This is a genomic window from Pseudomonadota bacterium (assembly GCA_039815145.1).
Taxonomy (GTDB): Bacteria; Pseudomonadota; Gammaproteobacteria; order Steroidobacterales; family JBCBZW01; genus JBCBZW01.
Genome location: JBCBZW010000008.1, coordinates 1 through 57312 on the forward strand (window position 1 = coordinate 1; position 57312 = coordinate 57312).

The 57312-nt window shown below is 67.1% G+C and carries 54 protein-coding genes and 1 tRNA gene (1 of these 55 only partly in view); 13 read left to right on the forward strand and 42 right to left on the reverse strand.

From position 1 onward, the window contains the following. Positions 1-7 precede the first annotated feature (7 nt). The 7 genes from dnaB to rnr all read right to left on the reverse strand — a co-directional run bounded on the left by dnaB (position 8) and on the right by rnr (position 6987). Positions 8-1408, reverse strand: a complete 1401-nt coding sequence (dnaB, locus tag AAF184_03910) for a replicative DNA helicase (GenBank protein ID MEO0421456.1) — start codon at positions 1406-1408, stop codon at positions 8-10. A gap of 15 nt (positions 1409-1423) precedes the next feature. Beyond that, positions 1424-1876 (reverse strand): 50S ribosomal protein L9, encoded by a 453-nt coding sequence (rplI, locus tag AAF184_03915; GenBank protein MEO0421457.1) that lies wholly within the window; start codon positions 1874-1876, stop codon positions 1424-1426. A 63-nt stretch (positions 1877-1939) separates the two neighbouring features. Continuing rightward, complete coding sequence (locus tag AAF184_03920; GenBank protein MEO0421458.1) at positions 1940-2794, reverse strand: hypothetical protein; 855 nt, start codon at positions 2792-2794, stop codon at positions 1940-1942. A 103-nt stretch (positions 2795-2897) separates the two neighbouring features. Beyond that, positions 2898-3122, reverse strand: coding sequence for a 30S ribosomal protein S18 (gene rpsR, locus AAF184_03925; GenBank protein MEO0421459.1), 225 nt, complete (start codon positions 3120-3122; stop codon positions 2898-2900). A gap of 65 nt (positions 3123-3187) precedes the next feature. Beyond that, complete coding sequence (gene rpsF, locus AAF184_03930) at positions 3188-3664, reverse strand: 30S ribosomal protein S6 (GenBank protein MEO0421460.1); 477 nt, start codon at positions 3662-3664, stop codon at positions 3188-3190. Positions 3665-3874: 210 nt separating this feature from the next. After that, positions 3875-4705 carry a 23S rRNA (guanosine(2251)-2'-O)-methyltransferase RlmB gene (gene rlmB, locus AAF184_03935; protein MEO0421461.1) on the reverse strand — a complete coding sequence of 277 codons (831 nt, stop codon included), beginning with the start codon at positions 4703-4705 and terminating at the stop codon, positions 3875-3877. After that, positions 4702-6987 (reverse strand): ribonuclease R, encoded by a 2286-nt coding sequence (gene rnr / locus AAF184_03940; GenBank protein ID MEO0421462.1) that lies wholly within the window; start codon positions 6985-6987, stop codon positions 4702-4704. Before rnr ends, rlmB begins: the two co-directional genes overlap by 4 nt. Before the next feature lie 213 nt (positions 6988-7200). Between rnr and AAF184_03945 the strand changes: the two genes are divergently transcribed. Next, a tRNA-Leu gene (locus tag AAF184_03945) sits at positions 7201-7287 on the forward strand. Between the two features lie 18 nt (positions 7288-7305). Here AAF184_03945 and AAF184_03950 read toward each other — a convergent pair. The 3 genes from AAF184_03950 to AAF184_03960 form a co-directional block, all read right to left on the reverse strand. Continuing rightward, positions 7306-8160, reverse strand: coding sequence for a hypothetical protein (locus AAF184_03950; protein ID MEO0421463.1), 855 nt, complete (start codon positions 8158-8160; stop codon positions 7306-7308). Continuing rightward, the gene (locus tag AAF184_03955; GenBank protein ID MEO0421464.1) at positions 8153-9163 is read right to left on the reverse strand and encodes a DnaJ C-terminal domain-containing protein; all 1011 of its coding nucleotides are present in this window, start codon (positions 9161-9163) and stop codon (positions 8153-8155) included. Before AAF184_03955 ends, AAF184_03950 begins: the two co-directional genes overlap by 8 nt. 112 nt (positions 9164-9275) lie before the next feature. Further along, on the reverse strand, positions 9276-10214 hold the full coding sequence (locus AAF184_03960) for a LysR substrate-binding domain-containing protein (protein MEO0421465.1): 939 nt from the start codon (positions 10212-10214) through the stop codon (positions 9276-9278). 140 nt (positions 10215-10354) lie between these two features. Here AAF184_03960 and AAF184_03965 point away from each other — a divergent pair, with 140 nt between their 5' ends. Continuing rightward, the gene (locus AAF184_03965; GenBank protein ID MEO0421466.1) at positions 10355-11068 is read left to right on the forward strand and encodes a pirin family protein; all 714 of its coding nucleotides are present in this window, start codon (positions 10355-10357) and stop codon (positions 11066-11068) included. A 51-nt stretch (positions 11069-11119) separates the two neighbouring features. Here the strand turns inward: AAF184_03965 and AAF184_03970 are convergent, their stop codons facing one another. The 4 genes from AAF184_03970 to AAF184_03985 form a co-directional block, all read right to left on the reverse strand. Beyond that, complete coding sequence (locus AAF184_03970; GenBank protein ID MEO0421467.1) at positions 11120-11479, reverse strand: metalloregulator ArsR/SmtB family transcription factor; 360 nt, start codon at positions 11477-11479, stop codon at positions 11120-11122. Positions 11480-11725: 246 nt separating this feature from the next. After that, positions 11726-11926: a DUF1289 domain-containing protein gene (locus tag AAF184_03975; GenBank protein ID MEO0421468.1), complete on the reverse strand. Its 201-nt coding sequence runs from the start codon at positions 11924-11926 to the stop codon at positions 11726-11728. A 75-nt stretch (positions 11927-12001) separates the two neighbouring features. Continuing rightward, positions 12002-13666, reverse strand: coding sequence for an AMP-binding protein (locus tag AAF184_03980; GenBank protein ID MEO0421469.1), 1665 nt, complete (start codon positions 13664-13666; stop codon positions 12002-12004). A gap of 13 nt (positions 13667-13679) precedes the next feature. Further along, complete coding sequence (locus AAF184_03985) at positions 13680-14933, reverse strand: cation:proton antiporter (protein MEO0421470.1); 1254 nt, start codon at positions 14931-14933, stop codon at positions 13680-13682. A 60-nt stretch (positions 14934-14993) separates the two neighbouring features. On the opposite strand from AAF184_03985, the gene AAF184_03990 reads away from it, so the two are divergent. Continuing rightward, positions 14994-15992, forward strand: a complete 999-nt coding sequence (locus AAF184_03990; protein ID MEO0421471.1) for a carbon-nitrogen hydrolase family protein — start codon at positions 14994-14996, stop codon at positions 15990-15992. Here the strand turns inward: AAF184_03990 and cysG are convergent. From cysG to AAF184_04065, 15 genes are all read right to left on the reverse strand, one after another. Further along, complete coding sequence (gene cysG / locus AAF184_03995; protein MEO0421472.1) at positions 15943-17424, reverse strand: siroheme synthase CysG; 1482 nt, start codon at positions 17422-17424, stop codon at positions 15943-15945. The two genes, AAF184_03990 and cysG, sit on opposite strands and share 50 nt — an antisense overlap. A 12-nt stretch (positions 17425-17436) precedes the next feature. Next, on the reverse strand, positions 17437-18210 hold the full coding sequence (locus tag AAF184_04000; protein ID MEO0421473.1) for an exodeoxyribonuclease III: 774 nt from the start codon (positions 18208-18210) through the stop codon (positions 17437-17439). A gap of 29 nt (positions 18211-18239) precedes the next feature. Next, positions 18240-18884, reverse strand: a complete 645-nt coding sequence (locus tag AAF184_04005; GenBank protein MEO0421474.1) for a TetR/AcrR family transcriptional regulator — start codon at positions 18882-18884, stop codon at positions 18240-18242. A gap of 7 nt (positions 18885-18891) precedes the next feature. Next, a complete protein-coding gene (gene trxA, locus AAF184_04010) occupies positions 18892-19209 on the reverse strand; it encodes a thioredoxin (GenBank protein ID MEO0421475.1) in 318 nt (105 codons plus the stop codon). A 152-nt stretch (positions 19210-19361) separates the two neighbouring features. Beyond that, on the reverse strand, positions 19362-20675 hold the full coding sequence (locus AAF184_04015; protein MEO0421476.1) for an adenylosuccinate synthase: 1314 nt from the start codon (positions 20673-20675) through the stop codon (positions 19362-19364). A gap of 41 nt (positions 20676-20716) precedes the next feature. Further along, entirely contained in the window at positions 20717-20914 is a 198-nt protein-coding gene (locus tag AAF184_04020) for a DUF2065 domain-containing protein (GenBank protein ID MEO0421477.1), read from the reverse strand. Between the two features lie 59 nt (positions 20915-20973). Beyond that, complete coding sequence (gene hflC / locus AAF184_04025) at positions 20974-21894, reverse strand: protease modulator HflC (protein MEO0421478.1); 921 nt, start codon at positions 21892-21894, stop codon at positions 20974-20976. A gap of 2 nt (positions 21895-21896) precedes the next feature. Next, the gene (gene hflK / locus AAF184_04030) at positions 21897-23060 is read right to left on the reverse strand and encodes an FtsH protease activity modulator HflK (protein ID MEO0421479.1); all 1164 of its coding nucleotides are present in this window, start codon (positions 23058-23060) and stop codon (positions 21897-21899) included. Then, positions 23047-24486: a ribosome rescue GTPase HflX gene (gene hflX, locus AAF184_04035; protein ID MEO0421480.1), complete on the reverse strand. Its 1440-nt coding sequence runs from the start codon at positions 24484-24486 to the stop codon at positions 23047-23049. The genes hflK and hflX overlap by 14 nt, the downstream gene beginning before the upstream one ends. A 96-nt stretch (positions 24487-24582) precedes the next feature. After that, positions 24583-24831 (reverse strand): RNA chaperone Hfq, encoded by a 249-nt coding sequence (hfq, locus tag AAF184_04040; GenBank protein ID MEO0421481.1) that lies wholly within the window; start codon positions 24829-24831, stop codon positions 24583-24585. Between the two features lie 122 nt (positions 24832-24953). Then, positions 24954-25904 (reverse strand): tRNA (adenosine(37)-N6)-dimethylallyltransferase MiaA, encoded by a 951-nt coding sequence (gene miaA, locus AAF184_04045; GenBank protein ID MEO0421482.1) that lies wholly within the window; start codon positions 25902-25904, stop codon positions 24954-24956. Continuing rightward, positions 25904-27745: a DNA mismatch repair endonuclease MutL gene (gene mutL, locus AAF184_04050; protein MEO0421483.1), complete on the reverse strand. Its 1842-nt coding sequence runs from the start codon at positions 27743-27745 to the stop codon at positions 25904-25906. The genes miaA and mutL overlap by 1 nt, the downstream gene beginning before the upstream one ends. Before the next feature lie 42 nt (positions 27746-27787). Then, positions 27788-29137: an N-acetylmuramoyl-L-alanine amidase gene (locus tag AAF184_04055; GenBank protein ID MEO0421484.1), complete on the reverse strand. Its 1350-nt coding sequence runs from the start codon at positions 29135-29137 to the stop codon at positions 27788-27790. A 122-nt stretch (positions 29138-29259) separates the two neighbouring features. Continuing rightward, complete coding sequence (gene tsaE, locus AAF184_04060) at positions 29260-29751, reverse strand: tRNA (adenosine(37)-N6)-threonylcarbamoyltransferase complex ATPase subunit type 1 TsaE (protein ID MEO0421485.1); 492 nt, start codon at positions 29749-29751, stop codon at positions 29260-29262. Continuing rightward, the gene (locus AAF184_04065; GenBank protein MEO0421486.1) at positions 29744-31159 is read right to left on the reverse strand and encodes an NAD(P)H-hydrate dehydratase; all 1416 of its coding nucleotides are present in this window, start codon (positions 31157-31159) and stop codon (positions 29744-29746) included. Before AAF184_04065 ends, tsaE begins: the two co-directional genes overlap by 8 nt. A 234-nt stretch (positions 31160-31393) precedes the next feature. Between AAF184_04065 and queG the strand changes: the two genes are divergently transcribed. Together queG and AAF184_04075 are read left to right on the forward strand one after the other, a co-directional pair. Further along, on the forward strand, positions 31394-32449 hold the full coding sequence (gene queG, locus AAF184_04070; protein MEO0421487.1) for a tRNA epoxyqueuosine(34) reductase QueG: 1056 nt from the start codon (positions 31394-31396) through the stop codon (positions 32447-32449). Positions 32450-32575: 126 nt separating this feature from the next. Beyond that, complete coding sequence (locus tag AAF184_04075; protein ID MEO0421488.1) at positions 32576-33532, forward strand: GGDEF domain-containing protein; 957 nt, start codon at positions 32576-32578, stop codon at positions 33530-33532. A 10-nt stretch (positions 33533-33542) separates the two neighbouring features. On the opposite strand, the gene panC is transcribed toward AAF184_04075, so the two are convergent. From panC to pcnB, 5 genes are all read right to left on the reverse strand, one after another. Then, a complete protein-coding gene (panC, locus tag AAF184_04080; GenBank protein MEO0421489.1) occupies positions 33543-34400 on the reverse strand; it encodes a pantoate--beta-alanine ligase in 858 nt (285 codons plus the stop codon). 33 nt (positions 34401-34433) lie between these two features. Continuing rightward, entirely contained in the window at positions 34434-35264 is an 831-nt protein-coding gene (gene panB, locus AAF184_04085; GenBank protein ID MEO0421490.1) for a 3-methyl-2-oxobutanoate hydroxymethyltransferase, read from the reverse strand. Between the two features lie 162 nt (positions 35265-35426). Then, positions 35427-36086 carry a deoxynucleoside kinase gene (locus AAF184_04090; protein MEO0421491.1) on the reverse strand — a complete coding sequence of 220 codons (660 nt, stop codon included), beginning with the start codon at positions 36084-36086 and terminating at the stop codon, positions 35427-35429. Further along, positions 36076-36591, reverse strand: a complete 516-nt coding sequence (folK, locus tag AAF184_04095) for a 2-amino-4-hydroxy-6-hydroxymethyldihydropteridine diphosphokinase (GenBank protein ID MEO0421492.1) — start codon at positions 36589-36591, stop codon at positions 36076-36078. Before folK ends, AAF184_04090 begins: the two co-directional genes overlap by 11 nt. Continuing rightward, the gene (pcnB, locus tag AAF184_04100) at positions 36588-38045 is read right to left on the reverse strand and encodes a polynucleotide adenylyltransferase PcnB (protein ID MEO0421493.1); all 1458 of its coding nucleotides are present in this window, start codon (positions 38043-38045) and stop codon (positions 36588-36590) included. The genes folK and pcnB overlap by 4 nt, the downstream gene beginning before the upstream one ends. Before the next feature lie 72 nt (positions 38046-38117). Here pcnB and AAF184_04105 point away from each other — a divergent pair, with 72 nt between their 5' ends. After that, positions 38118-38558, forward strand: a complete 441-nt coding sequence (locus AAF184_04105) for an RDD family protein (protein MEO0421494.1) — start codon at positions 38118-38120, stop codon at positions 38556-38558. A gap of 18 nt (positions 38559-38576) precedes the next feature. Here the strand turns inward: AAF184_04105 and lptG are convergent, their stop codons facing one another. Together lptG and lptF are read right to left on the reverse strand one after the other, a co-directional pair. After that, positions 38577-39644 (reverse strand): LPS export ABC transporter permease LptG, encoded by a 1068-nt coding sequence (gene lptG, locus AAF184_04110; protein ID MEO0421495.1) that lies wholly within the window; start codon positions 39642-39644, stop codon positions 38577-38579. Then, on the reverse strand, positions 39641-40738 hold the full coding sequence (lptF, locus tag AAF184_04115) for an LPS export ABC transporter permease LptF (GenBank protein ID MEO0421496.1): 1098 nt from the start codon (positions 40736-40738) through the stop codon (positions 39641-39643). The genes lptG and lptF overlap by 4 nt, the downstream gene beginning before the upstream one ends. A gap of 127 nt (positions 40739-40865) precedes the next feature. Here lptF and AAF184_04120 point away from each other — a divergent pair, with 127 nt between their 5' ends. The 6 genes from AAF184_04120 (at position 40866) to AAF184_04145 (ending at position 49927) form a co-directional block, all read left to right on the forward strand. Continuing rightward, positions 40866-42353 (forward strand): leucyl aminopeptidase, encoded by a 1488-nt coding sequence (locus tag AAF184_04120; protein ID MEO0421497.1) that lies wholly within the window; start codon positions 40866-40868, stop codon positions 42351-42353. A gap of 42 nt (positions 42354-42395) precedes the next feature. Next, positions 42396-42854 carry a DNA polymerase III subunit chi gene (locus AAF184_04125; protein MEO0421498.1) on the forward strand — a complete coding sequence of 153 codons (459 nt, stop codon included), beginning with the start codon at positions 42396-42398 and terminating at the stop codon, positions 42852-42854. A 155-nt stretch (positions 42855-43009) separates the two neighbouring features. Then, complete coding sequence (locus tag AAF184_04130; protein ID MEO0421499.1) at positions 43010-45775, forward strand: valine--tRNA ligase; 2766 nt, start codon at positions 43010-43012, stop codon at positions 45773-45775. 92 nt (positions 45776-45867) lie between these two features. Beyond that, positions 45868-46827, forward strand: a complete 960-nt coding sequence (locus AAF184_04135; protein MEO0421500.1) for an AAA family ATPase — start codon at positions 45868-45870, stop codon at positions 46825-46827. Positions 46828-46850: 23 nt separating this feature from the next. Further along, entirely contained in the window at positions 46851-47921 is a 1071-nt protein-coding gene (locus AAF184_04140) for a DUF58 domain-containing protein (GenBank protein ID MEO0421501.1), read from the forward strand. Further along, the gene (locus tag AAF184_04145; GenBank protein ID MEO0421502.1) at positions 47918-49927 is read left to right on the forward strand and encodes a DUF3488 and transglutaminase-like domain-containing protein; all 2010 of its coding nucleotides are present in this window, start codon (positions 47918-47920) and stop codon (positions 49925-49927) included. Before AAF184_04140 ends, AAF184_04145 begins: the two co-directional genes overlap by 4 nt. A 17-nt stretch (positions 49928-49944) precedes the next feature. On the opposite strand, the gene AAF184_04150 is transcribed toward AAF184_04145, so the two are convergent. Genes AAF184_04150 through AAF184_04160 form a run of 3 tightly spaced genes read right to left on the reverse strand, consistent with a single transcriptional unit; the run spans position 49945 to position 51945 of the window. Then, a complete protein-coding gene (locus AAF184_04150) occupies positions 49945-50874 on the reverse strand; it encodes a hydrolase 1, exosortase A system-associated (GenBank protein MEO0421503.1) in 930 nt (309 codons plus the stop codon). After that, positions 50813-51703, reverse strand: a complete 891-nt coding sequence (locus tag AAF184_04155) for a hydrolase 2, exosortase A system-associated (GenBank protein ID MEO0421504.1) — start codon at positions 51701-51703, stop codon at positions 50813-50815. Before AAF184_04155 ends, AAF184_04150 begins: the two co-directional genes overlap by 62 nt. Next, a complete protein-coding gene (locus tag AAF184_04160; protein MEO0421505.1) occupies positions 51700-51945 on the reverse strand; it encodes an acyl carrier protein in 246 nt (81 codons plus the stop codon). Before AAF184_04160 ends, AAF184_04155 begins: the two co-directional genes overlap by 4 nt. Before the next feature lie 303 nt (positions 51946-52248). Here AAF184_04160 and AAF184_04165 point away from each other — a divergent pair, with 303 nt between their 5' ends. Beyond that, complete coding sequence (locus tag AAF184_04165; protein ID MEO0421506.1) at positions 52249-53211, forward strand: polysaccharide deacetylase family protein; 963 nt, start codon at positions 52249-52251, stop codon at positions 53209-53211. 9 nt (positions 53212-53220) lie between these two features. On the opposite strand, the gene AAF184_04170 is transcribed toward AAF184_04165, so the two are convergent. The 3 genes from AAF184_04170 to xrtA all read right to left on the reverse strand — a co-directional run. Beyond that, complete coding sequence (locus tag AAF184_04170; protein ID MEO0421507.1) at positions 53221-55122, reverse strand: asparagine synthase-related protein; 1902 nt, start codon at positions 55120-55122, stop codon at positions 53221-53223. 47 nt (positions 55123-55169) lie between these two features. Beyond that, positions 55170-57107, reverse strand: coding sequence for an XrtA/PEP-CTERM system amidotransferase (locus AAF184_04175; protein ID MEO0421508.1), 1938 nt, complete (start codon positions 57105-57107; stop codon positions 55170-55172). A gap of 111 nt (positions 57108-57218) precedes the next feature. After that, positions 57219-57312, reverse strand: the final stretch of a protein-coding gene (gene xrtA / locus AAF184_04180; GenBank protein MEO0421509.1) for an exosortase A. 1487 nt of this gene lie beyond the right edge of the window; the window shows 94 of its 1581 coding nt (coding positions 1488-1581); its start codon lies off the right edge, out of view — the gene reads right to left on this strand; it ends in the stop codon at positions 57219-57221.

Below are 57312 nucleotides of genomic sequence, written 5' to 3' on the forward strand. Positions count from 1 at the left end.
CACCACACTAAAAGGGGCTGTCGAAGCCGCCGCTATCATCGCCCCCGTCCGCGCCGTAGTCGGCCTCGGGGCTGTAGTTCTCAAAGCGCGTGTACTCGCCTATGAAGGTCAGCGGGAAGTCGCCCACGGGGCCATTACGCTGCTTGGCGATGATGATGTCCGCGATGCCCTTGCGCGTGGTGTCCTTCTCGTACACCTCTTCGCGGTAGATAAAGCAGATCAGGTCCGCGTCCTGCTCGATGGCGCCGGACTCACGCAGGTCAGACATCTGCGGCCGCTTCACCTGGCGCTGCTCCACCGAGCGGTTGAGCTGCGATAGGGCGATCACCGGCACGGACAGCTCCTTCGCCAGCGCCTTCAGCCCCCGCGAGATCTCCGAGATCTCCGTCGCTCGGTTCTCGGCCGAGGAGCTCGTGCCCTGCATCAGCTGCAGGTAGTCCACCACCACGAGGCCCAAGCCGTGCTCGCGCGCCATGCGCCGCGCACGGGCGCGCAGCTCCGTGGGCGTGAGGGCTGGCGTCTCGTCGATGAACAGGGGTGCCTTCGCCATCTGCTCGATCGCGAGGGTGATGCGCGGCCAATCCTCATCGGCGAAGGAGCCGTTGCGCAGGCGACCGTGGTTGACTCGACCTAAGGAAGATATCAGGCGAAAGGCCAAGGACTCCGCTGACATCTCCATGCTGAACACAGCGGCGTTGACCTTGGCGTGCAAGGCCGCGTGCTCGGCGATGTTGATGGCGAAGCTGGTCTTCCCCATGGAGGGGCGCCCGGCAACGATGATCAGATCGCCCGCCTGCAGACCCGAGGTCATGTTGTCCATCTCGGTGAACCCGGTGGACAGGCCCGTGATCTGATCCGTCGATCGGTGCAGCTCTTCCAGCGCATCGACCGTGTTGCGAACGAACTCCTTAAGCGGGCGCAGGCCGGACACCGTGCGCCGCCCCTGCTCCGCGATCTGGAACACGAGCCGCTCGGCCTCGTCGATGAGCTCGGCGGGTGTACGCCCTTCCGTATCGTAGGCGCAGCCGGCGATCTGGCCGCCGACCTCGATCAGCTGGCGCAGCACGGAGCGGTCGCGAACGATGGCCGCGTAGGCGGCGATGTTGCTGGCGCTCGGCGTGTCCTGGGTCAGTTGCCCGAGGTAGGCGAGGCCACCGGTTTGCTCGGCGAGGCCCTGGGCATCGAGGTACTCGGCAAGAGTCACGGCGTCCGCGGGGCGATCGGACTCGATAAGCTCACTGAAGCCGCGGAAGATCAGCTGGTGGTCGCGGCGGTAGAAGTCCCCTTCCGACAAGGTCTCGGCAACGGACTCCCAGGCGCCGTTGTCGAGGAGCAGACCGCCGAGGACCGAACGCTCTGCTTCGACAGAGTTCGGCGGCACCCGCAGGCCGCTGGCACTGCTGCTCACCGCCGTGGCACTCCGTCAGTCCTCTTCTGCCACCACGGTGACGGTGACGTTCACGTCGACGTCCGTGTGCAGATGCAGTTCCACCTCGTGCTCGCCCACGGCGCGCAGGGGACCGTCGGCGAGGCGCACTTCCTGGCGCTCCACTTCTACGCCCGCGCGCGTGCACGCATCGGCGATGTCGGCGGGGCCGATCGAACCGAACAGCTTGCCTTCCGAGCCCGCCTTCGCAGGCAGGGTGACGGCCAGCCCTTCGAGCTTCTCCGCACGGGCCTTCGCTGCACTGAGCGAAGCCGCCGCCTTAGCTTCCAGTTCGGCGCGGATCTTCTCGAACTTCTCGATGTTCTCAGCGGTGGCCGTCGTGGCCTTGCCCTGGGGCAGGAGGAAGTTGCGGCCGTAGCCCGAACGGACGTTGACTCGATCACCGATATCGCCGAGGTTCTCGACCTTCTCCAGCAGAATGAGCTCCATTGTTCCCAAGCCTCTTTCGTTGTGATCGGCCGCCGCGAAACACCTAGCGACGACCTTGCTTCTCTAGCGCTGCACGCGCCAGCGTTGGCGCAGCTGCAGCCAGTTATCGATAAATCCAATGCCTACCATCAGCGGCAGGGTCACCACGCTGGAGAGCAGCATACCGGCGTAGAGGGCCACCGCCCACATCCCGGAAAAGCCTCGCCCTTCCATCCACGCACTCGCCACCGCCAGCCCCTGTAGGGCGAAACCGACGCCGAGCACGATCACCGCGTTCGCAATGTACAGCTGCTCCGGCACCAGCACCGAGATGAGCATGAGCACGGCACTGACCATCGCCACGCCCTTGCCCATCGCCAGGGTGTCGAAGCCCCAGTGCTCCTGCGTCCGCCCGCTGCGTTCGCCGTGGTGCGCGAGCAGCAGCGCGATCGCCACGAAGAGCGCGACAGCGGCCACGGAGATACCCGTCCACACCCGCGCGTACTTGGGCTCCAGCTCGAGCGTCAGCCAGTACGCGTAGGGGTCGGCCAGCAAGAAGACCAGGCCCATCACCCCGAGCCCGATCAACAGCAACACCTGCACCCCCAGGGTGAGGGAGCGGGTCCGCCTGATCACCGCCGCGCACACCAGCGCCGGGGCCCACATCGACACCCGGACGAGCAAGTCCGGATGGGCCACCCCAGGCTCCACGCGCTCCATCACGTGCGAGAGAACGGCCACCGCCAGCACGCCGGTGATCCCCAGCTCCAAGCCGCGACCGAAGCCGCTGCGCAGCGTGGCCACGGCCAGGATGGCGGTGCCACTGATCGCGGCGAGAATCGCGAGCTGCCCGGTCTGGTCCGGCACCACGGCCATGAGCACGAAGGTCAGCGGTACACGCCAACCCTTCGCCAGCAGCCACTCGGCAATCGCCTTCATCTTAGCGGTGACACCCCCCGCCCGACGCGACGGCTACTAGGCGCTGGCGCGTCGCCGACGAAGCGCGATGCCTCGCCGGTCAGTTGCGGGGACGCCGCCTTGATCAGTGCCGATCGGTGTAGGGCAGCAGAGCAAGGTAGCGAGCCCGCTTCACGGCGACCGCAAGCTGGCGCTGGTAGCGCGTCTTGGTGCCCGTGATGCGGCTCGGCACGATCTTGCCGCTCTCGCCGATGTAACCCTTCAGCGTGTTGAGATCCTTGTAGTCGATCTCCTTCACGCCCTCGGCGGTGAATTTGCAGAACTTACGGCGTCGGAAAAAACGCGCCATGGGAAATCCTCCAGGTCAGCGGGACGCTCACCGCAGCACGCGGCAAGCCGTCCACGAATATCGGTTCAGTCGGTGCTTTCCGCGTCAGCATCGCCCGCGGGCGCAGCTTCTTCGGCAGTCGCTGGTTCGGCCGCCGCTTCCTCGCGGCGCGGCGCGTCGCCGTCCTCGTCGCGGCTGCCACGCTCAGGACGATCGCGACGGCGCTCACGGCCGTCCTTCTCCTCGTCCTTGCGCATCATCGGCGACGGCTCGGTCACGGCCTCTTCGCGGGTCAGCACCAGGTGGCGCAGCACGGCGTCGTTGAAGCGGAAGGCGGAGACGATCTCGTCGAGCGTCGCCTTCTCACATTCCACGTTCAGCAGCACGTAGTGCGCCTTGTGAACCTTGTTGATCGGGAACGCGAGCTGGCGTCGACCCCAATCTTCCTGACGGTGGATGGTGCCACCAGCTCCCTCGATGATGGAGCGGTAGCGTTCGAGCATGGCGGGCACCTGCTCGCTCTGGTCCGGGTGGACCAGGAAAACGATCTCGTAATGTCGCAAGAGTGTCTCCTCACGGACTGACGGCCTCCCCGTTTGGGTGAGGCAAGGAGTTTCGGGGCGAACCCCGAAGCCGGCGGATAATACGCGCCCGCCCAGGCCCCTACAAGCGTACGGGTCCGGCGCGTTGCCGCGCGGGGAGCACCTTCCGCACCAGCCTCGCCTAGAGTTCCTACAAATCAACAACCTAAAAGGCATTGATGATGCTATTTATCAGGAAGGACAGGCGCCGGTGCGCTGTCTCGCGGCCTCGAACAGGCAGACGCCCGCCGCGACGGACACGTTCAAGCTCTCCACAACGCCTGCCATCGGCAGCTGCACCAGCTGGTCACAGGCCTCGGCCGTAAGCCGTCGAAGGCCCTTCGCTTCGCCGCCCATCACGATCGCCGTGGGACCACGCAGGTCGGCTTGCCACAGGGTCTCAGTCGCCTGATCCGAGGTGCCGATCAGTCGCACGCCGGCCTCCCTCAGCTGTCCCAGGGCGCGGGCCAGGTTGGTCACGGTCACCAGCGGCGTCGACTCCGCCGCCCCGCACGCCACCTTGCGCACGGTGGGCGACAGCCCCGCGGCGCGATCCCGCGGCACGATCACCGCGTCCACGCCCACGGCGTTCGCAGAACGCAGGCAAGCGCCGAGGTTGTGCGGGTCCTGCACGCCGTCCAGCACGAGCAGCAGGGGGGCGCGATCAGCGCCGCCGAGCAACTGGGCGGTGAGCGCATCCAGCGAGAGCGTGGGACGTTCCGCGTAGCAGGCGATGACCCCCTGATGGCGCCCGCGGACGCGCTGATCGAGCGCCGAGCGCGGCACTGCCTCGACCGTCACCCCGAGCCCCGACGCCAGTGCCACCACCTCGCGCAGACGTTCATCGTCCCGACCGGTCTGCACCAGGAGGCGACTGATCAGTGTCGAGGCCGCCTCGCCCTGCGCCTCCAACAGGTGGCGCACCGCGTGCAGACCGAAGACGAGATCGGCATCTGCCGCTGCCCCACCCCGCCGCTCCCGACGCAGGTGCCGCGCGTGGCGGGTGCGGTCACGCTCGCTCATCGCCCGCGCGCACCGTGGCGACGCTTGCCGCGCCCGCGCGAGGAGCGACCACCGCCGTCGACGAGTTCGAAGTCGATCCGTCGCGCTTCCATGTCGACCTTGGCCACCTGCACCCGCAGGCGATCCGCCAAGCTGTAGGTGGTGCCCGAGCTGCGTCCCACCAGGCGATGCAACTCCGGTTGATGAACGAAGTAGTCCTGGCCGAGGGCGGTCACGTGCACCAATCCCTCCACGCGCGAGTCGGCCAGCTGCACGAACACACCGAAGTTGGTCACGCCAGTGATCACGGCATCGAAGTGATCGCCCACGTGGTCGGCCATCAGCTCGCACTTCAGCCAGTCCATCACCTCGCGCGTGGCCTCGTCAGCGCGCCGCTCCGTGGCTGAGCAGTGCTTACCGAGTTGCTCCATGCGCGGACGGTCGTATTCGAAGTCGCGCGCCTTGCCGCCGCGGAGCACGTGACGGATACCCCGATGCACGAGCAGATCCGGATAGCGGCGAATCGGCGAGGTGAAGTGTGCGTAGTCGGCCAGGGCCAAGCCGAAGTGGCCGTCGGACATCGGGTGGTAGATCGCGAGCGACATGGACCGTAGCACCACGGTCTCGATGAGTTCCGAGTCCTCCCGACCGCGAGCCTGCTCGAGCAGGCGACGCAGGTCACCGGGCTTGAGCTTGGAGGTTGGCGCGAGACGCAGATTGACCGACCGCAGGAACTCACGCAGGGACTCGATACGGTCTTCGTCCGGCACGTCGTGGCGACGGTAGAGCGCCGGGATACGATGGCGCTTCAGGAACTTCGCAGCCTGCACGTTGGCCGCGATCATCGCCTCTTCGATGAGCTTGTGCGCATCGTTCCGCTCGACCAGGGCAAAACCCGTGATGCGGCCTTGATCATCGAGCTCTGCGCGCAGCTGCGGCATGTCGAAATCGATCGCCCCGCGACGCCGGCGCGCCTTGGCCATCACCCGGTACATCGCGTGCAGGTCCTGCACGTTGGCCCGCACGTCGTCATCGAGCGCCCGCAGGGCCGTGCGATCACCCTCGAGCGCCGCCCCCACCTGGGTGTAGGTGAGGCGCGCGTGGGAGCGGATCACGGCCTCGGAGAACTTCGCCCGCGTCACTTTGCCTTCGGCATTGATCCGCATGTCGCAGACCATGGCGAGGCGATCCACCTTCGGCTTCAGCGAGCAGAGCTCGTTGGACAGGGCCTCGGGCAGCATCGGCACCACGCGATCCGGGAAGTAGACGGACGTGCCGCGCTCGTGCGCTTCCTCATCCAGGGCGCTCCCCGGCAGCACGTAGTGCGAAACATCGGCTATCGCCACCATCAGCTGGAAGCCGCTCTTGGTGGCCTTGCAGTAGACCGCATCGTCGAAGTCCCGCGCGTCCTCGCCATCGATGGTGACCAGTGGCAGCTCGCGCAGATCCTCGCGCCCCCGCTTGGCCGTGCTCGGCACGCGCTTGGGCAGCTTGGCCGCCTGCGCCTCCACGGCCGCCGGCCAATCCCAGGGCAGACCGTGACTGCGCATGGCGATCTCGGTGGCGAGCCCAGGCTTGTCCGGCCCGCCGAGCACCTCGACCACGCGGCCGATGGCCTCGGCGTCGGCGGTAGGCGCAGACGTGATCTCCGCCACCACCATCTCGTGGTCGCGGGCCTTGGCGGCAGCGCCCTTCGGAATGATGATGCGGTGGGTCAGGCGCGGATTGTCCGGGATGACGAAGCCGACCCCGTGCTCGCGGTGAAGGCGTCCGGGGACGAGCGTGTTCGCGTGCTCCAGCACCTCGGCGATGGCACCGTCCGGTCGTCCGCGCCTATCGAAGCCGCGCACGCGCACGGCGGCCCGATCGCCGTGCATCACCTCGCGCATCTGGCGTGAGGAGAGGTAGACGTCGTCGCTGCCGTCGTCGGGGATGAGAAAGCCGTAGCCGTCGCGGTGCCCGCTCACCCGGCCGGTGACCAGAGGGATGAGATCTACCAGGCAATACTCGTCGCGACGGTTGCAGATGATCTGGGCATCACGCGTCATCGCCCGCAGACGGGTCTTCAGCGCGTGGCGTCGGGATTGGCCCTTGACCTGCAGCTCGCCGGTCAGGGCGGCGAAGCTCATCGGCGCCGCGTAGTCGCGTAGCACCTCGAGGATGAGTTCTCGGCTGGGGATGGGTTCGTCGTAGCGGGCTTGCTCGCGGGCGAAATTGGGATCTCGCTCCTGCCAGTGCCCCTTGCTCGCGCCGCGCGCCGTGGCGCGCTTGGGTGAGGTCTTTTTCTTCTTCTTGTTCGCCAAATGGTTCTCCTGCCGCGGCGATCACTTGCGCCGGGCGATTAGCTAAAGGGAATGGGGGACTATGTGGTCTCTCGGTAGTCGGGCTGGGGGGTCTCTCAGGTATCGGGCTGGGACGCAGTTCTTGGCTTATGCCCCGCCCGTGCGATTGACAAGCTTACACGTCGCCACTATCTTTCTCGATCTTCCCGCGCCGGCAGCCCTGCCAGCGGGCGGGCCGAGGTGGCGGAATTGGTAGACGCGCTGGCTTCAGGTGCCAGTGGGGGTAACCCCGTGGAGGTTCAAGTCCTCTCCTCGGCACCACTCTTCCCACGAGTGGTGTCAGCGCTGTTCAAGCGCGCTCAATAAGCTTTCCACCAGGACCAACATGCGCCCGATCGGCCCCGGCACGATCGCGTCGATGACCGCCTGCGCCCTCGCCTGCGCTGTCGCATCGCTCGGCGGCGCAAGTGCATCACTCCCCTGCGCCAAGCGCGCACCCTCCGCCTGCACCGCCTCGACCGCAAGGGTGACCGTCCGGCGCAGGGAGCCGTCCTGCTCGGCATCGGCGAAGGCGGCGAGCCACAGGGCGAGGAACGCCGGCCAATGGGCGAGCTGTCGAGGCAGGCTGACCTGAACTTCCTTCGCTTGCGGGTCGCAGCCGAGGCGACTTACCTGACGAACTCGTTGAGCCGTGTCGGGCGCCATCGCCTCCAAGGGCAAGAGCGATGGCAGGGCTTTGCGGCCGCTCATCGCGGGGTCGCTATCCTCCGTGCGCGCGGGCAGCTGGGATACCACAGCACCGTCCTCGCCAACGGGCATCGACAGGAGGGCTGCGAAGCTCACGGCGTTCAACAGATTCGCGCTCGAGTAGCTCGCGACGGTGCGAACGATCTCTCGCTCGTCTTCCGCCGTGAGGCCGTTCGCACGCAGATCCGCCTGACGGATGGCGCGCACCTGAGGCAAGGTTAACGACTCTCGAAGGCTCGTCGCTGCCATGGCCGCACGGCCACTCGTGTGCAAGGGCTTCACACTGCCCCACGCCCAGGGCAGTGCCTCGGGTATGGCGGCGAGCGAACGCCACAGCAAATTGACCTGCGCCAGTGCCAGCGTGTGGCGAATGTCGGCGTAGATGGCGGCGGTCTCACCGCGCGCCTCGGCCTCGCTGATACTGGGGAAGGGGTCTCCCTCAGCCATCGCTCGCCTGTGCGGGGGGCACCTCGAAGCTGTCGCGGAAGCGTTCCCAGGCGGCGCGCTGCTCAGGCGCCTGCGCCGGGGGCAGTTCCACCTTGAGCACAGCGTAGAGATCGCCCGGTGTCTTCGAGGGCAAGCCCTTGCCGCGCAGGCGCAGGCGCCGTCCGCCCTGAGACCCTTCAGGAATGCGCAGATCTATCGAGCCCGTCGGCGTCCGGACGGTCGCGGTTCCGCCCAGCGCGGCGACCCACGGCGCCACGGGCACATCGACATAGACGTCGCTGCCCTCGGTGCGCCATAGGGCGTGATCCCGGAACATCACTTCCAGCAGCAGATCGCCCGCCGGTCCACCGCCGAGGCCGGGCTGCCCCTGGCCTGCCAAACGAATTTGCTGACCTTCGCGGATGCCCTTCGGCACACGCACGCTCAGGGTACGCTCACCACCGCCCGCCCCACCGCTGACGGTGATCTGGCGCGTGGTGCCGGCGTAGGCATCCTCGATATCGATCTGCACGCGCGCCTGCGTATCGTCGCCCCGACGGATGTACTGCTGGCCACGCTCGAAGGGACCGCCCCCCGCCGCGCCGCCAAAGGGCCCGGCGCGCCCGCCCCCGAAACCGCGGCGGAATCCCCCCTGCGGGCCGGGCCCGGCACCCGCCTGGAAACCGCCGCCGCCGAACAGGGAGCGAAAGAAGTCGGAAAACTCCGCGCCGCCGGCACCGCCAGGGCCGGCCCCACCGCCGAACATCTGCTCCCAGCCGGGCGGCGGTCGAAACTCCTGTCCGGGACGGTAGTTGGGCCCCAGCGTGTCGTAGGCTTCGCGCTTTTGCGGATCCTTCAGGACCTCGTAGGCCTCGCCGACCTCCTTGAAGCGTTTCTCCGCGTCGGGGTGGTCGCTCTTGTCCGGGTGGTATTTGCCCGCCAGCTTGCGGTACGCCTTCTTGATCTCGTCCGCGCTGGCATCGCGGGCAACGCCCATGATGGCGTAGTAGTCCTTGTACTGCATGGGTGGCCCCTCGCGTGTTCTTGAGTGTCCCGGGTCGCCAAGCTAAGGCGGCGCCGCCTCGCGGGATACGAAACCAAAGATGTGCAGGAGATGGTGGTGCGCGTCCGTCATTTCAATGCCCGGGCCCTGCTTCTCCATCGGCCACCGCGCCCTGCTCATCGAGGTTCGCGAACTGCTCGTGCATGAACTTCACGAACAACCGCGTGCGGGCGGAGAGATGGCGGTTGGGCGGGTACAGCAGGGTCAGCGCGATGGGCGCAGCGGCGTACTCCTTGAGCACCGCCCGCAGGCGGCCGTCCGCGAGTTCCTCGCTCGCCACGAAGGTCGGCAGCAGGGCCAGCCCCAGACCGGAGAGCGCCGCGTCGCGCAACACCTCGGCGTTGTTCGCGCAGAGCACGCCATTGACCCGAACATCCTCCCAGGACGCCCCCTCGCGGCGCAGGCGCCAGAGGTTGCCCGTGGGGAGGTTGCCGTAGTGCAGACAGGGCAGCGCGGACAATGCTGAGAGGCTCTGCGGCTCGCCATACTCGGCGATGAAGTCTGGCGAGGCGCAGATAACTCGCCTAACGGGAACGATCGCATGCTCGATCAATGATGGCAGTTCGCTCGGCTCAGCGATTCGCAGGGTCATGTCGAAGCCCTCAGCCACAGGGTCGACGAAGCGATCACTCAGCGACAGCTGCACCCGCACCTTGGGGTGGCGCCGCATGAACCGCACCAAGGCAGGGCCGAGGTAACGAATACCGAAGGACATGGGCGCGTTAATGCGCATCTCACCCTGCGGCTCCTCGTGGTCGGCGCGCAGGGCTTGCTCAGCCTCGCTCAGGTCTGAGAGCACCGACTTCACCCGCTCGTAGAAGGCCTGACCAGAGGGCGTCAGGGCCACCGCACGGGTGGTGCGGTTGAACAGATGCACCGCGAGCGCGTCCTCGAGGTTGATCACCGTGCGGTTCACCTGCGAACGCGATAACCCCAAGGCGCGCGCCGCCGCGGCGAAGTTGCCGTGTTCGACCACCGCCACGAACGCGCTCAGGGCAGAAAACTTGTCCATGGCACCTCCGCGAGGGATTGTCGCAAATTACGCGACGGTGAGTGACCAGGGAGCGTCATTGTTCCAGGGATAAGCCTCCCCCATCTTGGGGTAGAGCGCGGCGATCATGGCCGGCGCCGTTGACGAGAGGAGAGAAAGAGATGATGGACATTCGACGCTCCGAGGCCCGTGGCGGCGGCGACCACGGCTGGCTGCAGACTCAGCACAGTTTCTCCTTCGCGCACTACTACGACCCTAAGCACATGGGGTTCGGACCCTTGCGGGTGATCAACGAGGATCACATCGCCCCTGGCGCGGGCTTCCCCACCCACAGCCATCGGGATATGGAGATCATCACCTACGTGATCGAAGGCGCCCTCGAGCACAAGGACAGCCTCGGGTCGGGCTCGGTCATCCGCCCAGGCGACGTGCAGCGCATGACGGCGGGCACGGGCATATCGCACAGCGAGTTCAATCACTCGCAGGACGACGCCGTGCACATGCTGCAGATTTGGATCATGCCGGAGCGTCGGCGCCTTGCGCCGAGTTATGAGGAACGGCACTTCGCTCGCGAGGATCTGGCCGGCCGCCTGAAGTTGGTCGCCAGCCGCGAGGGGCGCGACGGCAGCGTGAGCCTTAACCAGGACGTTAACCTCTACGCGGGCAAGCTCGCGCAGGGCGACGCCGGATCGCTGGAGGTAGGGACAGATCGGCTGCTGTGGGTGCAGCTGGTGAGCGGCTCGGTGGAGATCAACGGCGAGGCCTTGCGCCCCGGTGATGGCGCTTCGCTGCGGGATGAGCACGTGCTCACCTACCGTGCTCTCGCCGAGCAGTCCGAACTGCTGGTCTTCGACATGGCGCCCTACGCAGACTAGGGCGCGCGTGGAGGGTGACGATCTTGTGTCGGCACCCTGCTCCTCAGCGAATCAGACGGGATGGCAAAGCGCAGGTGACGCCGCAGGGCTGTCCATCGCCTGCTTCACCGGTTGCCAGATCTGCTCTTCGCCACCGCAGGCTTCCTGCATCAGGAAGGTCAGCAGCTTGCTCACCTCACCGAAGTGGGCGCGGTACACGATGCTGCGCCCCTTGCGCTCACGAGACACCAGGCCCGCCATCAGCAGCGCCTGGAGATGCGTGGACAAGGTGTTGGGCCGTGCGCCGACGCGCTGAGCGATCTCCCCGGCAGCCAGGCCGTCGCTGCCCGCGCTGATCAATAGGCGAAACACCGACAAGCGCGTCTGCTGGGCCAGCGCGGACAGGGCCGCGAGAGCTCGTTCCTCATTCATAACTTCCGTCCATCTGTTCGAGTCAGTGGGAACTATGCGGCGCCGCCGACGCGCCCAACCCTCTGTTGGCACCATCTGGCGAGCGTGCAGGCGACGTTGCCGCCAACGCGCACCCACGGTGCGCCGCTACCTCAGAACGAAAGTAGTCCGCCGAGCCCTTACGGTTACACGGAGATCGAATCGATTTCGCGAGCGCGCAAGGAATGGCGCTTATGTCGCCGCCCCACGACGGGGGGAGTACTCAGTTCAAGCGTCGCGCTGGAGGCGCTTGGCGGCCCGGTCGACGATCTCTTGCCGCAGCGCATCGCTCGCCCGGCTCCACACGGTGATTTCCTCCCCGCTGCGGCCGCAACCGAGGCAGATACCCGCCATGTCGAGCTCGCAGACCCCGATGCAGGGACTCTTCACTTGGGGAGACGCAGAGGTAGACGACGATGGGGAGTGCATGAGGGCCTGGGTGGGGGTGAGGTGACGGCGCCGGAGTATACGCCAAGCCCTCGGCACGTGGGCGAACCCGCTACCTCAGTTGGCCTGGAACTGTTCTCGCATCACGAACTTCTGGACCTTCCCGGTGACCGTCATGGGGAACTCGTCGACGAACTGGAAGTACTTGGGCACCTTGAAATACGCGATCTGCGACTCGCAAAACTCTCGCAGCTCCTCCTCCGTACAGTGCTCGCCCTCGCGCACGCGCACCCAGGCCGCCACCTGTTCGCCATACTTCTCGTCAGGCACACCGAAGACGGCGACGTCCTGCACCTTCGGGTACTGGTAGAGGTACTCCTCCACCTCGCGCGGATAGATGTTCTCGCCACCCCGGATGATCATGTCCTTCACCCGCCCCACGATGCGGCAATAGCCCTGCTCATCGATGGTGGCCTGATCCCCCGTGTGCATCCACCCGGCACCGTCGATCGATTCCTTCGACCGCACCTCATCATCCCAATAGCCCAGCATGACGCTGTAGCCTCGCGTGCACAGCTCGCCCGCCTCCCCGCGCGGTACGGCCCTCCCCTCGGCGTCCACGATCTTCACCTGCACGTGGGGGTGGATGCGCCCGACCGTGCCCACCCGTTGCTCGATAGGATCGTCCACGGCGGTCTGGAAGCTCACGGGGCTGGTCTCGGTCATGCCGTAGGCGATGGTGATCTCGCGTAGGTTCATTTGACCGATGACCCGCCGCATCACCTCGATGGGACAGGGGGCGCCGGCCATGATGCCGGTGCGCAAAGAGCTCAGGTCGAAGCGCTCAACATCCGGATGGTCGAGTTCAGCGATGAACATCGTCGGCACGCCGTACAACCCCGTGCACCGCTCGGACTCCACCGCCTGCAACACGGACTCCGCCTGGAAGCTCGCCCCGGGGAACACCATGGCCGCCCCGTGGGTGATGCAACCGAGCACGCCCATCACCATGCCGAAGCAGTGGTAGAGGGGCACGGGAATGCACAGGCGATCCTGCGCCGTGAAGCTCATGCCCTCGGCGCAGAAGAACCCGTTGTTGAGGATGTTGAAGTGGGACAGCGTGGCGCCCTTGGGCAAGCCGGTGGTGCCACTCGTGAACTGCACGTTGATCGGATCGTCGGGCTGCAGCGTCTCGGTCACCGCCTCGAGGTGGGCGATCGCCTCGGGTGTAGCCAAGCGATCGAGGGCGGCGAAGGTGCGAGCCGCCGGGAACGGCGCTTGCGCTGCGATCGCCACCAGGTGCTCGAGGGCGGGACAGGTGCTCGTCGCCAAGGCCTCGTCGCTCGTGGCCTGGGCGAGCTCGGGCATCAGTTCCAACAGCATCTGCGCGTAGCTCGCCTCACGGAACCCTTCGCCGAACACGAGCGCGCGGCAACTCGTCTTGGTGAGGGCGTGGCGCAACTCCCCGGGACGGTAGGCCGGGTTCACGGTCACCAGCACCAGCCCTGCCCGCGCGGCGGCCAGTTGGGTAAGCACCCACTCCACGCCGTTCACCGACCAGATGCCGATGCGATCACCGGGCACGAGCCCCAACCCAAGGAGCGCGGCCGCCACGCGCGTGACCGCCTGATCGAGTTCCCCGTAACGCATGCGCACGCCCTGCTCGCAGACGACGAGCGCCTCACCCTCGGGCCAGCGGTGCGCCGCCTCCGCCAGTGCCGCGCCGATGGTCTGGTAGCGAAGCGGCTCGGATCCCGTTCCGCACACGTAGCTGATGCTCATCGACTCTCCCGCCTCACGTGCTTGCCTGGGCCGTCTCCTCCTGCGTCGGTGCCGCGCGCGCCACGCTCAGCGCACCCGCCACCAATGGACTCTGCACGAGGAGTGAGAAGACGACGACGCCGTAGACGATACACTGCACCGTATACCAGCCTTCGAACTCCAAAGGCAACGAGAGCACCAGGGCCACGGACACGGCCCCCGGCGCACCACTCGCGACCAGTGCTGGCAGCTGGCGAAGGGGCAGCGGTTCGGCGCCGGGAAGCCAGCGGAACAGGGGTGTCAGCACCCCCATCACGAGCACCCGCGCGAGCGGCAGCAACAGGATGCCCACCAGCATCAGGCGCCAATGGTCCTCGAACATCTGCACGTGAATGGTGATACCGAGCAGGAGGAAGGTGAAGCTCGACGCCAGGCGTGACTTGTAGGCCCACACCCCGAGCAAGAGCTGCGGATCGGCGTTGTCGCGCCCCCGGCGCAGCACCGATCGCGTGCCAAGGCCCAGCACCAACAGGGACATCACCCCGGACACCATGACCACCGACTCGGCGACCAGGTAGGTGATGTAGACAAGCACGAGGGTGACGACGGTGCGCCCGATCGCATCGCCCATGCGCGGTAACACGATGCGCGCGACGCCGAGGCCCATCGCGCCCACGGCCAATCCGCCGACGCCCGTGAACAGCAGCGCGAGGGGTGCGTTACTCAAGGTGGCGGACTGCGCATCGACACCCACGGCGAGCAAGACGGAGAAGAGCACCACGGACATGGCGTCGCTGAAGTTACTCTCGCCCTCCACCAGCAGCCGCAAGCGCTGGGGCACATCTCCCTGGCCGAGGCGACCGATCACGGAGGTGGCGTCGGTACCGGCGAGGAGCACGCCCGCCATGGCCGCGGCCAGCCAACCGGCGCCCTCCAAACCGTCGGTAGTGACGTAGAACACTACGCCCACCACCGTCGCCACGGCGACCATGCCCGGACCCGCCATCAGCACCACGGCACCGATGTTCCGTCGCAGCAGCGCCGTGTCGAGGTGCAGGGCGCCCTCGAAGATCAGCACCGGCAGGAGCACGAAGATCACCACCTCGTGGAACTGGTTCCAGCGAATCCCCGTGTCGTGTCCCGCCGCCACCACGATCTCCGAGCCGACGAAGCCGACCACCATGAGCACGACGTTTCGCCCCACCCCGATACGCTCGAGCAGAGGACTCAGCAGTAGCGCGATCGCCAGCAGCGAGAGCAACAGCAAAAGGGTATAGTCGATGCTCACATCTTGTCCTGCCGCTCAGTGCCCACTGAGCGCAACGATTGAATCCATTGGGTGATCACCGTGACCGATTCGGCTCTGCTCGACTCAATACCTGTAGCGATGGTGCAGGCCCCGCCGGTGTACCTCAATCTCGACGCCAGCACGCAACTCGCCGTCGACTACATCGAGCGCGCCGCCAGCCGCGGCGCCTGGCTCACGGCCTTCCCCGAAACCTGGCTGCCGGGCTACCCCGTCTGGCTCGACTACGCGCCGAACGCGAGCCTGTGGGACCACGCCCCCGCCAAGGCGCTCTTCGCCCACATGGTACGCGAGTGCCCGACCATCCCTGGCCCCCACATCGACCAACTGCATCAAGCGGCCAGCCGCGCCGGCACCCATGTGGTGATGGGCGTGCAGGAACGGGATGGAGCCACCCTCTATAACACCATCGTGTACCTGAACGCCGATGGCGTTACACGGAGAATCCACCGCAAGCTCGTTCCCACCTACACGGAACGCCTGGTGTGGGGGCAGGGCGACGGCAGTACCTTGGGCGTGATGGAGACGGAACGGGGCAACGTCGGCGCCCTCGTCTGCTGGGAGCATTGGATGCCGCTCGCCCGGGCAGCCATGCACGCGCAGCGTGAGCGAGTGCACGTGGCGCAGTGGCCAGGCGTGAAGGAACTGCACCAGTTGGCGAGCCGCCACTACGCCTTCGAGGGCCAGTGCCACGTGCTCGCGGTGGGCACGGTGCTGACCCGCGGCCAGGCGCTCGCCGGGTTCGACAGCTGCCCGCAGCGCGATCCGCAGGCACGCACCCTGCTCAGCGATATCCCTGGCGATGACGACACACTGCTACTGCCCGGCGCCAGCGCGGTGATCGCCCCCGACAGCAGCTACGTGTTGGCGCCCGCAGCGCCGCAGGACGATCTGCTCATGGCCGATCTCGATCTACGCCAGGGCGTCGAGGGCTGGATGACGCTCGACACGGACGGCCACTACTCGCGGCCTGATGTCTTCGAACTCACGGTCAATCAGAAGGCGCTACGGAACGTGCGCTTTCAGGAGCCGCCGCCGTAGAGGAGCGATGCTGGGGAAAGGCGGGCTCCTGCGAACCCGTGGGCTCGTACCAGTTCAGGCGCGAGTGGAGCGTCACCACCGACCCCACGATCAGCAGCGCCGGGGACCGCGCCGCCGCCGCCTCCACCTTGGCCGCCAAATCCGCCAGCGTGCCCACATGGACCCGCTGGGCAGGGGTGGTGCCCTGCTCCACCAGCGCCGCGGGCGTGTGCGGTGGTCGCCCGTGGCGGATGAGTCCTTCGCACAGGGCACTCAGCCCCCCGAGACCCATGTAGAACACCAGGGTCTCATCGTGCGAGGCCGCCAGGCGCGCCCAATCGAGTTCGACGCTGCCCTCGGCTCGGTGGTGCGCCGTCCAGAAGCTCACGCCCTGGGCGTGGTCCCGATGCGTGAGGGGAATGCCGGCGTAGGCCCCACAGCCACTGGCCGCGGTGATGCCGGGCACCACCACGAAGGGAATACGCTCATCGACCAGCCCTTCGATCTCCTCGCCGCCGCGCCCGAAGATGAAGGGATCACCGCCCTTCAGGCGCGCGACACGAAATCCCTCCTTGGCGTAGCGTACTAGCAACGCCGTTAGCTCACGCTGACCGATCGCATGATCGCCCTTGCGCTTGCCCACGTAGATCAAGCGCGCCTCGCGCCGGCACAGGCGCAGTACAGCCTCGGGCACGAGCCGGTCGTAGAGCACGATCTCCGCTTGCTGCAGCAGGCGCTGGGCGCGGAAGGTCAGCAGGTCCGGATCGCCGGGCCCTGCCCCGATGAGGTAGACCTCGCCCATGGCCGAGGTATCGCGAGCGTCAGGCGCCGCCATCGCGGCCACCAGCGCCTCCTCCGCCCGCTCCATCTGGCCCGACAGCGCCAGTTCCTTCACCGGCCCCTGCAACACGCGTTCGACGAAACGCCGCCGCGTGTCCACATCGGGAAAACGCGCCTTCATGGCGCCGCGAAAGCGGGCCATCAGCGCACCGAGACTCGCAAGCCCCGAGGGCAAGGCGGACTCCAGCAGCGCGCGCACCCAGCGCGCCAGCACCGGCGAGGTGCCCCCGGTGGAGATCGCAATGGTGATCGGCGAGCGGTCGACGATGGCGGGCAGGATGAAGCTGCACAGCGCTGGCTGATCGGCCACGTTGACCGGGATGCCTCGCGCTTCACACGCAGCGTGAACAGATTCGTTGACGCTTTTGTCGTCGGTGGCGGCGATCACTAGCTTGGCGCCGTCGACATGGTGCTCAGCAAAGCGCTCGCCGACGTGCTCCCAGTCGTTGAGGGTCAGAGCCTCGGCCATCGCCTCGGACACCTCCGGCGCCACCACGCGAATGCGCGCACCCGCTTGCGCCACCAGTCGGGCCTTCGCCGCCGCCACCTCGCCCGCCCCCACGATCAATGCCTGGGCGCCCTGGAGCTTCAAAAAGACCGGCAGGTACTCCATCCGCGGGGACGCTCAGTCCAGGTCGATCCAGACCGGCGCGTGATCGGAAGCGGTCAGGCCGTTCTGCTTCTTGCGAAAATCACGATCGATCACGACGTCGCGCACACGCTCCATCGCCGGCGCCGTTGCCAGCAGCGTATCGATTCGCAAGCCCTGGCGCCGATGGAATGCCCCGCCGCGATAGTCCCACCAGGAGAACTCCTCACCGTCTGGCTTATGCATTCGATAAGTGTCCACGTGGCCGGTATCCAGCAACGCCTGAAAGCGCGCCCGCTCCGCATCCGTGTGGAAGATGCGCCCCGCGAACTGAGCTTCGTTCCAGCTGTCCTTCGGGGCTGGGCAGATGTTGAAGTCACCGCCGATCACCGCGGCCTGGGTGGGCGGGTGGTACTCGGCAAGGTAGTCGCGCAGGGAATCGAACCAGGCCAGCTTGCGGGGGAAGTCGTCGTGTTCCGTCGACTTGCCGTTGGGGCAGTACACGGTGGTGTAGCGCACCCCCTGCACGTCGGCACTCACCAGGCGAGCGCCGAACTCCTCCTGGCCCGCCAGTCCCTCCGCCACCGGTTCGATCGGATGGCGCGAGAGGATCGCCACGCCGTTCCAGCTCTTCTGCCCGTGCACCAGAGCCTTGTAGCCCTCTGCTTCGAAGCTCAGGGCGGGAAACTGGTCCGGCGTCAGCTTCAGTTCCTGCAGGCCCACCACGTCCGGTTGCCGCTCGCGCAGCCACAGCAGGACAAACTCGAGGCGCGAACGCAGGCCGTTCACGTTCCAGGTCGCTATGCGCATCACATCCCTGATATCAGTGTAGAAATCTGTCAGGCCGGGCTGCGCGATCGCGCGCGATCGCCCGACGCCGCCTGCACGCCCGTCACGCCCACGAGCGCCAGAGCATGATCGGCCAACTCCTCGACCATCTCCGGGCGATCGTGCAGCTTGGAGAGCATCAACGTGCCCTGCACGAAGGCGACGATGGCGCGCGCGCCGTCCGGCACATCGATCTCGCGGATCGCCCCCGCCACCACGGCCTCGTCCAACACCTGCTCCAGCAAGGCGATCTGCTCGGCGAAGATCATCTCCAGCTGGCAGCGCACGGGCTCGCTCAGGGTGCTCAACTCAGCGGCCAGGTTGCCGAAGCAACAACCGGGCGTGCGCCCACAGTCATCGCGCAGGCTCACTTGCGCTTGGGCGTGCAACATCACGAAGCGCCGCACGCGCACGAGGGGCTCGGATGCGGGATCCATCACCTCGCGCCGCAACTGCTCGCGAAAGGCCTGCCAGCGGTGCTCCAGAAGCGCCACGGTGAGCGCTTCCTTGGAGGGGAAGAAGTGGTAGAAGCTGCCCTTCTTCACCCCCGCGTGCTCGCACAGCTCCTGCACGCCCACACTTTCGTAGCTGCGCGTCTGGATCAGCGCGACCGCGCTGTCGAGCAGTCGGTCGCGGGCGTTGCTCGGCCGCCCCATGGCCGGATCAGGCCAGCAGCGCGTCCAGGCCCTGCTCGTAGTCCGACTGCTTCTTGATGCCGACGAACGTGTCCTGCACCTGGCCGTCCTTGAACAGGATCACCGTGGGGATCGAGCGAACGTTGAACTTCATCGCCACCTGCTGGGCTTCGTCCACGTTCAGCTTGGCCACCTTGGCGCGACCCTCGTAGCTGCTCGAGAGCTGCTCGATGAGCGGCGTCAGCATCCGGCAGGGACCGCACCATTCGGCCCAGAAGTCGACCAGGACGGGGACTTCGGAATTGATCACTTCCTGCTCGAAATTGCCGTCATTGAGTTCGATCATGTCTTACGTTTCCTCTGGATAATCGTGCACTTGCATCTCCACCCTAGGGCCGAGGGGCGGCACATTTGACCGGTCGTCTAGTTTGGGGACGGTGGCGCTGGTATTCAAGGGAAGGCGCGGCCCCGCGTCGCTTCGGGGCGGGCCGAATCGCCTTAAGCGGAGGAGCGCGCCAGACCGTCGAAGGGGTCTTCCAACACGATGTTGTGATCCCGCTCGGCGCCGGTCGACACCATCGCCACCGGGGTCTCGACGAGGGCCTCGATGCGCTCGAGGTAGCGCCGCGCGTTGGTCGGCAGCTTCTCCAGCTCCCGCACCCCGGCCGTGCTCGACTGCCAGCCGGGCAAGGTCTCGTAGATCGGCTCGCAGTCGCGCAAGCGCTCGGAGTCGTCGGGCGGCAAATCCAACACCTCGCCATCGAGGCGATAGGCCGTGCAAAGCTTCACTTCCGGCAGCTCGTCGAGCACGTCGAGCTTGGTCACGCACAAGCCGTCGAGGCTCGAGGCGATGGCTGCCCGGCGAGCCGCTGCCACGTCCAGCCAACCGCAGCGACGGCGGCGGCCGGTGGTGGCACCGAACTCCACGCCTGTTCGTCCCAGGTACTCGCCCACCTCGTCGTCGAGTTCGGTCGGGAAGGGACCCGCGCCGACGCGCGTGGTGTAGGCCTTCAACACGCCCAGCACGTAGTCGATCGATCGCGGGCCGACGCCCGAGCCGATCGCCGCGTTCGCGGCCGTGGTGTTGGAGGACGTGACGTACGGGTAGGTGCCGTGATCGATATCTAACAGCGCGCCCTGAGCGCCCTCGTAGAGCACGTTGCGCGAGGCGCGGTGGAGCTGATCGAGCTCCCGCCCCACATCGCAGCGCAGGCGGTCCAGGCGCTCGCGTCGGCTGAGCATCGCATCCGCCGTCGCCCCGACGTCGATCGCGTCCTGCGAGAAATACTGGGTGAGGACGAAGTTGTGGTAGTCCATCAACTCCTCGAGGCGTTGGCGGAAGCGCGACTCGTCGCACAGATCGCTGACCCGCACCCCGCGCCGGGCCACCTTGTCCTCGTAGGTCGGACCGATGCCGCGGCCCGTGGTACCGATCGCCCGGGCGCCACGCTTGGCCTCGCGCGCGAGGTCCAAGGCCACGTGGGACGGCAGGATCAGGTGGCAACCCGCGCTGATGCCGAGCCGCGCTTCCACATCGCAGCCGCGGCCGGCGAGCATCTCCACCTCTTCGAACAGGGCCTCCAGGGAGACGACCACGCCGCTGCCGATGAGGCAGCGTACGCCCTCGCGGAGCACGCCCGACGGAATCAGGTGCAGCACCGTCTTCTCACCGCCGATGACTAGTGTGTGCCCTGCGTTGTGGCCGCCCTGAAAGCGCACCACGGCGTCGGCCCGCTGGGTTAGCAGGTCCACGATCTTGCCCTTACCCTCGTCGCCCCACTGGGCGCCGATCACGACGACGCTACGGCTCATTCGCCATTCCCTTCACGAATCGTCAGCGATGAATCAAATGCTCAATGGCGTGCAAGGTACAGCACCACGAGGCCCGCAGCCATCGATGCCACGCCAATCAGGCGAATGCGGGAGTTGTCGAGCGTGAGCAACAGTGCCAAGGCACGCCGGATGCTGTTGGGGTTGGCGAAGGGCACCAGGCCCTCGATGATCAAGCACAGCCCCAGCGCCGCCAGCAGGTCGGACCAGTCTAGCCCCATGGGTTTATCGCATCGGGCGAGGGAGCGGCCGCGGCTGTCGCCCAGCCGCGACCCGACACTCAGCGATCGTCCTGCTCACCCGCTGCATCGGCCACGGCCCGCAACTGCGGCCCGCCCGGCTCGGCGTTGTTGAGGTAGCGGAAGAAGTCGCTCTCCGGCTGCAGGACGAGCACGTCGCCCGGCACACCGATCGAGTTCCGATACGCCTCCATGCTGCGGTAGAAGGAGTAGAACTCCCGATCGCGGTTGTAGGCTTGGGCGTAGATGTCCGCGGAACGGGCATCACCCTCACCGCGAATCGTCTGCGACTCGCGGCGCGCCTCGGCCAGGATCACCTCGCGATCGCGGTCCGCTTCGGAGCGGATCACCTCGGAGGTCTCCGCACCCTCGGCACGCAGCTGCTTGGCTACACGGTTACGCTCCTGGCGCATACGGGCGAACACCGAGTCACTCACCTCGTCCGGCAGATCGAGCTTCTTCACCCGCACATCCACGATCGACACGCCGAGCTCGCTGGCCGTGGTGGACGCCTTGGAGATCATCGCCTGCTGCAGCTCCGAGCGCTCAGCGGTGACCGCCTCCTGCAGCGTGCGCTTAGCGAACTCGGCACGGATACCGTCCTTGATGATTTCGAGCAGGCGTGCCTCGGCAAGGTCGCGCCGCCCCGCTGTCGAGCGGTAGTACTGCGACGGGTCCGTGATCCGCCACTTAACGAACATGTTCACCCGGAGGTTCTTTTTCTCGTTGGTGAGAAACTCCTCCGGCTGCGTGTTGATCGTCAGAATGCGGCGATCGAACTTAAGCACGTTGTTAACGACCGGCCATTTCACATGCAGGCCCGCCACGTAGTCGTACTTGACGATCTCACCGAAGCGAAGCTTCACCGCGTACTCGCGCTCGTCCACCGTGAACAGCGCCATGGAGCCCACGAAGAGCAATCCGATCAGCGCGACGACGCCGAAATTGCGTAGGGGATTCATGCTCAATTACCTCGCTGACGGCGCGTATCGCGCGTGCGGCGCGACGATGGGCTGTCGCTACCCGAACGTGGCGTGCTGGCCACGGACGGCATACGCAGGTTGCTACTACCCTCATCCGCGAGGGGCCGCGCGCTGCGCTGAAGCAGCCGATCAAGGGGCAGGTAGAGCAGGTTCCCGGAATCGTCCGAATCGAGGATCACCTTGCTCGAGTTGCCGTAGACATTCTCGATGGTCTCCAGGTACAGACGCTCGCGGGTTACCTCCGGCGCCTTCTGATACTCCTCGAGCAACGCCAGGAAGCGCGAGGTATCACCCTGGGCGTCAGCGGTGACGCGCTGGCGGTAGGCCTCGGCTTCAGCCACCAGGCGAGCTGCAGCACCGCGCGCACGCGGCACCACATCGTTGCGGTAGGCCTCCGCTTCCAGCGCCAGTCGGTCCTTATCCTCTCGCGCCTTGATCGCGTCCTGCACCGCCGCCTGCACTTCCGTTGGGAAGTTCGCGTCCTGCAGGTTGACGGAGGTCACCTCGATGCCCGTGCCGTAGTTGTCCAGGCTGATCTGGATCAGCTCCTTGGTAAGGGTGGCCACTTCGGCGCGCCCCTCGCGCAGGATGTAGTCGAGCTGGTTGGCGCCGACGATCTCGCGGATGGCGCTCTCGGACACCTCCTGCAGCGTCTCCACCGGATCACGTACGTTGAACAGCACGGCCTTGGGATCTGACAGGCGGTACTGCACGGCAAGGTCCAGCTGCACGATGTTCTCGTCCGCGGTGAGCATGCGTGTGTTGTAGGAGAAACGCTCGATGTTGGTCACGTTGACGCGCAACACATCGTCCACCGGCCAAGGCACGCGCCACTGCAGCCCCGGCGGGGCCGTGCGATGGTACTTACCGAAGCGCAGCACTACGCCGCGCTCAGGTTCGTCCACCTTGTAGAAGCCGGACATACCCCACACGAGCACAGCGATTACCGCCATCACCAACAGCCCGATGCGGCCGATGTCGTCGCCGCCGCTGTTGCCGCCACCGCCACCACCGCCACCGAGCGCGCCGCTTAGGCGACGCCCGTACTTGCGGATCAGCGCATCCAGATCAGGGGGTCCCTGATTGCCCGAGCCGTCACGGTCCCAGGGGTTCTTGTTGTTACCCCCAGACTCATTCCACGCCATGTTCGCTAACCTCTTGCCTCGTCGCTTCGGCCAGAGCCACCGATCTCGGTGCCTCGACCTTGTTCATCGCCAACGCTGACGAGCCGGGCGACTCAGCCGTCTCGTGCAGCAATTCCACTTCGCAGCCCTCGTCGTGGCAGAGCTTGTCCAACGTGCGCTTGGCCACGCTGATCCGAAGATGCCATCCCGTCTCGGTCACCTCTTCGCCGATGACCGCATCGTGTTCAAACAGCTGCGCGCGAAGTCGCGCCTGGGCAAACGGCAGGATCACCTGCGCTTCCACCCAAGGCGGCCGCAACGCCAGCGCGATCGTCTCGCGCAACAGATCCAGGCCTGCGCCTGTGACCGCACTTACCCAGATGCGCCAGATGCGCCCAGCGTCGTCCCGGTCCACACGAACCGCTGCGCCGGCCAGGTCTATCTTGTTCATCACCAGCAAGCGCGGCACCTCGTCGGCCCCGATGCTGTCGAGCACCTCGTTCACCTGCGCTTCGCGCTCCGCGTGCTGCTCGTCGCTCGCATCGATCACGTGCAACAGCAGCGATGCCTCCTGCGTCTCCTGCAAGGTCGCGTGGAAGGCAGCGACGAGTTCGTGCGGGAGATCGCGAATGAAACCGACCGTGTCGGCCAATACCGCGTCGTCGGCGTGCGGTAGCGCCAGGCGCCGAAGCGTCGGGTCCAGGGTGGCGAACAGCTGATCCTGTGCGTACGCATCGGCGTTCGTCAGCGCGTTGAACAGGGTCGACTTGCCGGCATTGGTGTAGCCGACGAGCGACACGGTCTGCACCGCGGCTCGCTGGCGCGCGGAACGCCCCTGGGCCCGCTGCGAGCGCACCTTCTCCAGGCGGCTGCGCAACTGGCGAATGCGCGCACCGAGCAGGCGCCGATCGGTCTCCAACTGTGTTTCGCCAGGACCGCGCAATCCGATGCCGCCCTTTTGCCGTTCGAGGTGGGTCCAGCCACGCACGAGGCGGGTGGAGAGGTGGCGCAGCTGCGCCAGTTCCACCTGCAGCTTGCCCTCATGGCTGCGCGCACGCTGGGCGAAGATATCGAGGATCAGCCCGCTGCGATCGAGCACGCGGCAGGACAAGGTCCGCTCCAGGTTGCGCTCCTGGCTTGGCGAGAGCGCGTGGTCGACGAGCACGAGCTCGGCATGGTGATGCTTCACCAGGTCTCGCAGCTGGTCCACCTTGCCGCTGCCGATGAGGTGTCGTGGCTCCGGCCCAGCACGGCCCACGGCCAGTTCCCCGACCACGTCGACGCCGGCCGAGGCCGCCAGCTCCTCGAACTCCTGCACCTGGTCCTCGGCTAGCGGGGCACCGAAGCTAACGTGCACCAACACCGCGCGCTCGCCGCCGTCCGGGCGGTCCAGAGCGGTGTTGCGGCCGTCGTCCTCGAGTCGCTTCTGGGCGGCATCGAAGCTCATCGGATCCCGCTTCGCCGTGCCATCGCCTCCATTCTCGGGCAAGGGAGAGCCGGCGCTGAGATCTGATGGGCGCTTAGGAAGACTGTTGATGGGAGCTTATTCCTCGCCCTCTTTAGCAGCCTCATCGGCGCTAGGTAGGCGCACGTTGCGCTGGGGCACGACGGTGGAGATGGCGTGCTTGTACACCATCTGGTTGACCGTGTTCCGCAGCAGCACCACGAATTGATCGAAGGAGTCGATGTGACCTTGAAGCTTGATGCCGTTTACCAGATAGATCGAGACGGGCACGTTTTCCCGCCGCAGGGTGTTGAGAAACGGATCTTGTAGGGTCTGGCCTCTGGGCATGATTTGGTTTCACATGGATTTGTTGTTTGAATGCCGCGGGTGTGCCCAATGTGCTGGCGCCCGCGCGGTCGCTTGTGGCCTCACCCCGCGTGAGTCCAGGGTGGGTGAGAAGGCACGAGTGATCAGACCTGGTGCTCCTCCAGGGCCGTTTCAACCTTCTCCATCACCGAAGTGTAGCGGCTCGGGGAGTCGCTATCCAGCCAACAAATAGCCGAATCTGCCCGCAGCCACGTGAGTTGACGTTTCGCCAGTTGGCGCGTGGCGTGGATGGCCGCCTCCTCGGCTTGTGCGGCACTGAGTTCGCCCTTCAGGTGGCGCCAGTACTGGCGATAGTTCACCGAGCGCATCGAGGGCATACGGTCATTGAGGTCGCCGCGAGCGAATAGTTCCCTCACCTCCTCCACCAATCCTGCCGCCAGCATCAGCGCCATGCGCTGCTCGATGCGTCGGTGCAGGGTCGCCCGCTCAGCGGGCATGACGGCGTATTTCAGGTAGCGATAGGCCTGCGAGGGCGCTTGCGTGGCCTGCTGGAGGTCGCTGAGTGGTGTGCCCGTCAGCCGCCACACCTCGAGCGCCCGCTGAATCCGCTGGGCATCGTTGGGGTGAATGCGGGCGGCGGCAGCCGGGTCCACATCCGTCAACTCCCGGTGCACAGCGGGCCACCCCTCGGCGAGGGCCTGGGCGTCGATCGCCGCCCGTACCTCGGCGTCCGCCTCAGGCAGCGGCGCCAGGCCCCGCTCGAGGGCCCGCAGGTAGAGGGCCGTGCCCCCCGTGAGCAGCGGCACCCGCCCCCCGCGTCGACTGCGCTCCATCGCCTGCAGGGCTTCGTCCACGAAGCGGCCTGCGGAGTACGATTCCGCCGGATCGCAGACATCCACCAGGGCGTGGGGTACCCGCGCCAGCACCTCGGGCTCGGGTTTGGCGGTGCCGATGTCCATGCCGCGGTAGATCATCGCCGAATCGACGCTGATCACGTCGAAGGGGCCGCGCTCGGCGAGGTAGATGGCGAGGTCCGTCTTGCCCGAGGCGGTCGGCCCGGTGAGCACCAGGGCGGGCCAGGGCCGCGAGGACACTAGCGACCGCGCAGAAACAAGCGATCGAGGTCGCTCATGGAGAGCTGGCTCCAGGTCGGACGACCGTGATTGCACTGGTCGGCGCGCTCCGTACGTTCCATATCCCGTAGCAGCTGATTCATCTCATCACGCGTGAGCTGTCGATTGGCGCGCACGCTGCCGTGGCAGGCCATCGTCGCGAGCAACTCGTCCACCGCCTGCTGGATTCGATTGCTCGCCCCGTGCTCGTTGAGGTCGGCCAGCACGTCGCGTACCAGTTGCTCGGCGTCCGCACTCGCGAGTAGCGCCGGCACTTCGCGAATCAGCAGGGTCTGCGGCCCTTGGCGCGTGAGCCCCAGCCCCAGACGCGCGAGTTCCTCGGCGACGGCTTCCGCGGCGTCGGCTTCACGGTTGGAGACGGCCAGGCGCACGGGCATCAGGAGCGGCTGGGCCGTCACACGCCCTCCCTCCCAGGCCTGCTTCATCCGCTCGTAGACGATGCGCTCGTGGGCCGCATGCATGTCCACCACCACCAGGCCGTGCTCGTTCTCGGCCAGCAGGTAGACCCCGTGCACCTGGGCCAGGGCTTGCCCGAGGGGCATCTCGCCGGGCGCTGCGGCGTTCGCTGGCGCCTCGGCCACCGCCATCGTCGGCGCGCCGCCGCGAGTCGCCTTCGGCGCACCGTACAGCGATGACCAGGCCTCCAGACGCGTCCGCGTATCGGCCAGGGACATTCGCTGCTGGGTGCCCACGCCGCGATGCATGGCGGACTGAGGTGGAGCACCGTCCGCCGCCAGCCCGGGTGAAGCGTCAGGGTGGCTCGACACCCCCTCGGCGAGCGCCGCGGGAGCGGCCACGCCTTCACCGCCCGGGTGGGTCTGGGCGAGCACGTGCTCGATCGTGCGCCCAACGAATCCGTGAACCGCCCCGCTGTCGCGGAAGCGCACCTCGAACTTCGCGGGGTGCGCGTTCACGTCGACGCGGGCCGGGTCCATGGTCAGAAACAGGACGTAGGCCGGGTGGCGACCGTGAAACAGTACGTCGCGGTAGCCATGGCGAACAGCGTGGTTGAGTAACTTATCGCGCACCATCCGACCGTTGACGTAGCAGTACTGCATGTCCGCTTGACTGCGACTGAAGGTCGGCTGCGCAATCCAGCCGCGCAAGGTGAGCGACTCCCCTTCCCGCTCCACGTAGAGGGCGTGCTCGAGGAAGGCCTCGCCGCACAGGGCGGCGACGCGCGCTTCCTGCCGCTCGCGGTCGTGGGCGGGCGGCAGGTCGAGCACGCGCTTGCCGTTGTGGGTCAGGCTGAACGCCACGTCGAAGCGCGACAGGGCGACGCGCCGAAAGAGCGCCTCTGCGTGGCCGTATTCGGTGCGCTCCGTGCGCAGGAAGCGACGCCGCGCCGGTGTGTTGTAGAAGAGATCACGCACATCGACGGTGGTGCCCTTCGGGTGCGCCGCGGGCGCTACCTCGCTGCCCTCGACGCTCGCCTCGAGCGCGTGCGCCGGCCCCTCGCCCGTGCACGACGTCAGGATGGTACGGCTGACGGACGCGATCGACGGCAGGGCCTCGCCGCGAAAGCCCATCGTGGCCACCCGCTCCAGGTCGTCCAGGCTGGTGATCTTGCTGGTGGCGTGACGGGAGAGCGCCAGCGGCATCTCGTCGGCGGGAATGCCGGCGCCATCATCGCGCACGGCGCAGCGACCGATGCCACCGCGCTCGAGGGTGACCTCGACGCGAGTCGCCCCCGCATCGAGGGCGTTCTCCAGCAGTTCCTTGAGGACGGACGCGGGCCGCTCGATCACCTCGCCAGCAGCGATCTGATCGATGAGTTGGTCGGGGAGTAGGCGAATGGGCATGGGGCGTAGGGTAGCGCAATCGCCCCCCGACGCCGCACCCTACTACTGACCGCCGCTGCCGCCCGGGATGGTCAAGACCTGGCCGATGCGCAGGCGATCGCTGGCGAGGTCGTTCACGGCCCGCAGGCGGGGCACGGTCACGTCGAAGCGCGAGGCGATGGCGGACAGCGTGTCACCGCGACTGATGGTGTAGGTACGCGGCGTGGCCGGCGCCTCGGCCGCGAGGCGCGCCACCAGCGTGCCGGGAATCGCCTGCTCGTAGAAGTAGGACCGCACACCGCGCAGGATCGCCCCGGCCAGGCGACGCTGGGCTGCCGGGTCGCGCAGGGTGCGCTCCTCGCTGGGGTTGGAGATGTAGGCGGTCTCTACCAGCAGGGATGGGATATCCGGCGACTTCAATACAATGAAGCCACCCTGCTGCACCGTGCGCTTGCGCACGTGCACGACGCCGTCGAGCTCACCGATCACATGCTTGCCGGCCTGCAGGCTGGCGCTGATGGTGGCGGACTGGGACAGATCGAGGAGCACCGACGCCAACACGTCGTCCTTGTCGTTCAGCTCCACCCCGCCGATCAAGTCGGCGGCGTTCTCGCGCTCGGCGAGCCAACGCGCAGCTTCGCTGCTGGCGCCGCTAGCGGACAAGGCGTAGACGGTCGCCCCGCGCGCCCGCGCATCGCGAAAAGCGTCCGCGTGAATGGACACGAAGATATCGGCCCGCGCCTTGCGTGCGCGTTCCATGCGACCGCGCAGGGTCACGAAGTAGTCACCGTCGCGGATCAGCAGCGGGCGCATGCCCGGTTCGCGTTCGACCAAGGCGGCCAGCGCTCGCGCGATGCCTAGCACCACGTCCTTCTCGCGCGTGCCACCAGGACCGGATGCGCCGGGGTCCTCCCCGCCGTGACCGGCGTCGATGGCGATGACCAGATCACGCTCGCCCTGGCGGGGCGCCGCTTTGACTACCGTCTCCCCGCGCGCCTGTAGCCCCAGGTCCACCACCAGGCGATGACCGTAGACATCGTTGGGGGCGACGGAGAATGAGTTGGGGTGCACCAACTGGTTGACGTCCAGCACTATCCTAAGATCGCCATTAGGTCGCTGGCCGTGGCGAATACCGCTGACCACCCCGCCGGTGGGTGGCGTCGCCTGTTGCCCGGACCAGCGCCCGCCGTGCACGTCGATGACCACGCGCTCGGGCCCGTGCAGGACAAACAGGCGATGGGTGGAGGCGCGGTCCAGATCCAACACCACGCGAGTGTTTTCAGGGCCGGCCCACAGGCGCACGCCCTGCACGTCCACGTCGGCCGCCTGCACCGCGTTCGCGGCGAGCGCCATGAGCAGCGCGAGAATGCGCCATCCGGGGCCAGCGATGTGGGAGCGGGAAGAGGGCAACATGAGTATCGGGCGCAGCGGTCGATGATCGAGCCCGCAGGCTACCCCAGCGAACGGAGCCCTGACAAGTAATTTCTCATGCAAATTAGCAAGATGAGCACTCAATCTCAGAAACTTGTTGAGGCCTAGATGCGCCCCCCCACGGCGGCCAGCCATGCTTTCCCGGCCGTGGAGAACGCCCGCGCTTCCGCCCGTCGCTCATCCGCACTCGCCCCGTGCGCCAGCCGCAGCTGAAGATCGGCCGCCTCGAGCACCGCCGGCACCCGCTCAGCCCACTCCACAACGGTTAGCTGGCTCACCTGAGAATCGTCGAAATACCCTATAAATTCAAGCTCTTCCGGATCAGCGAGGCGGTACAGATCGAGGTGCCGAAACTGCCGTCCATCGTCGAGATGATAGGGCTCGACTAGCGTGTAGGTGGGGCTGCGTACCGTCCCCTGCACCCCGAGCGCGCGCAGCACGGCCCTTGCCAGGGCGCTCTTCCCTGCGCCGAGGGGGCCGCTCAAGGTCAGCAGCAGGCGCTGCTCCGGCGGCTGGGCGCTGACGAACGCTGCCAAGCGCTCACCGAGGGCCTGCGTGGCGGCCTCTCCTCGAAGCTGCCAGCCGACTTCATCCAAGGCCGCGACCACCGCCGTTCAAGCACTCACGCACGAGCGGCGCCAGATCGCCCGCCAGCAAGCCGCGCTGGCCGCCCATTCGCGCCACCGCCACGTCGCCGGCCATGGCGTGGGCGAGCACACCCAGGCTCGCGCTCACCATCACGCCTGCACCCTGCCCTTGTGCCATCAACGCGCCGATCACACCGCTCAGTACGTCTCCCATGCCAGCCACCGCCATCCCCGGATTGCCGCGATCACAGAGGTGTGGCAACCAATCGGGCGCCCCCACCAGGGACCCTGCGCCCTTGAGCACCACCACCCCCGCGAAGCGCTCCACCAGGGCGGCGTGGGTGCCGAGGCGATCCGCCTGCACGCCCGCCGCGTCCCGATCCCCGAGCAGTCGTCCCGCCTCCGCGGGGTGCGGGGTCAGCACGAGCGGCCGCTGCTCCGCACGCTCACACAGACGCTGGCGCAACTGGCCCTGGTCTTCGCCGAGCATGTTCAGGGCATCGGCATCCAACAGCAGGGGCAGGTCACTCGCGATGGCGGACTCCAGCAGCGCGCGGCCCCAGGCGTCACGCCCGAGGCCTGGTCCGGCGACCACGACCGTCGCCCTCGCGAGCAAGGGCGCTAGCTCGGACACGCCATCCACGCCGTGGCACATGAGCTCCGGGCGCCCGAGGTTGAGCGCGCTCGCATGGGTCGGTGCGGTGGCCACACTGACCAGGCCCGCCCCCGCGTAGAGGGCCGCCTCGCCGGCCAGGCGCGCCGCGCCGGCCATGCCGGGCGCACCGCCGATTACCAGGACGTGTCCGTGGCTGCCCTTGTGGGCGACCACGCGACGAGGCGTGGCGGCGAACTCGTCCAACAGCGCCGGCGGCAACAGGCGCGCCACTGGCGCGGGAGCCGGCGCTGGCAACACCGCATCGATGCCGAGGCGCTCCACCCGCAGCGCGCCGACGTAGTCCGGTGCGAGGCCGAGGTAGTGGCCGATCTTGCGCTCCACGAAGGTCACCGTGAGGGCAGCTCGTATCGCCACACCTAGCACGGCACCTGAGTCGCTACACACGCCGCTCGGACCGTCCAGCGCCAGCACCGGTCGCCGGCTCGCGTTGACGGCACCTATCAGGCTCGCCAACTCACCCGAGATAGGTCTAGACAAGCCAGTACCGAACATCCCGTCCACCACGACGTCGACGGACGCCAACGCCAGCGTGGACGAATCGCCCGCCCAACGCTCCACGCGCACCGTGGTATCGCCCAGATCCGCGTAAGCGCGGGCCGCGTCACCCGACAACGTGTCCGCTTCCGCCAGCAACAGCACGCGCGGGCGCAGGCCGGCGCTGGCGGCGAGGCGGGCCAGCACCAGGCCGTCGCCTCCGTTGTTGCCGCCGCCGCAGAGCACCAGCAGGTGCCGGGCCTCCAACCAGCGTTCGCGCAGACGGTCGAGGGGCGGCCGCCGCCGCGCGAGACATCAGCGTGTAGCCTTCGATGCCCGCTCGGATGGCGGCGGCGTCTCGTTCGCGCACCTGCGCGGCACGGTACAGCCCCTCGGCGCCCGCGAGCGATGTCCTGTCGGCGTTCATGCCTCCAGTATACTGGCCGGGTCACGGTCCCCGTGGGGCCCACCCGAACCCAGCGACCCTAGGATGCCAAGCGCATGGAGCTTCGCGCGCTCGAAAACGACCTACACGAGTGGTCCCGCGAGTTGGGCTTCCAGCAGCTCGGCATCACCGACATCGACCTACGCGAGCACGAAGCGCACCTGGAGCGGTGGATCGCCCTGGAGCGCCACGGCGAGATGGCCTGGATGGCCCGCCACGGCCGCCGCCGCTCCCGCCCCGACGAGCTGATCCCCGGCACCTGCTCGGTGATCTCCGTGCGCATGGACTACCTCCCCGACCATGCAGCCGACGCGGCGCAGGTGCTCGGCTCACCGTCCCAGGCTTACGTGTCCCGCTACGCCCTGGGCCGGGACTATCACAAGGTCCTGCGCAAGCGCCTGCAGTCCCTCGCCGATCGCATGCACGAACGCGTCGGCGATTTTGGGTATCGCGTGTTCGTCGACAGTGCTCCCGTGCTCGAGAAGGCGCTGGCGCAAAAGGCGGGGCTGGGCTGGATCGGCAAGCACACCAACGTGCTGAACAAGGAGGCGGGCAGCTGGTTCTTCCTCGGGGAGATCTACACCGATCTGCCCCTGGCGCCCACCGCCGCCGAGACGCCCGCCAACCACTGCGGCAGCTGCACCGCGTGCATCGACGTCTGCCCGACCGGCGCCATCGTCGCCCCCTACGAGCTCGACGCCCGCCTATGCGTCTCCTACCTCACGATAGAATTCGCTGGATCGATCCCTATTTCGCTAAGACCCTTGATCGGTAACCGCGTGTACGGCTGCGATGACTGTCAGCTCTTCTGCCCCTGGAACAAGTTCGCGAAGCTGACGTCGGAAGGTGACTTCAGTCCGCGCCATCGCCTCGATGAGGCTACGCTCATCGAGCTGTTCGGCTGGTCCGAAGCACAGTTCCTCTCCCGCACCGAAGGCAGCCCCATACGCCGCATCGGCTACGAACGCTGGCTTCGCAACCTAGCGGTCGCCCTCGGCAACGCACCCACCAGCCCGGCGGTGGTGCAATGCCTGGAGGCGCGCCTGCCCACACTCTCCCCCTTGCCGGGCGAACACGCTCAGTGGGCATTGGCCCAGCATAATCGCGGTTAAGCCGCCACCCCATTGCACGGCCCCACTCACCCGCCCTGCGCCTTGCGGCACCGCACGTGCTTTTGCCCCTATCAGCCGGCACTCAAGTCTGGTTAACTTCGCGGTTGGAAACTCGTTGGAACCCGGATGCCAACTGCTGATCTGCCCGTCACCCCCACGCGAGAGAGCCTGCAAGGACTGCAGCTGTTTCGCAGCATCGACGTCGGCGTCATCGAAGGCTACCTCGACGCCTGCGCCGTTCGTCGCCTGGGGGCAGGCGAGGTGTTGCTCAGCCCTGACGACGACAACTACCACCTGTTCGCGCTGATTGACGGCAACTTGCACGTGCGCCTGAAGCGCGACGCGCAGGAGCCCTTGGAGAGCGTCGTTCCCGGTGCCTGCGTAGGGGAGATGTCCTTCGTCGACGGGGAACGCCCCTCGGCCTACGTGGTGGCGGCCAGCCCGTCGACGGTGCTGCAGATTCCCCACGAGACCCTTTGGGCCATGTGCAACTCAGCCCCCGTGATCGCCCGCAACCTGTTGGCCTTGCTCGCCAAGCGCGTGCGCAACAGCAACCGCATCATCCTCGACGGTGAGGGCATGCTGCGCGAGGTCGAGCGCAACGCCATGACCGACGCGCTCACGGAACTCAACAACCGTCACTGGCTGGAGGAGATGTTCCCGCGCAAGCTCGCCCGCTGCGCCCGCGATGGTTCGCCGACCTGCCTGATCATGCTCGACATCGATCAATTCAAGCCCTACAACGATCGCCTGGGTCACCTGGCTGGCGATCGCGCCTTATGCCAAGTCGCCTCGGTGCTGCGCACCCAGATCCGACCGAACGACATGGTGGCGCGCTACGGCGGCGACGAGTTCGTGATCATGCTGCCGGACACGAGCCTGGAGTCGGCCTTGACCACGGCGGAGCGGATTCGCCGCGGCATCTCCCGCGCCTCGTTGATGCACCCCGACCGTACGCGCATCACCGTATCCCTCGGCGTCGCCCAATACGGCCCCGACGACACACTGAAGTCGCTTATTAACAAGGCGGACTTCGCCCTCTACCGAGCCAAGCTCGCCGGACGGGATTGCGTCGCCCAGTAGGGCCCCTCGCCTAGCCGTCGCTCACGGTCACCTGAAGGTTGTCGATCAAGCGCGCTCGACCGAGCCACGCGGCGCCCAGCACGGCAAGTGCGCCGTCGCCCGCCACGGGGAGCTGCAGGTCGTCCGCCCTTCTCACGGACACGTAGTCAGGGCGCAGGCCCGCGTCGCGCAACGCCTGCACCGCGCGTGCTTCCAGGGCGGTGACGTCGCCCTCCCCCCGCACCAATGCCTCGCGCACGCCCTCGAGCGTGCGGTAGAGCACGGGGGCCAAGGCACGTTCCTGGGGCGTCAGATAGCGGTTACGCGAGCTCATCGCCAGGCCGTCGTCCTCACGGGCCGTCGGCGCGGGCAGTACCTGCGTGGGGATGTACAGGTCGCGTACGAGACGCTCGATGATGCGCAGCTGTTGCAAGTCCTTCTCGCCGAACACGGCCACATCGGGTTGCACCATGTTCAGCAGCTTGCAGACCACCGTCGCCACGCCCACGAAGTGTCCGGGTCGGTGCTCGCCGCAGAGCATTTCGGTGAGGCCGGGGAGGTCGATGCGCGTCGCCAGGGACTGACCGAGGGGGTAGATCTCCTCGTCGCGCGGAAAGAACAGAAGATCACAGGAGGCCGCCGCGAGCATGGCGCGATCCGCTTCCAGGGTGCGCGGGTAGCCGTCGAAGTCCTCGCCACCACCGAACTGCAGGGGATTGACGTAGACGCTCGCCACCAGACGATCGGCGCTGTCCCGCGCCCGATCGATCAGGGTCATATGCCCCTCGTGCAGGTTGCCCATGGTGGGGACGAAGGCGATGCGTTCGCCCTTGGCGCGCCAAGTCCCTACGCGTTCACGCAGGGCCGCCACCGTGTTCACCTCATGCATCTGCTCGCCCCGCCGCCCGACACCGATCAGCCCTCATTCGAAGCAGTGCTCCTCGGCCGGGTAGCGCCCCGAGCGTACGGCATCCACGAAGGCCGCAAGCGCATCCGGAATACTCGGCGCGCCGGCCATGAAGTTCTGGGTGAAGCGCGGCTTGCGGCCGGGCGTGATGTCCAGAATGTCGTAGAGGACCAGGATCTGGCCATCGACGTCCGGGCCCGCGCCGATGCCGATGACGGGCACTTCCAGCGCCTGGGTGATCCGCGCCCCCAGTGGACTCGGCACACATTCGAGCAAAACGATGTCGGCGCCCGCGTTCTGCAGTGCCAACGCGTCATCCACCATCGCCTGGCCGGCATCGTCCTCGCGGCCCTGCACGCGAAAGCCTCCGATCTTGTGTACCGACTGGGGTCGCAGCCCGAGGTGGGCGCAGACGGGGATGTCGCGCGACGCCAGGTGCTCCACCACCTCCAGCTGCCGCGCGTTGCCCTCGAGCTTCACCATCTGCGCACCGCCCAATTGCATTAGGCGGATCGCGTTCTCGAGCGCCACATCAGGCGAGGTGTAGCTCATAAACGGCATGTCAGCCATGAGGAAGGCACGGTGCAAGCCTCGGGCCACGGCCTTCGAGTGATAGATGATGTCATCAACGGTCACTGGCACGGTGCTGTCGTACCCTTGCACCACCATGCCGAGGCTGTCGCCGACCAGGACCACGTCGACACCCGCCCCATCCACGCGCGCGGCAAAGCTGGCGTCATAGGCGGTCAGTGAGGTGAATTTCTCACCCTTGCGCTTGAACTCGCGCAGGGTGGACAAGGTGACCGGCGGACGTTCCTTGGCTTCGGGTTGCAGGTGCGTGTACACGTGAGTTGCGTTCCCTGTGGTGGTGGGGCGCCGGCAGGGCGCTCAGCGTTGCATCGAGTATCCGAATTCGATCCGGGGAATGCCAGCCGCCACCACCCCTAGCCGCCTTGCCCTGACGCCAGTCCCGCTCGCTGAGCGTTACCTTATTCACCAAGCGGCCCACTAGCGCGAGCGGAACAGGGAGGGTTGGCTGGAATTGAGGTAGTGGCGGCCGTGGCGGATGCGCCCGATCGCCTCCAACACGGCCTGCAGGTCCTCTTCGCGCCCCGACACGTCCAGGCGCTCGTTGTTGATGATCAGCAGGGCACCCGCATCGTAGAAGTGGAAGTAGCGGGAGTAGGCATCGCTCAGGCGCTCGAGGTAGCGCCGGTCGATCTGCTGCTCGCAGGCGATGCCGCGGCGCGCGATGCGCTCGAGCAATACGTCGGGGCCCGCCTGCAGGTAGATGACCAGATCGGGCACGGGCGCATCCATCGCCAGGCGCTCGTAGAGCTGCTCGTAAAGCGAGTACTCGTCATCGTCGAGGGTCAGGCGGGCGAACAGGCGGTCTTTATCCAGCATGAAGTCGGCCACCCGCACCGGCGCGAACATGTCCGCCTGGCGCAACTGCTGCGCCTGACGAGAGCGCTGCAGGAGAAACGTGAGCTGGGTGGGCAACGCCGCTGTGCGCGGCTCGCGGTAGAAGCGTTCGAGGAAGGGGTTGGCGTGAGGTTCCTCGAGCACCAGCTCGCCGCCCAAGCGCTCGGCCAGCGCCCGTGCCAGGGTGCTCTTGCCAACCCCGATCGGGCCCTCGATCGCCAGGTAGCGAAGATCAGTGCTCATCGCTCTCGAGGGGCACGATGTCGCCACAGTCCACGGCGGCGAGCAGACCGGTCACGCTCCCGACCCCGGGCACGGTGAGGCCGGGTGCCACCTGCGCCAGGGGCGCGAGCACGAAAGACCGTTCGGCGATGCCTGGGTGGGGCACGGTCAGGGTCTCGCTCTCGTGTCGCTCAGCGGCGAACACGAGTAGATCCAAGTCCAGGGTTCGCGGTCCCCAGCGTTGGCCGTCGCGGCGACGCCCCTGGGCGTGCTCGATGCGTTGCAGTTCGCCGAGCAGCACGTGGGCGGCGAGCTGGGTCAGCAAGCCGGCCGCAGCGTTTACGTAGTCCGGTTGGTCGGGCGGCCCCATCGGCGCGCTTCGCCAGAGGGCCGAGCGGCGAATCAGATGGGTGCTCGGCAAGCTTGCGAGCGCGTCGAAGGCACGTTCGAGCTGAGCCACCGGCTCCTCGAGGTTGCTGCCCAGGCCCACGTAGGCGGGCTGCCAGCAAGGCGCCGCGAGGGTCACTCGCTGCCTCCCTCCGGCGGCGTCGCGTTGCCGCTGTCGCCCGCCTCACCCGACGCGGCGCCGGCGCCACGACCCCGGCCGCCGCGCCGGCGCCGACGCTTGCGCCGCCGGCCCGGCGAACCGTTCGCGCGAGCGCCTTCGCCCTCACCGCTCGCGTCCCCTCGCCCATCGAGCTTGGCCCGCGCTTGCTCCGGATCGAGGTGAATCACCTCACCCCACAGCTCGGCGGACGCTTCGGATATCCAGGGCTCACCGGCCGCGTGGCGCAGGAGGAAGAAGTCGCAAGCGGCGCGGAAGCGCGGATGGTCGAGCAGGCGCAGGGCGTGGCGCCCCTGCGTGTGCTCGAAGCGCGGCTGCAGGGACAGGATGTCGCTCATGCCCTGGGTGAAGCGGCGCGGGATCGCCACCTGCGACTGCTGGCGCATACCCATCTCGAAGGTCGCGTCCTTGAGCACGTGGCTGGACAGCACTGGCGTCTCCTGGGGGGCCGCCTGCGCCGCCATCTCCAGCGCGAGATCGCGGATCGCGCCCCACAGCAACACGCAGAACAGGAACACGGGCGTGACGGACTTGCCCTCCTCCAAGCGCACATCGCTGTTGCGCAGCCCCATCTCCACCAAACGGCGATCGAAGTCAGCGGCGTTCGGCGCGAACATCTGCTCCGTGCTCGGGAAGAGGTAGCGAAGCAGCTCGAACTCGCGCAACAACTCGAGGGTTGCGAGCCCGGCGCCGCCCATCAGCAGCTTGATCGATTCGTCGAGCAGGCGTGCCGGGGGCACGTCGGCGAGCAGGTGACCGTAGTCCCGAATGGGGGCGCGAGTCTCCTCGTGGATCGTGAAGCCGAGCTTGGCCGCGAAGCGCACGGCGCGCAGCATGCGTACCGGGTCCTCCTGGTAGCGCTGCGCGGGGTTGCCGACCATGCGCAAGGTGCGCTCGGCGATGTCGTCAACGCCGCCCGTGTAGTCCCAGATCGAGAAGTCATCGATGTTGTAGTAGAGGGCGTTGGCGGTGAAATCGCGGCGCCACACGTCCTCCTCGATGCTGCCGTAGACGTTGTCCCGCAAGATCCGCCCGGAATCGTCGATCAGCCGATCGGACGCCCCTTCGCTCTCCTCGTCCTCGCTGGTCGACGGCGCGCGGAAGGTGGCCACCTCGATCACTTCGGGGCCGAAATGCACGTGCGCCAGGCGGAAACGCCGGCCGATCAGTCGACAGTTGCGAAACAGCCGTCGCACGTCTTCCGGGTGCGCGTCGGTGGCGATGTCGAAGTCCTTCGGCTCCCGGTCGAGGAGCAGATCGCGCACACCGCCACCCACCAGAAAGGCCTGGTAGCCGGCCTGGTTCAGGCGATAGAGCACCTTGAGGGCGTTGCGCGAGATGTTCGACCGGGAGACCGTGTGGTCCGGTCGGGGGATGATTCGCGGTGTCGTATGACCGGGGTTGCTGGCTGTCAACGTCGGGCTAGTGGGTTGAAGGGATGGGGTATATTACACGCTCACTCCCCGACGACGACTGTACGTTCGCCGATGCCCCTCTCGCCCGTCGCCTTCGCCGAGCGCTTCCGCAGCCTGTTCCGGCGCCTCGGCGCCATGGCCTACGACACTTTGCTCCTCGCCGGATTGATGATCGTGCCCACCGTGCTCATCGTGATTGCGCGGGGTGGTGAGGCCGTGCCGTCGGGCGATCCCACCTACCAGGCCCTGCTGGTGCTCCTCACGAGCGCCTTCTACGTGACCTCCTGGACCCGCCGGCGGCAGACCTTAGGAATGCGCGCCTGGCAGCTCGAGGTCTGCGATCACGAGGGGCGGGCCCTGAGCCTCACGCGGGCCGCCGGGCGCCTGCTCGCGAGCATCCTGTCGCTGGCCCCGTTCGCCCTCGGCTACCTCTGGATATTGGTGGACCCCCAGGGCCAGGCCTGGCACGACCGGCTGACGCGAACCCAAGTCCGCTTTGCCGCGAATACCTAACGAATAGCTTTACGCACCTCAGCGGGTGTAGCGAAAGGCGAGCACGATGACGGCCGCCAACAGGAGCGTCGGCAGCCAGGCCAGGAGCAACGGCGTCACCCCCAAGACCGCACCACTCCCGAGCACGGTGCGCGAGCCTACGAAGTAGATCACGCCGATCACGATACCCACGAGCATGCGCTGGCCCGAGGCTGCTGAGCGCAGCGGCCCGAAGACGAAGGGCAACGCGAGCGCGGCGATCATGGCCAAGGCCCCGAGGTTGGACAGGCGCGACCAGAACGCCACCTCGTAGGCGTAGGTATCGAGCTCGTTGCGCCTCAGGTAGTCGATGTACCTGTACAGGGGCAGCAGCGGTAGCTTATCGGCGTCGTTCACCGACAGGTCGATCAGCTCCGGGCGCAACTGCGTGCTCTGCGCCACCTCCAGGGATTGGCGCAAGGTCACTCCGGTGGGCTCGATCATGCTTTCCCGGTAGTCCTGCAGGCGCAGCTTGCCGGACTCGTCAAAGTCCGCCGCGCGCGCCCGGGCCACGGACACGAGACGGTGACGATCATCGAGGGAGAAGACGTATACGCCACCGAACGCATCATCCACCTCGCGCGCCTCGAGGTGGATGATGCGGTCGCCGTCCTTGATCCAACTGCTGCGCCCGTCGGCGAGAGTCACGCCCTCATTCAAGCTCAAGGTGCGCAGCCGTTGCCCGTAGTCGGCGGCGACCGGTCCGATGAGGTCGCCGAGGAGCAAGCCCGCCAGGGCCAGGATGGCGCCGCTGATCATGGTGCCCCGGGCCAGGCGCCACAGGGACACGCCAGCGGCACGCATCACCACCAGCTCACTGTGTGCCGCCATTCCCCCAAGACCGAGCAACGCGCCAAGCAAGGTGGCGATGGGCAGAAACTCGTACGCGTGGCGAGGCAGTGAGGTGACCACGAAGGTCAGTGCCTCCAGCATCCCGTAGCTGCCCGTGCCCACGTTCTCCAGCTGGCGCAGCACGCCGACGAAGGCGCGCAGCGCCACGAGGGCGGCAAGCACCAGGGCGGTCCCCGTCAGCACGGCGCGGGCGATGTAGCGATCGATCAAGCTCACGCGGGGGCCGTGGACACTCGAGGCGCACGCCTGAAGACGCCGGCTTGCCAGGCGAACCACAGGGCGCCGGCGGCGATGAACAGCCCATGCACCCACCACAAGCCGACCCAACCGGGCACATCGCCCTGCGCCACCGCGCTGCGGCCCGTGGCTAGCAAATTCGAGTACACGACGTAGATCAGGAGGGCCGCGACAAAGGTGCCGTAGCGACCCTGACGTGGTCGTGTCTTGGCCAGGGGCACAGCCAGCAAGGTCAGGGCGAAGGCTGCCATGGGCAGGGAGAGGCGCCACTGAAGCTCGGCGAGATCGCGCGTGTCCCCGGTGCCGATCAGCTCACGGGTTGGATAGGTTTGCCGGTTGTCGCTGCGCGCCGCAGGGGCCGGTAGCTCGATGGGCACGCCGTGCTCGCGGAAACTCACCTCGCGAAAGTTCGTGGTGCCCGGCTCGCCCTCCACGCGCTGCCCTTCGTAGAGCACGAGCAGACGTTGGTCCTGACCGCTGCCTTGGCGCAGCTCCCCGCGTGCCGCCACCGCGACTTCAACGTAGCTGCCGCGCCGACGCTGGATGAAGACGTTCCCTAGTAACCCATCCTTGTCGATGGACTCCGCATAAAACACGGTGGAACCGCCGCTCACGGCCTTGAAGCGCCCAGGCTCCAACAATCCCACCTCGGCGGCCTGGCGGGCTCGTTGACTGGTGAGGTACGCCTGCTGCGCGGCCCACGGCGCCACCTGCAGCGACAGCACCGCGAGCAGCAGCGCGGTCGGCAAGGCCAGGGTGAGCAAGGGTCGGAACAGGCGCGACAGCGGCATCCCCGAGGCCAGCAAAGCCGCCATCTCACTGTCGCGATACATACGCCCCAGAGTCATCAAGATCGCCACGAATAGGCCGACCGGGATCAGGATGGTGAGGAAGTAGATGGAGGAGAGCCCCAGCATGAGCAGCAGCGCCTCCCGCGGGAGATCGCCCTGCGCCGCATTCGCCAGGTCGCGAGCGAAACGGTCCGCCAGCAAGATCGCAAACAGCACGCCAGTCGCCGCGAACCACGAGGTGGCCACTTCGCGCAGTACGTAGCGGTCGACGATCCCGAGCATGCCTTTCTCCACGGAGCATTTCGCTCCGCCTGTGTAAGCGGTTATTCTTGCCGGCTGTAATCCAACGCTGCCCGATCGATTTGGTGCAGCGCGCCCAACGGGGTAACCACGAAATTTCGGGGGAAGCATGAAGTATTCGGTGAGTGGCGCCAACGTCTCTGGACTTGCGAGCAGCTGTGTAATCGCCGCCATTACGCGCGACGGAACGCTCGGTCCGGCCACCGCGCAGCTCGACGCCAGCCTCGACGGTGCCGTTCGTCGGATCATCGACGCGGGCGACTTCAAGGGCAAGCTGGGCGATACCTTCGTCCTGAGCGGCCTCGGCGGCAGTATTGCCCGCGTGGTGCTGACGGGCGTTGGGGAGGCCAGCGAGCTCGACGCCAAGCGCTACCGCCGTGCCCTGATCGCAGGCGCCGACGCAGCCGCCGGCACCGCGGCCGAAGACGTCACCCTGCTGAACACGCTCGAGCCTCCGGCCGGGATGAGCACGGCGGAGGCGGTGCGCCTGAGCGTCGAGTGCGTCGCCTACGCCACGTACCGCTTTACAGCCTTCAAGTCGAAGGGCGCGGAAGCCGCTGGGGCCCTGCCCTCGGCCTGCACGATGCTCGTGGCCGAAGATGCCGTGGCCGAGGGTGAGCAAGGTCTCGCCGTAGGCGATGCGGTGGCGGCCGGCGTGGCCCTCGCCCGCGACCTCGGCAACATGCCCGCGAATGCGTGCACACCCACCTACCTGGCGGAGACGGCGCAACGCATCGCTGCCGACAACCCGAACATGACGGCTCGCGCCCTCGATCAGGACGAGATCGAGGAGCTGGGCATGGGCTCCTTCCTGTCCGTGACCCAGGGCAGCCGGGAGCCGCCCAAGCTGATCATCATGGAGTACAAGGGCGGCCAGGAGGGCGATGCCCCCGTGGCCCTGGTGGGCAAGGGCATCACCTTCGACACCGGCGGCATCTGCATCAAACCCGCACCAAGCATGGATGAGATGAAGTACGACATGTGCGGTGCGGCCGGCGTTCTCGGCACCATGCAGTCGGTCGCTCGCTTAAGCCCCGCCAGCAATGTGGTGGCCATCGTGCCTGCCTGCGAGAACATGCCCGACGGCCTCGCCACGCGCCCTGGTGACATCGTCACGGCGATGGACGGCCAGACCATCGAGATCCTGAACACGGACGCCGAGGGCCGCCTGATCCTCTGCGACGCCATCTGCTACGCCAAGCGCTACAACCCCGACGTCATCGTCGACGTCGCCACCCTCACGGGCGCCTGTGTGATCGCCCTCGGCGAGCACTACAGTGGGTTGATGAGTAACGACGATGCCCTCGCCGAAGCACTCATGGCCGCCGGCCGCTCCGCGTGCGATGTGGCCTGGCGCCTGCCGATGGAAGACGACTACGCGGAGGTGCTCAAGAGCAACTTCGCTGACTTCGCTAACGTGGGCGGGCGCCCCGGTGGCGCGATCACCGCGGCCTGCTTCCTGCACAAGTTCGCCCGCGACCAGCGCTGGGCGCACCTGGATATCGCCGGCTCCGCGTGGAAGGGCGGCAAGGCCAAGGGCGGCACCGGACGCCCGGTGTCCCTGCTGATGCAGTACATCCTCGATCGCCTGGCCTGAGGGAGTTCACGGGCCCGGGCCCATCGTTGACGGATCATCGCGATGAGCACGCGTGCCGAGCGAGTCGACTTCTACGTGGAGGACCAGGCCGGCCTACCCGCCCTGTTGCGGGCCGCCTGTCGCGTCGTGGATCAGCTGTGGCAACCCCTGCCGGCTCGCACGCTCGTGCGCGTCGGCGACGAAGCCACCCTCTCCCGCCTGGACGACGAACTGTGGACCTTTCGCGACGATGCCTTCGTGCCGCACAGCCCCTACACGGGCGAGCCTGACCCCGTCAGCCCAGTCCTGCTCACCACCCAGGCACCGCAGGACCTCAGCCTCACCCCAGAGGTATTCATCGACCTCACCGCCATGACCCCAGCCGCCGACTGCCTCGAGCGGTTTCCCCATGTCGCGGTGGTGCTCGACGGCGATACAGCGCGGCGCGAAGCGGGTCGCGATCGCTTCCGCGAGTGGCGAACCCTGGGACTGACCCCGCAAACACACCCGTTGGGGCGCTGAGACCGCCTCGACGCAGGTCGCACCGCGGCCATCACGCCTTCGCCACCTCGCACCTTTCCGCTATTCTCGGCGGTCCTGTCCGCTGCTCTTGCCAGGCCAGGGCCCGGCGCACGTGAGCAGCCTCATCGAACACCCAAGAGTTGACACCCCGATCCATGGAAAAGACCTTCGACCCGCAGGCCATCGAGAAGGATTGCTACGCCCGCTGGGAAGCCGACGGCTGCTTCGCGCCGAGCGGCAGCGGCGAGCCCTACTGCATCATGATCCCGCCGCCCAACGTGACCGGTACGCTGCACATGGGGCACGCGTTTCAGGACACGATCATGGACGCCCTCACCCGCTACCACCGCATGGCGGGCCGCGACACCCTGTGGCAGATGGGCACGGACCACGCCGGCATCGCCACCCAGATGGTGGTGGAGCGCCAGCTCAACGCCGAGGGCAAGAGCAAGCACGACCTCGGCCGCGACGCCTTCATCGAACGGGTATGGAAGTGGAAGGGTGAGTCCGGCGGCGCCATCGGTGAGCAGCTGCGCCGCCTCGGGGCCTCCGTCGACTGGACGCGCGAGCGCTTCACGATGGAGCCGGCCCTGTCGAAGGCGGTGACGGAGGTTTTCGTCAAGCTCCACGAAGATGGCCTGATCTACCGCGGCAAGCGCCTGGTGAACTGGGACCCCGTGCTGCACACGGCCCTGTCCGATCTGGAGGTGGTGTCGACGGAGGAGTCCGGCCACCTCTGGCACCTGCGCTATCCCTTGAGCGATGGCAGCGGTCAGGTGATCGTCGCCACCACGCGCCCGGAGACCATGCTCGGCGATGTCGCCGTGGCCGTGCACCCCGAAGACGAGCGCTACACGCACCTGATCGGCAAGACCATCGACCTGCCCCTCACGGACCGCAAGATCCCCGTGATCGCTGACGACTACGTCGATCCGGAGTTCGGCAGCGGCTGCGTCAAGATCACCCCGGCCCACGACTTCAACGACTACGAGATCGGTAAGCGTCACGGCCTGGAGATGATCACGGTGTTGGACTTCGATGCGAAGCTCAACGATGCCGTCCCCGAGACCTATCAGGGCCTGCCCCGCTTCGAAGCGCGCAAGCGCATCGTGGCCGACCTCGATGCCGCGGGCTTGCTCGAGCGCATCGACGATCACAAGTCCGCCGTGCCCCGTGGCGATCGCAGCGGCGAGGTGCTCGAGCCTCTACTCACAGACCAGTGGTACGTGAGCGCCAAGCCCCTCGCCGATCCCGCTATCGACGCCGTTAAGTCCGGTCGCATCCGCTTCGTGCCGGCGAACTGGGACCGCACCTACTACGAGTGGATGAACAACATCCAGGACTGGTGCATCTCGCGCCAGCTCTGGTGGGGCCATCGCATCCCGGCCTGGTACACGGAGGACGGCGAGGTCATCGTCGCGCGCAGCGAAGAGGAAGCGCGCGCCAAAGCTGGGCTCAGCGCGGACGCACCCCTGCGCCAGGACGACGACGTCCTCGACACCTGGTTCTCCTCCGCCCTGTGGCCCTTCGCCACCCTGGGCTGGCCGGAGAAGACCCCGGAACTGCAGCGCTACTACCCGACCAGCGTGCTGGTCACGGGCTTCGACATCATCTTCTTCTGGGTTGCTCGCATGGTCATGATGGGCCTGCGCTTCATGGACGACGTGCCCTTCCACGAGATCTACATCCACGGCCTGGTGCGCGACTCAGACGGCCAGAAGATGTCCAAGTCCAAGGGCAACGTGCTCGATCCCCTGGACCTCATCGACGGCACCACCCTCGACGCCCTGCTCGAGAAGCGCACCTCCAAGCTCATGCAGCCGGCCATGGCCAAGGCCATCGAGAAGACCACGCGCAAGCAGTTCCCCGACGGCATCCCGGCCTTCGGCACGGACGCCCTGCGCTTCACCTTCATGGCCATGGCCACCACGGGGCGCGACATCCGTTTCGACATGGGCCGCATCGAAGGCTACCGAAACTTCTGCAACAAGCTGTGGAACGCCACCCGCTACGTGCTGATGAACTGCGAGGACAAGCCGCGCGGGGGCGAGGACATGGTGCTCGCCGACGCCGACCTGTGGATCCGCTCGCGCTTGCATCGCACGATCCGCGAGGTGCAGGAGAACTTCGCCACCTATCGCTTCGACCTGGCCTCCCAGGCCCTTTACGAGTTCACCTGGAACGAGTTCTGCGACTGGTACCTGGAGCTCACCAAACCCATTCTGCGCGACGCGGACGATCACTCCCCCGAGGCCCGTGGCACCCGTTGGGCGATGCTCGACGTGCTGGAGGCCCTGCTGCGCGCCCTGCACCCGATGATGCCATTCATCACCGACGAGCTGTGGCGACGCGTGGCCCCGCTGGTGGAGCGCGGCGCGGACACGGTGATGAGCCAGCCCTACCCCGAAGCGGGGAACTATGTCCGGGATCTCGACGCCGAACGGAATATGGACTGGGTCACGGACTTCGTCCTCGGCATCCGGCAGATTCGTGGCGAGATGGATATCTCTCCGTCCCGCGCCCTGCCGGCGGTGCTGCAGGATGCCAGCGATGCAGACCGCGAGCGCCTCGGGCGATACGCGGCCCTGCTGTCGCGGCTTGCGAACCTCGAGCAGATCGACGTGCTCGACGCGGGGGCGGTGCCTGACCTGTCCGCCACTGCCTTGCTCGGCGACATGCGCTTGTGTGTCCCCCTCGAGGGACTGGTGGACATCGGGGCGGAGATCGCGAGACTGGAAAAGCAGCTCGCCAAGCAGCGTAGCGAACACCAGAAGGTGAGCGCGAAGCTGGGCAACGCGAAATTTGTCGATCGTGCCCCGGCAGATGTCGTTGAGGAACAGCGCCGTCGCGGCGCGGAGCTCGAGCGATTGGTGGCCAAGCTGGAGGACCAGCTAGGCGCCCTGCGCAAGGCCGGCGTATAGCTGCCACAGCCTCGCGGGACTGGGATGCAACGGCCACGGATTCCGAGAGGAATCGGGCCACGGAGCCTACTGAACGGATGGACCAAACGAGCATGCCAGCACGACCCGCAGCGCAGCCGGTACCCAACCCGGCCGCCACTTCCCTCGCCCGCAACGTCATCGATCAACTGTCGAAGGTGATCCTGGGTAAGGAGTTGCAGCTGCAACTTGCCCTCACCTGCCTGATCTCCCGCGGCCACCTGCTCATCGAGGACTTGCCGGGCGTCGGCAAGACCACCCTGGCCCAAGCGCTCGCCCGCGTACTGGGCCTGAGCTTCCAGCGGGTGCAGTTCACCAGCGACATGCTGCCGGCGGACATCATCGGCGTGTCTGTCTACGAGCGAAACAGCGGCGAGTTCCGCTTCCACAAGGGCCCCGTCTTCGCCCAACTGGTGCTGGCGGACGAGGTGAACCGCGCCACGGCCAAGACCCAGAGCTCGCTGCTCGAGGCGATGGAGGAGTACCAGGTCACCGTCGACGGTCAGACCTACGCCCTGCCTCAGCCCTTCTTCGTGGTGGCGACGCAGAACCCGGCGCATCAGATCGGCACCTTCCCCCTGCCCGAGTCACAGCTCGATCGCTTTTTGATGAGCATGTCCCTCGGCTATCCGCCCGCCTCGCTCGAGCGCACGCTGATCTCCGGCGCCGATCGCCGCGAGATTCTCGACGGGCTCGAACCCAGCCTGGCCCTGGACGACTTCATCGCCCTGCAGCGCCTGGCCCCGAAGGTGCACCTCTCCGACCCGATCCTCGACTACATTCAGGCGATCGTGGCCTACACGCGCCAATCGCCCGAGTTCGACGCGGGCCTCTCGCCGCGTGCCGCTATCGCCTTAGGGCGCGCGGCCCAGGCCTGGGCCCTGATTCAGGGTCACCGGGGCGTGCTGCCGGAGGACGTGCAGGCCGTTGCACCGGCCGTGGTCGGCCATCGCCTGCGCCATCGCGATCAGACCGCTGGGCTCACGACCACAGAGCTCGGCGAGACCGTGATCGGCGCCGTCGCCATTCCTTAGGGGAGTCGCACCACCCGCTCGCCATGAAGGCCCTTACCCGCTTCATCAACGAGAAGGCGCAAGCTTGGGCCTTGGAGCGCCAGGGCGAGGATGAGCGCAGCGTCACCCTCACTACGCGACGGGTCTACATCCTGCCCACAGGCCAGGGCCTCGCCTTCAGCGTCCTGTTACTAGCGATGTTGTTAGCATCCCTGAACTACAATAACAGCCTCGGCCTGGCCCTCACCTTCACCTTGGGTGGGTTGGCCGTGGTGGCCATGCACCATTGCCACCACAATATGGTCGGCCTCACGATTCGCCTGGTGGACGTGGAGCCCGTCTTCGCCGGCCAACGCGCCGAGTTTCGCTTCGCCCTCGAGGGGCGTGGCCGGCACGAGCGCTACCAGTTCCAGCTGTACACCGACGGCAACCCGCCGGGCAGCGCAGAGCCCAGCACCGTCTACAGCGCCATCGCGGATGTGCCCGACGAGGAAGACCGTACGATGATCCTGTCCGTGCCGACGCATCGTCGCGGACGCCAGAGCCTGGCCCGGGTGGGCGTCACCACGCGCTTTCCCTTCGGCCTGTTTCGTGCCTGGAGCTGGCTGCACATGGATGGCGCGGTGCTCGTCTACCCGAGCCCGGCGACCGACGCACCGCCCTACGCGGCCGGTGAGGGCGACACCGAGGGCAGCGTCAACGAGCAGCGCGGTGAGGAGGACTTCGCGGGGCTTCGCAGCTTTCAGGGCGGCGACTCGCCTCGCCACATCGCCTGGAAGGCCTACGCACGCGACGACGAACCTCGGGTCAAGCGCTACGCCGGCGTCGCCGTCGCCACCACCTGGCTCGATTTCGATGCGCTGACCGAGTCCGATCCGGAGCGACGCCTCGAGCAGCTCACCCGTCAGGTCCTCGATGCTCAGGCCGCCGGCCACCCCTACGGCCTGCGCCTGCCGGGCGAGGTGCGCATCAGCCCGGATCTGAGCGCTGCCCATCAGGAGCGCTGCCTGAGCGCCCTCGCCATGTGCACGTTCGGGGCCCCGCAAACGACCGCCGGGCCCGTCGCGCATGCCTTCACGCCTCCTGGCCCCACCCAGTCGGTCGCCGCGGGATGAGCAGCCAACGCCTGTCGGCGAACACGCTCACCGCCCAACACCTCGGTTGGGTGCTAGTGGCGAGCGCGCTCGCCTTCCTGCCCCACATCACCCATCTGCCGCCTTGGGTATCCGCCCTCGCCGCCCTGGTGTCCGTGTGGCGCTACGCCGCCCACCTGCGCGGTTGGGGACTACCGCCGATGCTGCTGCGCTCGGTGCTGGTGGCCGTGAGCTTCACGGGTGTACTGGTGCAGTACCAGACGGTGAACGGCATCGAAGCGGGCAGTGCCCTGCTCTGCGTCATGGCGGTCATGAAGCTCACAGAGACCCGGACGGCCCGTGATCTCGTGGTGCTCATCTACATCGCCTACTTCCTGATCGCCGCCCAGTTCCTCTACGAGCAGACCGTGTGGATGCTGATCTGGGCGGTACCGAGCATCTGGTTGCTGAGCGCCACGCTGCTGCAGGTCAACCACCAGGGTCGTTTGCTGGCGATCAAACCTGCGCTCTCCCTGAGTGGCCGCATGCTGCTGCATGCCTTGCCCCTCATGCTCGCCCTGTTTCTCCTGTTCCCGCGCATGCAAGGCTCCTTCTGGGCCATCGAAGCTCCGAGCAAGCGTGGTCTCACGGGGCTCAGCGACAAGCTCGAGCTGGGCTCGATCAGCGAGCTGATTCAGTCGAACGAGGTGGCCTTCCGCGTGCGCTTCGACGGCGAGGTGCCCGATCGCCCGCAACGCTACTGGCGAGGGCCCGTGCTCGATCACTTCGACGGTCGCACCTGGACCCCCGGCGCCACGGCTCAATCCCCGGGCGCCACGCCGGACGTGGTGCTCGATGGCCCCCGCGTCACCTACGAGCTGACGCTGGAGCCTCAGATCGGTCGCTACCTGTTCGCCCTGGAAGCGCCGGACCCCCTCGCGGTGATGTCCGTGGACGCCATGCTCACCCAGGACTATCAGATCCTCGCCCGCCGCGACCTCACCGACCGCACCCGCGTGCGCCTGGTGAGCTACCCCGAGGCCCAGGTCAACCACATGACCCGAGCCCTGCGCCAGCGCACCCTCGACCTCCCGCCGGGCAACCCCCGCGCCCGCGAGCTGGCCGCGCAGCTGGTGCAAGATGCCGGCGGCCGGACCAGCCAGGTCGTGGCCTCAGCCCTGGAGCTGTTTCGCGAGCAACCCTTCTACTACACGCTGCGCCCGGGCGAACTGCGCGGCAATCGCATCGATCAATTCCTCTTCGACACGCGCCGCGGCTTCTGCGAGCACTACGCCTCGTCGTTCACCTTTCTGATGCGCGCCGCCGGCATTCCCGCGCGCGTGGTCACGGGCTATCAGGGCGGCGAGCTCAACACCTCCGTGCTCCTCGGCGGCCACCTCACCGTGCGCCAATCGGACGCCCACGCCTGGGCCGAAGTCTGGTTGCGCGGAAGGGGCTGGGTGCGGGTCGACCCCACCGGCTACGTGGCCCCGGAGCGGATCGACTCCGGCATCGGTGAAGCCCTGCCCGAGCTACACAAGGGCTTCGGCAGTCTGCCACTGCTCTCGGGCCTCCGGCAGACCTGGGACGGCGTCAACCACGCCTGGAACGATTGGGTGCTCGGCTACGGGCCCAGCCGTCAGAACAGCCTGATGGAACATCTCGGCGTGAAGAAGCCCGATGCCTACAAGCTGGTCGGCTTGCTCGCCATCGCCCTCGGCGTGATCGGCGCCGCCCTCTACCTGGTGCTGGAATGGCGGGGACGACCCGCCCGCCCCGCCCCGGCGAGTCGGCTCTATGAACGCTTCTGCCGTCGCCTGGCGAAGCGCGACCTGGCGCGGGCACCCGAGGAGGCACCGAGGGATTTTGCTAGGCGTGTCGGGGAACACCGCCCCGACCTGGCGGAGCGCGCGAAGGTGATCACCGAGTTGTACCTCGCCCTGCGCTACCTGCCAGACGGGCACACCAAGCAGGCGCTCGACGATCTCCGTCGTCAGGTGAGGGAGTTTCGCGTCGCTCAGGCGCCTCCGGCCGCAGGTCCGGCCTGAACGAAGGCACGAGCGTGCTAGCAGCCGTCCAGCCACTCCTGGGTCCAGTCCGCCACCCGGTCACGCCACGCGGCGCTGGAGAAGGTGTGGGTCGCTTCCGGCAGGTCGCGGTGACTCCATGAGGGGCGTTCGAGCAACTCGCGCCAGTCCGCGTGGTCACGCGCGAGGTCGGCGAACTCGGCGGCCGTCAGGTCGTTGCCGCTCAGCACGAGCAGCACCTCACCCTCGAAGCGCTCCATGCCGAGGCGCATCCGCTCCGGGAACGGCAAGCTCATGTCGTCCGGCCCGCCCGCATCGCCCTTCGATCGACGTCCGCCTCGACTGACCGCCAGGTTACGCACGAACTCGGACAGGGACTTGAACACATTGACGCGGCCCTGCAGCAACCCGCGCCAGAAATCCCCGTTCGTGAGACGCTGCAGATAGTAGTGGCGTACGAAGGTCTTGGCCTGGGTCGCCTGGGTGCGCACCCAGGGATTGAGCAGCACCACGCCCGACACCTTCGGCATGCGCCAGGCATTGAGCATGATCGCCGCTGCGGCATCACACAGGCCCCACAGCACGATGCCGTCCAACTCGGGGTGGGACCGCTCCAGCGCATCCACCGCCGCGCGGATGTCGGGGGTGAGATGCTCGAATCCTGCGTACTCCCCCTCGCTGTCCCCGGCGCCTCGAAGATCGAAGCGAAAGGTGGGGTAGCCAGCGTTAGCTAACGCTCGCGCTAGGAGGGTGAATTGGCGATGGCTACCGACGCGCGTCTGCGGGCCGCCGACGATGACGATGACGCCGAGCTTACGCGGTGCTGCGCCGGCGGCCGGATCGCTTAGGACCCCAGCCAACGCGGCTCCGTCGCAGTCGAATTTCACGGCTTGCAGCGCGGCCATGTTAGGCCGAGTCCGCTTTAGGTGAGCGGCGACCAAAGGAGCCGCGTGCCTCACGCCAGCCATCACCGAGCTGGGCACAGTGCTCCACCAGGGCAGTGGAGACGGCCACTTCAGGCGTGCTCCAGAAGCTCGGGCCGACCACCTTCTCATCATCCACCCACACGCCCGCGGCGTCCCACACGCCGATGAGCTTGCGCGAGGCGGGACTGAAGGGGCGCCCTTCGGCCGCGACGACCTCTGCCCAGTGCACGGGAACCGTTGGTGCCACCTTGAGCAGGTCCAGCGCGTCGAGCGCTTCGCACATGGCGCCGGAGAAGGTGTAGCCGCCGATCTCCACTCGCTGGCCCGCTGCGAGCAGTTCCCGCAGCTCGCCGGTGTTTTGCCCGCTGTCGCCATCATCACCGCCCGCAAGGCGGTCGGCCACCAGGCGCATGCGCAGGAAGGAGGTCACGAAGGCCTTGCCCTTGACCACCGGTTGCCACAGCAACAGGCGCTCTGCCTGCGCCGCCTCGGCCGCGGCCACGGCGAGGGCGGCGCCGGTGCGCAGCCCCCAGAACACCAGGTGCTCGAGGCCGCGCTCCTCGCGCATCCACGCGGCGGCCGCCTTGAGGTCCTCAACCCAGCCCGCCCAGGAAGCGGCCGCGAATTCGCCCTCACTGTCGCCCGTGCCGAAGAGGTCGACGATGAGCACCTCGTGGCCGGCTGCGGCCAGAGCCGATGCCGCGAGACGTACGGTCCGGCGGGTCTTGTTCAGCTCTTCTGCGAATGGCGCACAGAAGATCACGCCACGCGTCTTGGGATGTCGCTCAGCGGGGAAAACGTGCAGGGCGAACAGATCGCCTTGCGGGCCAGCAAGGAAGTGGGGCTGCCAATCGGTGGGCTCGGCGCTCACGCGAGCTTCGCGTCCACCAGGTCGACCAGCGTGCCAAGGGACTCGAGGGCGCCGCCCAACTCGTCGTCATCGAACTCCACATCGAAGTGCTCACCGAGCACCGTCAGTACGTGGATCACCGCATAGGAGTCGAGCTCGGGGATCTCCCCGACCAGCGGCGTCTCGCGCGTCCATTCGGCGGGTAGATCGCCGAGTTGCAGCGCATCGCCCACCAGGTCTCTAACCTCTTCGAAGGAAGACAACTTGGGATACCTCTTGGGATCGTCGCGCACGGGCGACGTCGAACGTGAAAGCCGCGATTGTACGGATTGGACCGGCGCTAATCTACGGTCCAATCGACGACGATTGTGGCACTTTGAGCGTCTGCGGCAGGAGCTTTGGCCACTTGTACGCGACCTTCAGTGCTTGTCCAGTACATCGGTCACAGAAGGCGATCTGGGGGTGCCAGCACGCCGTTACAAGACGTGTCAGGCGGACCTGCCACACGGTGCTCCGGGGCGGGCATGAGGTATCATCGCGCCTCTGGCGCAATCTCACCCAGCCCTATGCGAAACCGACTTCTCATCCTCTCCTTCCACCGCGTGTTGCCGCAGGCAGATCCCTTCCGACGCGGCGACATCACCGTGGACGCCTTCGAGCGTATCTGCGCGTCGCTCTCTCGCTTCTTCCGCGTGATGACGCTGGGTGACGCCGCTCATCGCATGCGAGAACACGGCACCCTGCCCGACCGTGCCCTCACGCTCACCTTCGACGACGGTTTCGCCGACAACGCCGAGATCGCGGCACCCGTCCTCGCCCGCCATGGACTGAAGGCCACGTTCTTCGTCTCCACCGGCTTCCTCGACGGCAGCATCATGTTCAACGATGCCATCATCGAGGCGCTCCGCACGGCCAGGCGCGATACCCTGGACCTGAGCGAGCTCCACGGTGAGCTCTCCGGTACGCGGCCCCTGGACACCCTCGAGGCCCGCGTCGCGCTGAGTAAGGAACTGGAAGGGGCGCTGAAGTATCGCGAACCGCAGGAGCGATTGGCCCTGACCCGCAAGCTCGCCACCCTGCTCGACGCCGATAACGCGCCGTCCCTCATGATGACGCCCGAGCAGGTCGCGCAGATGGCAGAGCAAGGGATCGAGATCGGCGGTCACACGGTCAACCATCCGATCCTGCGTGAGCTGTCCCCGGACGCCGCCCTGGAAGAAATCCGTACGGGCCGCGACCGCCTGCAGGCCATCACCCAACGGGGCGTCGCGTCCTTTGCTTACCCGAATGGCCGTCCCGGCCAGGACTACGACGCGACCACGGTGGCGGCCGTCGAGGCGGCTGGGTTCACCCAAGCGGTCACCACCGCCTGGGGTGCGGCGCGCTGTGATGACGATCCCCTGCAGCTGCCGAGGCTGACCTTCTGGGACCGCCGCGCGCTCACCTTCGTGCCGAGAATGCTCAGCTACTACGTTCGCGGCGGACGCGGCGAGCAGCTGCCCAGAGAATCAGCTGTCGAAGTCGCTTAAAGAGCGCGCCTAAGCGTGATGGTGGTGCTGCAACCACAGCTCCAGCATCACGATGATCCACAGCATCCCCCCGAAGTAGTAGGCATGCCCGTCGCGGTGGGCACGCACCATTTCGTCGATGAACTCCGGGCGAATGATGGCTCTCGCGCGCGCCTGCTCCAGCGCCGGGTACACCACGTCGCGCAGCTTGGCCGACTCCTTCAACCAGATGCCGAAGGGCAGACCGAAGCCGTGCTTGGGCTTGTTGATGATCTCGCGCGGTAGGAAGCCGTCCATCGCTTCCTTGTAGAAGTGACGCAGGCGGTGACGGCGAATCAACTGGTTCGGTGGCACCTGCAGGGACAGATCGAGCACGCGATCATCGAGCATCGGGTAGCGCACCTGCACGCCGGCAGCAGCGCACATGCCTCCCACCTTGCGCAGATCGTTGTCGGCGAGGGTGAACTGCCAATCCAGGTAGAGCATGCGCTGCAGGAGGTCGCCCGTGGGCGCCGAGCCCCAGGTATCGCCCTGCAGGCGCAGGGGATGCTCCGTGTCGATCTGCTCCAACCAGTGCTGCGTCAGGATGTTCTGCGGTCCGTAGCGGAGCACGAAGTTATAGGAGTCGTAGCGCGCCGGCATCCCGGGTCGGGCCTGGGCCACGTAACTCACGAGCTTGGACAGGCCTGGCACCTTGTTGAGCGGCGAGCTGTCACTCGTCTTGCCGAGCAGCAACAAGCGCTGGAGCGCCCCTTGCGCGGCGCTTGGCAAACGATCGTAGTAGCCGAAGAGTTGCTGTCGTACGTAGCGAGAATTGCCAGCGAAGAGCTCGTCCCCGCCATCACCTGCGATCAGCCGGGTGACCCCTTCGCTCGCAGCGGTCTTGGCGCAGACGTAGGCCGGCACCGCCGATGAGTTGCCGAAGGGCTCGTCGTACCACGCCGCGACGACGGGCATGGCCTCTGCCACCTCATCGGGGCTGATGTAGCGCTCGCGCAGATCGATGTCGAAGTGCGACGCTGCCGTGCGCGCGTACTCCATCTCGTCGAAGCCCGCGGCGGAAAAACCCATCGTGTAGGCGCGCGTACGCGGCGCATCCGCGGGCAAACCCCGAGCGGCCAATCCGGTGACGCTGGAGCTGTCGAGCCCCCCGCTCAGGAAGCATGCGGGGGCTTCCGCGCCTTCCTGAGCCGTCATCACCGCCGCGCCGAGGCTTTCGCGCAGCTGCGCGCCAAGGGCGTCGCCATCGACCCTGGCCCCAGGGTCGACGAAGGTTGGCTCCCAGTAGCGGGTAACGGCGCTGCGACCGTCTCGCCACACCAACGCCTCGCCGGCCCGCAGGCGCTGAATGTCGCGATAGATCGTGAGCGGTGCAGGGATCGCATCGAAGTAGAGGTAGTCGAAGATCGCCTGGGGATCGATATCCGTCTGCACCGCCGGGTGCGAGCGCACCAGCCCCGCGGTCGCCCCGAATACGATGCCATCTGCCACGACGGACCACGCCATGGGGAAGACACCGAAACGGTCGGTCGCAAGCACGACCATGCTCTGCCGCGTATCCACCAACGCGAGACCGAACGCTCCCCCTAGGTGATCGACTACGCGCTCACCGTAGCGCTGCCACCCGGCCAGCAGGGCTTCGCCCTGGCCGAGCGATTTGGCGGTCTGTGCCAGGGACTCGTCGCGCCAGCGGGGTTCGCCGAGCACGCACGCCTGCACCCCCTCCGACTCTGCAGCTGACGCCGGCTCCTTACCCCGCCCCACGCCGAGGGCCGAACGGGTAGAGCGCAGGATCACGGACCGCTCGGCAGCACTTAGCCATTGTTGTACGGCTTCCGGCGTCCCGGAGCTCAGGAAGTAGCCTGCACAGCCGTTGTCGGCTTCGCGCGCTGCGCCAGCAACGGTGCTCAGCGCACTCTCACTCAGGACCATGATGCTGATGCCTCCGCGCCTGCTTCCAAGATCGCCGTTGCTTCATCTCACGCAGCCTCGGATGCCGCCGTCGGCTGCACCAACTGATCGACAGCACCGCGGAACATGAGCAGCGCCCACAGCACTGCGGTGTGTTCGCGCCGACCGCTCTGATGCTCATCCACCAGTCGCTGCAACATGCTCGGCTCGAAGAGCCCTGTATCCTTGAGCTGCGACCCGGTGACCGCCTCGCGCACGTAGCCCGCCAGCGGCCCGCGGAACCAGCGACCGAGGGGAACACCGAAGCCCATCTTGGGCCGATAGAGGACGTCGTCAGGGAGGTGCGGTTCGAGGGCCTTCTTCAACACGTACTTCCCTTCCCGCCCGCGAAGCTTCAGCGACGAGGGAAGCTGTGCTGACCACTGGACGAACTCGTGGTCGAGCAGGGGCACGCGAACCTCCAAGCCATGCGCCATCGACGCGCGGTCCACCTTGGTCAGGATGTCACCTGGCAGGTAGGTCTTGAAGTCCAGGTACTGCACCAGCGACAGGGGATCGCTCACCTGCGCCTTGGCTGCGTGGGCGCGGAAGACCTCCACCGCTTCGTAGCCACCGAGTTCGCGCTGCAGGTCGGCGCTCAACAGGCGCCGACGCAGCTCGTTGGGGAGTATCGAGACGCTGTGCAGGTAGGCCGCCAGCGAGTCGCGGCCTAAGGCTTGCAAGGTGGTCTTTGCCCGCAGGAACTGCGGCGCCCAGTCCATCTTGGGGTAGAGGGCCCCCGCGGTACCGAACAACGGCTTGCGAAGGGCCTGCGGCAGGCGTCCGCGAATGCTCTCCTCCCACGCGTGCCAGCGATGGCGCCGGTAGCCGGCGAAGCCCTCGTCGCCACCGTCGCCTGACAGGGCGACGGTCACCTCTTCGCGCGCCAGCTCACATACCCGATAGGTCGGAATCGCGGAGCTGTCCGCGTAGGGCTCGTCGTAGACCTGAGCGAGGCGCTCGACCAGATCGAAGTCCTCGGGATCGACCTGCTTGACCCGATGGTCCGTCTCGTAACGCTCGGCGACCATGCGCGCGAACTTCGACTCGTCGTAATCCGCCTCACCGAAGGCGATGGAGCAGGTCTTGACCGCACGATCACCAAGGCCGGCCATCATGGCGACCACGGCGCTCGAATCGACCCCACCGGACAGGAAGGCCCCCAGGGGGACATCGGCGATCAGGCGACGATCGACGGCCGTGCGCAGGCGCCCGATCAGCTCCTCCTCGAGGGCAGATTCCGCCGCCGTGTTGTCGGTGGACTCGAAGCCTGGCGCCACCTCGAAGGAGAGCTGCCAGTACTCGCGCGGTTGGGGCACCGGATGGCCGCGGCGCAGGAGCAAGGTGTGTGCCGGCGGCAACTTGAAGGTGTTGGCCAGGAAGGTGCGCGGCTCCGGCACATAGCCGAAGGCGAAGTACTCCTCGATGGCGGGGTTGCTGAGCGTACGATCGAGCCCCGGATGGACCAGCAGCGATTTCAGCTCCGAGCCGAACAGCAGCCAGCCGTCCGGCAGCAAAGAGTAGTACAGCGGCTTGATACCCAAGCGGTCGCGGGCGAGGAACACGGTCTGTTGCCGGCGATCGAAGACGGCGAAGGCAAACATGCCGTTGAAGTGCTCGACGCAAGACTCGCCCCAGTGGGACCAGCCATGCACGATCACCTCCGTGTCCGAGCGCGTGCGGAACTGATAGCCGGCGGCGCTCAGCTTCTCGCGCACCTCGGCGAAGTTGTAGATCTCACCGTTGTACGTGACACCGATATCTTCGCTCTGATTCCACATGGGCTGGGCGCCGCCCGCGAGATCGATGATCGACAAGCGCCTATGGCCAAGGCCCACACCGGGCTCCTGATGCAGCCCTTCGCCGTCAGGGCCGCGGTGGGTGACAGCACGTGTCATCTGCGCCAGCAGATCAGGCTCTACATGGCGCTGCCGCTGCGTGTCGAACAGTCCTGCGATACCACACATTAGGAAAGACTCCGAGATGAATTGCCCGCGGGCCTGGATGGCCGAGGGCTTGAACCATGGGCGGGCCCGCCACGCACCGACGATACGTGAGCCAGCGTACGGCTTGAGCGACTACTGCGATCCGAGCGCGCACGCATCGAGTGCCTCCTGACCTTCCACCCGCGTGGCGCAGTCGCCGATGACATCGCCGAATGCGGAGATGAAG

Coding starts and splice junctions, on each gene's coding strand:
- rplI (MEO0421457.1), bottom strand. CDS start 1,876: ATGGAGCTCATTCTGCTGGAGAAGGTCGAGAACCTCGGCGATATCGGT.
- AAF184_03920 (MEO0421458.1), bottom strand. CDS start 2,794: ATGAAGGCGATTGCCGAGTGGCTGCTGGCGAAGGGTTGGCGTGTACCG.
- rpsR (MEO0421459.1), bottom strand. CDS start 3,122: ATGGCGCGTTTTTTCCGACGCCGTAAGTTCTGCAAATTCACCGCCGAG.
- rlmB (MEO0421461.1), bottom strand. CDS start 4,705: ATGAGCGAGCGTGACCGCACCCGCCACGCGCGGCACCTGCGTCGGGAG.
- AAF184_03950 (MEO0421463.1), bottom strand. CDS start 8,160: ATGGCTGAGGGAGACCCCTTCCCCAGTATCAGCGAGGCCGAGGCGCGC.
- AAF184_03955 (MEO0421464.1), bottom strand. CDS start 9,163: ATGCAGTACAAGGACTACTACGCCATCATGGGCGTTGCCCGCGATGCC.
- AAF184_03960 (MEO0421465.1), bottom strand. CDS start 10,214: ATGGACAAGTTTTCTGCCCTGAGCGCGTTCGTGGCGGTGGTCGAACAC.
- AAF184_03965 (MEO0421466.1), top strand. CDS start 10,355: ATGATGGACATTCGACGCTCCGAGGCCCGTGGCGGCGGCGACCACGGC.
- AAF184_03970 (MEO0421467.1), bottom strand. CDS start 11,479: ATGAATGAGGAACGAGCTCTCGCGGCCCTGTCCGCGCTGGCCCAGCAG.
- AAF184_03975 (MEO0421468.1), bottom strand. CDS start 11,926: ATGCACTCCCCATCGTCGTCTACCTCTGCGTCTCCCCAAGTGAAGAGT.
- AAF184_03980 (MEO0421469.1), bottom strand. CDS start 13,666: ATGAGCATCAGCTACGTGTGCGGAACGGGATCCGAGCCGCTTCGCTAC.
- cysG (MEO0421472.1), bottom strand. CDS start 17,424: ATGGAGTACCTGCCGGTCTTTTTGAAGCTCCAGGGCGCCCAGGCATTG.
- AAF184_04000 (MEO0421473.1), bottom strand. CDS start 18,210: ATGCGCATAGCGACCTGGAACGTGAACGGCCTGCGTTCGCGCCTCGAG.
- AAF184_04005 (MEO0421474.1), bottom strand. CDS start 18,884: ATGGGGCGGCCGAGCAACGCCCGCGACCGACTGCTCGACAGCGCGGTC.
- trxA (MEO0421475.1), bottom strand. CDS start 19,209: ATGATCGAACTCAATGACGGCAATTTCGAGCAGGAAGTGATCAATTCC.
- AAF184_04015 (MEO0421476.1), bottom strand. CDS start 20,675: ATGAGCCGTAGCGTCGTCGTGATCGGCGCCCAGTGGGGCGACGAGGGT.
- AAF184_04020 (MEO0421477.1), bottom strand. CDS start 20,914: ATGGGGCTAGACTGGTCCGACCTGCTGGCGGCGCTGGGGCTGTGCTTG.
- hflC (MEO0421478.1), bottom strand. CDS start 21,894: ATGAATCCCCTACGCAATTTCGGCGTCGTCGCGCTGATCGGATTGCTC.
- hflK (MEO0421479.1), bottom strand. CDS start 23,060: ATGGCGTGGAATGAGTCTGGGGGTAACAACAAGAACCCCTGGGACCGT.
- hflX (MEO0421480.1), bottom strand. CDS start 24,486: ATGAGCTTCGATGCCGCCCAGAAGCGACTCGAGGACGACGGCCGCAAC.
- hfq (MEO0421481.1), bottom strand. CDS start 24,831: ATGCCCAGAGGCCAGACCCTACAAGATCCGTTTCTCAACACCCTGCGG.
- mutL (MEO0421483.1), bottom strand. CDS start 27,745: ATGCCCATTCGCCTACTCCCCGACCAACTCATCGATCAGATCGCTGCT.
- AAF184_04055 (MEO0421484.1), bottom strand. CDS start 29,137: ATGTTGCCCTCTTCCCGCTCCCACATCGCTGGCCCCGGATGGCGCATT.
- queG (MEO0421487.1), top strand. CDS start 31,394: ATGGAGCTTCGCGCGCTCGAAAACGACCTACACGAGTGGTCCCGCGAG.
- AAF184_04075 (MEO0421488.1), top strand. CDS start 32,576: ATGCCAACTGCTGATCTGCCCGTCACCCCCACGCGAGAGAGCCTGCAA.
- panC (MEO0421489.1), bottom strand. CDS start 34,400: ATGCATGAGGTGAACACGGTGGCGGCCCTGCGTGAACGCGTAGGGACT.
- AAF184_04090 (MEO0421491.1), bottom strand. CDS start 36,086: ATGAGCACTGATCTTCGCTACCTGGCGATCGAGGGCCCGATCGGGGTT.
- AAF184_04105 (MEO0421494.1), top strand. CDS start 38,118: ATGCCCCTCTCGCCCGTCGCCTTCGCCGAGCGCTTCCGCAGCCTGTTC.
- lptF (MEO0421496.1), bottom strand. CDS start 40,738: ATGCTCGGGATCGTCGACCGCTACGTACTGCGCGAAGTGGCCACCTCG.
- AAF184_04120 (MEO0421497.1), top strand. CDS start 40,866: ATGAAGTATTCGGTGAGTGGCGCCAACGTCTCTGGACTTGCGAGCAGC.
- AAF184_04125 (MEO0421498.1), top strand. CDS start 42,396: ATGAGCACGCGTGCCGAGCGAGTCGACTTCTACGTGGAGGACCAGGCC.
- AAF184_04130 (MEO0421499.1), top strand. CDS start 43,010: ATGGAAAAGACCTTCGACCCGCAGGCCATCGAGAAGGATTGCTACGCC.
- AAF184_04135 (MEO0421500.1), top strand. CDS start 45,868: ATGCCAGCACGACCCGCAGCGCAGCCGGTACCCAACCCGGCCGCCACT.
- AAF184_04140 (MEO0421501.1), top strand. CDS start 46,851: ATGAAGGCCCTTACCCGCTTCATCAACGAGAAGGCGCAAGCTTGGGCC.
- AAF184_04145 (MEO0421502.1), top strand. CDS start 47,918: ATGAGCAGCCAACGCCTGTCGGCGAACACGCTCACCGCCCAACACCTC.
- AAF184_04150 (MEO0421503.1), bottom strand. CDS start 50,874: ATGGCTGGCGTGAGGCACGCGGCTCCTTTGGTCGCCGCTCACCTAAAG.
- AAF184_04165 (MEO0421506.1), top strand. CDS start 52,249: ATGCGAAACCGACTTCTCATCCTCTCCTTCCACCGCGTGTTGCCGCAG.
- AAF184_04170 (MEO0421507.1), bottom strand. CDS start 55,122: ATGGTCCTGAGTGAGAGTGCGCTGAGCACCGTTGCTGGCGCAGCGCGC.
- AAF184_04175 (MEO0421508.1), bottom strand. CDS start 57,107: ATGTGTGGTATCGCAGGACTGTTCGACACGCAGCGGCAGCGCCATGTA.